The sequence below is a fragment of the Acidovorax sp. LjRoot74 genome (assembly GCF_964254355.1).
Lineage (GTDB): Bacteria > Pseudomonadota > Gammaproteobacteria > Burkholderiales > Burkholderiaceae_C > Acidovorax.
Genome location: NZ_CAXUTI020000002.1, coordinates 1 through 54,932, shown reverse-complemented (window position 1 = coordinate 54,932; position 54,932 = coordinate 1). Strand labels below are relative to the sequence as shown.

Below are 54,932 nucleotides of genomic sequence, written 5' to 3'. Positions count from 1 at the left end.
AGGTACGCCGGGCCATACCCTTGTCCGGGCTTGCGGGGTGCCGTGCAAGAAGCACGGCAGTGCTCCGCACCGGCCCCTACCGGACAACCCGCACGCAAGGCGTGCGCGCTTCGGGGCACCATGGCCCGGTCGGGGGCAAGTCGGACGCTTGCGGCCGTCTTGGCTGTCTTTCAAGGGGGAAGCCCCAGCGGCAGGGGGATGTGCGCAGCACTTCCCCCAATAGCGGGCAAGGTGGCCTGGAGCCGTGCCCGCAGGGCAATCCCAGCGGGTTCGAGCCGGGTGAGGCGAGCGGCGCAAAGCCCCAACGGGGCGGGGGCATCCGGTTTTTCAACCGCAGGGGGGGAAATGCCTCAGAAGCGGGACGGCGGAAATGTCTGCAATCCCTGGGCGTCCAACGCATGGCCTAGCGTCAGCATGAAGGTCACCCAATCCCTATCGACGGCATCCAGCCAGGCGTGAACCTCCGTCACGTCCATACGCCGTACTCCGGACTCGCACTTGCTCACATAGCTCTGCGGCACCCCAAGCTTGCGGGCGACGTCCGCCTGCGTCATCCCAACATCGGTACGGGCCTGACGAAGCAAATCAAGAAACACGGAATACCGGCGACGGCTCATAAGCAAAAAGAAGGGTTCATAAGGGCAACCCACCAGCGTGCGCCTAAGCCGGGCAAATGCCAACACAGGATTACAACTCTAACCCGCTGTAACTCAATAAATAATCCTGACTTACCAGTAAACGCATTTTTATATTTATCATCGCGCCACTGCAAAACATGGCTCTTTGCATTGGCTTATAAATATATCGTTCAGGTTAATAATGGATTTTCTGGTTTTGGCCCAGCAATGCGCCCCTGCAGTTCATCCGCAAACACTTGCGGCAATCGTTAAAACGGAAAGCGGTTTTAACCCGTTCGCAATCGGGGTTAACAAAGGCGGGCTGCAGCTCACGCGACAGCCGACCAACAAAGCGGAAGCGGTAGCGGCAGCGAAGACCCTCATTGCAGGCGGACAGAACATCGACATGGGCCTGGGTCAGATCAATTCCGAGAATCTCACAAGGCTCGGGATGACGGTCGATGAAGTTTTCGACGTGTGCAAGAACCTGAGCGCGGCAGCGCTCATTCTCGAAGTCAACTTCACACGGGCGAGCGTAAAGGAGGGCGCACCGCAGGAAGCCCTCAAGAAAGCTCTAAGCGCTTACAACACTGGCGACTTCGCACGCGGCATCAAGAATGGCTACGTGCAGAAGGTCAGCACGAACGGACTCAAGATCGTCCAGGGCTACACAGTTCCGGCCATCAAACTAGATCCGCAATCTGTTGCGCCAAGCGCTCCTCCTATGGCGGCGCAAGCCGACAAAACCATTGCGGGGACGCCGCAGCCATCCGGCCAAGCAAAATCTCGCCCCACGAAGCCGACGACCGCGCCCGTCACAACCGACCCCGCGATGGTCTTCGGAAACCCGCCCGAAGGGCAGGGCGATGAGATCGGCCAAGCCATGGTGTTCTGAGCATGAAGCTGCTCATCATCGAATCCCAAGGCAAGGTCGAGAAGCTGCAAAGCATTCTGGGCGACGGCTGGAAAGTGTCCGCCAGCCTCGGCCACGTATGCGATCTGCCCGACAAGGAAATTGGCGTCGAGGCGCCCAAGTACAAACCGCAATACCGGCTGTCTGAACGCGGCGCATCGGTGGTGTCACGGCTGCGCAGCCAGTGCGAACGAGCAAGCGAGATACTCATAGGCACCGACCCGGACAGGGAAGGCGAAGCCATCGCCTGGCACCTGGCGCGCGAACTCAAGCTGGGAAGGGATGCAAAGCGGGTTCGCTTTCCCGCCATTACAGAAACCGTGGTGCGCCAGGCAGTGGCTGCACCTACCGGGATTGATTACAAGCTGGTGGGCGCACAAGAGGCGCGGCGCGTGCTGGATCGACTGGTGGGTTACCTGGTCAGTCCTGCGCTGTCCAAGATTGGCGGCACGACTTTATCCGCGGGCCGCGTCCAAAGTCCTGCGGTCGCGTTGGTGGTGATGCGAGAGCGAGAGATTTCCGCCTTCACGCCCACGAACCATTTTCAGGTGCGCCTGGATTTCCAGGCACTGGGAAATTTCGCGGACGCGAAAAATTGGCATGCCATGTGGGAAGTCGTCCCTGACTTCGCCCCAGAAGATCGCCCCTATTTTCAAGACGGCGAATTTGCCGCGAGGGTTGCAGCCGTCGAGTCGGTCATGGTCGAAGGTTGTGAAGACGGCCAGCGCCGGCGCGCACCGGCCCCGCCATTGGCTACCAGCGGGATGCAGCAAGCGGCCAGCGTGAAGCTGGGGTTCGACCCAGAAGACACGATGCGTATTGCGCAGCGGCTCTTTGAATCCGGGCATATCACCTACCACCGGACCGACAACCCCAATATCAGCGCAGACGATTTCCCGCACATCAGCGCCTTGGCGCAGGCACACGGATGGGCGATGGCTCCGAAACTGCGCCTCTTCAAAACCTCGGCAGCCGCGCAAGCTGGGCACCCTGCCATCACACCCACACACTGGGAAGTTGAGACGGCAGGGCAGGGGGGCGACGAGCAAGCCCTGTACAAGCTGATTCGCCAACGTGCCATCGCAAGCCAGTTGGCGGATGCTGTTTACAAGACCCGCACTGCTACCTTGCTCGGACAGGTGGACAGCAGACAAGTCCGTTTTCGCGCTAAAGGTGAAACGCTGCAGGAACCCGGCTGGCTGTCTCTGGTGAGCGAGGGACACGAGGAAGCGGACGGTCAAGACAGGCCTGAAGGGCAGGGCGCCGAAAGCAACCAGGTGCCACCGCTCGATGCGGGGCAACGGCTCCAACCGCTGGGCGGCGAAGTTCTAGCCCTCAAGACACGGGCGCCCAAGCGCTACACCAAGGCCTCTCTGATCGGCAAGCTGGAGAGCGAGGGAATAGGGCGCCCAGCAACCTACGCGGCCATCATGGGCAACATCGAGAGGCGCGGCTACATCACCACTCGCAAGCTGTTTTTGCATCCGACAGAGACGGCATTTTTCATCGTCGATCAGCTCACGAAAGCGTTCTCCTTCATCGCCGTGGACTTCACGCGCGAAGTGGAAAGCGAGCTGGACAGGATCGCAAGCGGGCAGGGCAGCTACTTGGCCACGGTCGAGGCCACGCACGACAAGCTGCGCCAGGAACTGGCCAGCCTTGAAACCAGCGGATCAGCGCCGCGCCATCCTTGCCCCGACTGCGGCAGCGCAATGCGCCGCATTCCTGGGAAAACCGGGAACTTCTGGGGGTGCAGCGGCTACCCCGCCTGCAACGCAACGCGGCCCGACAAGGATGGTCAGCCCGGCGAGAAGGAAACCCCAAGCGATTCCGGCCATTCGTGCCCGCTGTGCTCCAAACCACTTATTCGCCGCACCAAAAGAGGCAAAGACGGCTACGACTTTTGGGGTTGCTCGGGCTTCAAGGACGGCTGTCGCGCCAATTTCCCCAACAAGCGCAACAAGCCAGATTTCAACGGCGACAAGGGAGGCGGCGGCAAGAAGCAAGCATGAACCAACGACTTCAACGCGGACTGCAGAACGCCGAATTGTTGCACTACCTAATAAGCAACCAGGTGGAGATATTGCAAATAAGGGAGAACGACAAATCCAAGTACGAATTACACGCCATCCTCAAATGGAAATCAGGTGTTTTTCCAGTAATCACGACGCGAGGCAAAGCAAGAGAGTGGTCAAGCCTCGACCGAATGGTTAAACATTTAAGAACAAATATTAATTCAGTCTCTATAGACTGTCATCTTAAAATCAAAGCAACATGAAAGGAAACTTATGCTGAATCAATTTAAAACCGCTTACATCGACAACGCACAGCAAAAGAGAGAGACAAGCGGAAAAACGTTGTCGATGATTGCAATGCTGCTCATCGTTTTGTTTTTCATGGCCCCTGAGTTGGCCCTGGCGGAACCGTGGGATGCAGCGGCTCAGAAAGTGATGGACATTTTTACGGGCGGCTTAGCCCGGACATTGGCGATTATTGCGGTTATTGCCTGTGGCATTGCGGCAATCGCCGGTAAGTTGTCATGGGACTGGGCGATCAAGATCATTATCGGAATCGTACTGATTTTTGGTGCAGCGGCGATTGTTGATTACATCATCAGCGCAGTCGGTTAAACAAAGGGAGTTAATAAGTGGAAGAAGCCGAAAAAGTGGTCGAATTGGAAGTCGATGAGCTGTTTGTCGGTCTGACGCGCCCGGCAACGGTGTTCGGCGTGCACTTCACAGCTTTTGTGGTGGAAATGATCGTCGTTGGCTGCGTGTTCCTGGCGATTGGCAACCCCATCTGGCTTCTTCTGTTCATCCCAACGCACGGTTTCCTTTACCTACTCTCTGCGAGTGACCCCGGTAGATTTGACAGCCTGACAAAGTACGGGCTGATCAATGGCCGGTGTCTCAATCGCATGTTTTGGAAAGCTACCAGTTTTTCCCCGTTGGCCTACACAGCCTTGCCAAAGTCTAAAAAGAGCAGGAATTTCGCCTCCGCGAAAAAATAAGGAACCGCATGAAAGGCATTTTGAAATTCACGTCTGCGATAGACAAAGAGGTTGGTGTCAGCGCATTTCTTCCATATTCCGGGCATGTCACACGCAACATCGTCAAGATGATGAATGGCGACATGATGTTTACCATCAGGCTGTCGGGCGCCGCCCACCAAAGCGCGGACATATCCGATTTAAACGGGTGGCACAGCCAGTTAAACGGTTTTATCCGAAATATCAGTTCGCCCCATGTCGCCCTGTGGAGTCACATCGTCCGGCGTGAAATCAACGAATACCCGGAAGGTGAGTTCCCTTCTGAATTCATCAACAATCTGAACAAGAAATATCGAAGCCGCATCGAGGAAACCACCTTGATGATTAACGAGCTGTATATCAGCATCGTATTTCGCCCACAACCGATTGCAGCAGGGCGAATCGTGGATATGTTCTCACGGCAAAGCAAAGCACAATTGGAAGAGCTGCAGCTTGAGCATATCGAGAACATGGAAGACTTGATTTCAACGTCGATGGCGGCATTGGATCGCTACGAACCCGAATTGCTTGGGTGCTATGAATTCAAGGGCAACCTGTTTTCTGAAACTGGGGAGTTCCTGCACTACATCCTGAACGGTGAGTGGCGCCGCTTCCCCCTTCCACGCGCAGAGATGCGGGACGTGCTGCCCACGTCGCGGCCATTCTTCGGCAAGGGCGGCTTGATGAGTCTGCGCACGTCCACAGAAGACTACTTCTGCGCCACGCTGGCGTTTCAAGAATACCCCGCGCACACGCACCCCGGCCTGCTCAATGAGTTGTTGTCGGTGCCCTACGAGTTCACCCTCGGCCAGTCGTTCACGTTCCTCTCTAAGCCCGTGGCGCGCGGGCGTATGACACGCCAGCAGAAGCGGCTGGTCAATGCCGGGGACGTGGCCACGAGCCAGGTCGAGGCGATTGATGCGGCCCTGGACGATTTGACAAGCAATCGGTTCGTCATGGGCACGCACTCACTCACGTTGATGATCCGCGCGCAGAACGAGAAGGATCTGAAAGACCATATTTCGGTGGCTGGAAGCATCCTGAGCGATGCGGGCATCAAGTGGTCGCGCGAAGACCTAGGCATGGCGGCGGCGTACTACTCCCTCATGCCCGGCAACTTCGACTATCGAATCCGCGCGGGCGACATTACCAGTCGCAACTTCTGCTCGTTCTCCAGCCTGCACAACTACCCCATTGGGCGCCTTGAAGCGAACCAATGGGGGCCAGCGGTGACGATGTTCAAAACAACGTCAGGAGCGCCCTTCTACTTCTCGTTCCACAAAGGGGAAGAGGGCGCTGACGCCAAGCGGGCCGCGAAGCTGGACCCGAATCACAAGGAGCTGGCCAACACCATCGTGCTCGGCAAGTCGGGCACCGGCAAAACCGTGATCGAGTGCTTTTTGCTCGCGCAGGCCCAGAAGTTCAACAAGCCACCAGCAAAGCGCCTCACGTCCGTAGTGTTCGACAAAGACCTGGGCGCGGCCGTAGCGGTACGCGCAATGGGTGGGCGCTACTACCCGCTGAAAAACGGCGTCTCAACCGGCTTCAACCCGTTCCAGCTCGACCCCACCCCCAACAACATCACCTTCCTGGAAAACCTCGTGCGCTACCTGGTGCGGCGCGAAGGCATGCCCATCACGCCGCGCGAAGAAGCGGAAATTGCAAAGGCAATTGCCGGGGTCATGAACCCAGCGGTTCCAAAGGCACAGCGGCGCCTGAGCGCCATCATGCAATTCCTGAACCCCACTGAGCAAAACGGCATTTACATGCGCCTGGCGCGCTGGTGTCACGGCTTTGGCCCCCTGGGTTGGGCGCTGGACAACGCAGAAGACACCCTGGACGTGGAAGCAAACGCCATTGTCGGCTTTGACGTGACGGAATTCCTTGAAAACGCGGAAACCAGAACGCCAATCATCATGTATTTGATGCACCGGATCGAATCCCTATTCGATGGCCGAAGGGTGGTCATATTCATGGATGAGTTTTGGAAACTGCTCGACGATCCAGAATTCGAGGACTTCGTTAAGAACAAACTGGTGACGATCCGAAAACAGGACGGCTTTCTCGTTTGCTTCACGCAAGCGCCAAAGCAAGTCATTCGTTCGCCCATCGCGTTTGCCATCATTGAGCAGACAGCGACAAAGATATTCCTCCCGAATCCCGAAGCGGACAGGGATGATTACATCAAGCATTTCAAACTCTCCGAAAAAGAATATGAATTGATCCGTGATTTACCGGAAAAATCACGGCGCTTTCTGATCAAGCAAGGATCGAATTCGGTCGTAGCAGAACTTGATTTAAGAGGCTTTGATGATGAATTGGCCGTTCTTTCAGGCAACACGGCCACCTCGCTACTGGCTGAACAGCTCGTAGCTCAACTGGGCGAAGATCCCGCCAACTGGTTGCCTGAGTTTCACAAAATCCGCCGAGAAAGAATTGCAGCATGAACATCAAAAAAACCGTTTCCGTTGCCGCTGCCGCCGCAGCACTGGCATTCACTGCCATTCCAGCCAATGCATTCCTTGGGTTCGGTGGAAGCAACATCGCAAAAGAAACCACACAAATTGCATCATGGATCGCTCAATACGCGCAAATGGTGCAGGAATATAACCAGCTCGTCGAGGAATACCGCAGCTTGAATGGAATACGCGGCATGGCCAGCCTGGTCAACAATCCCCAGCTCAGGCGCTACCTACCGGACGAGTACAAGAATATCCTGAGCCAGGGATATGGCGATTGGCAGGCGCTGCGAACTGCACTGGATAACCCGGTTGGGAGTTCCAATCTTCAAAAACTGCGCAGGGACCAACTAGCAATTGATGAGGCAATGGCACTGGAAAGTTATAAGCAAGCAAGCCGTAGATTCGGTGACATTCAAGTTCTGCTTGACAAAATCAATGATGCCAGCATTCCCGATGCAAAAGATATGGTGGACTTGCAGGCGCGCATTCAAGCGGAGCAGGTAATGATGCAAAACGAGGCATCAAAGATTGCAATGATGAAAAATTTGCAGGAAATTCAAAAGCAAAAGATGCAGGAGCAGGCGCGAATAAACGACAAGGAAATGCGTCGTAAACCAGGCATCATTGCAACCATGCGGGCACCTGAAGAACTATTCGGCGCACGCTAGAGGGTCATATGAATAAATTTTATATCAGCTCTGCCTTCCTACTTATTCTTACTGGTTGCGGCCAAAATGAACCCCCGCCGATAAATAGCAAGCAGGCAACTATCGACGAACTCGAGTCGTACCAGCAAACATATTGCCAAGAAAAATTCAAAATGCATCCATTTTGTGTTGACGTTCAGAATGAAAAGGCACACAAGACAAATGAGGTAATGCGAAGGAAACCAGGCGCTCTTGGGACGCTACGGACACCGGAAGAAATATTCGGCAAACGGCAAAGTGGATCAAAATAATTCCAAACATCTATGAGCGACTTCTATTCAAAGTTGCTATCAGCAACCACTGACCCCCTACAGGGTTTTATAAGTTCTACCGCGTCAACCGTAATCGGCGCAATCACTCCAGTTGCGACGACGCTACTGATGATTTACGTTCTATTCTGGGGGTGGTCGATGATCCGTGGCGTCATCAGTGAGCCCATAACAGACGGAGTAACTCGAATAGTCAAATTGGCTGTTATCTGCGGGATAGCTCTGTCATTCGGTCTCTATTCACAATTTCTTGTGGACTGGCTCTGGCTATCGCCAGATAGGCTGGCCTCCATGATTGCGGGCGGCGAACCAAGCGATAAAGTGAATTTTCTGGACTCAATTTTTGAGAAGATTTGGGGTTACGCAGAAATATGGAACACGGCTGCTTCCAATAATTCAAATGCACTGGGCATCCCCGATCTAGGCCAATTTTTCATGGCTTGGATCATAAGAATCGTAGGCGCGCTCATGACAGGATATGCAGCGTTTCTCTTCGTACTAGCAAAAATTGCTCTTGCGATTCTATTGGCAATTGGTCCAATATTTATACTAGTCACAATGTTTGAAAGTTCTAGAAAGTTTTTTGATTCATGGATTGCTCAATGCTTGAATTTTTGCTTTGTCATCATCCTTACTGCAGCAATCCTTAAAATTGTAGGTACCTACATTGATACAAGCGTGACAAGTGCAGGTACAAATGCTTCGGGTGGCGATCCAGCCTACAGCGATGGATTTTTCGTCGTCATTATGTGCGGCATCTGCTTTGTGATGATGCTTCAGGTCATGTCTATCGCATCAGGTATATCAGGCGGTGCGGCCATTTCGACACTCGGATCAGTTGGGTGGGCTTACGCAAAAATTAGAGGGGCATCAAGCCAGGCCTATCGGCTGGGGTCTGGCAAGTCCCTTTCAGAGTGGCGAGGCAGGCGCCGCCAAGCTGCGGTAAACGCTCGATGGGCAGCTAATAACCCCTCACTCCCGGCAAGAGCTGCTGCAGCGGCAGCGCGACGGGTACGTGGTGAAAGAAATAACACAGTCGCCAAAAACTAGAGTTTCTCGGACGCGAAATCACACGGCTTAACTTCTTGAAATTTATGCAGAAAACTATCATTTATATTTCCTTGGTCGTTTTAGTTGCGGGGTGCGCAAATGCTCCCAAGCCGCCTGCCGCTGTCACGGGCGAGTATCGCCCAATCAACAAAACCGACTTTCGTCCTCCTTCTTCCTTGATAGCTAAGGTATTTGATTTCAAATATCGAGGCGATCCTGAACACGCAATAGAAGCATTGCGGGACGTGCAACCACAGCTAACCATTCTTCCGGCATCTGGTGAAAAATTGAGACAGGGCTTGGTAAACGTCGATCTTCGCCAAGTTACTTTGGACAAGGCTTTGTTTGAAATCGGGAAGCAGGGCAGTGGGATTTATGAAGTCATTTATAAGCCAGACACCGTAAATAACCGTGACTTCGCATTTATCAAATACACAAAATGATTAAACGTAAACCAAAGCCCGCATCTGACATTGATAAATATCTGTCCGAAGTTCAGTCATGGGAAACAGACAGAGTGCACATGGAACAGAAGTCGCGTCAAACCGCGTGGCGTGTCGCTGGCGTCAGTCTGTTTCTGGCCTGTCTGTGTGTAGGAGCTGTTGCAGCGCTCGTTCCACTCAAGACCGTTGAACCCTTTGTGGTTCGCGTTGACAACACTACGGGTGTTGTGGATGTAGTCCATACCCTCAAGGGGGGCGACACCACCTATAACGAGTCGGTAAATAAGTATTTTGCACAAATCTACGTGCGTGCACGCGAAGGATATTTCCGTGAAATGGCCGATGTCAATTACAAGGCGGTCGGGCTTCTTAGCGGCAATACTGAACAGCAGCGGTATTTTGATTATTTCACCCCCAAGAATCCCCAATCCCCTTTGGTAGTTTATGGCAAATATGCCAAAGTCAATATCACCATCAAGTCAACATCTTTCATTAAACCGAATGTTGCGCTCGTTCGTTTCGTGAAAGAAGTCGTTCGCGGCCCCGATAAGCCGGAACTCTCGCACTGGGCATCCACAGTCACATTCAAATATGTAGGAGCACCTATGTCTGATGCTGACCGGGCAGTTAATCCGCTTGGCTATCAAGTCACAGACTATCGGACTGACCCTGAATCCCTTACAGCCGTTGAGCGCCAGGCCTATAAACCGCCAGAGCCAAGCGTGTCGCCATTGGCGTCTCTCTCTGATCTGGCTACCGAAGTGGCGGCGCCTGCGACTCCCGCGAGCGCAGCTATCACAAATTGAGGGATTGAATGAAAGAACTACTGATCGCTTGCCTATCGGCAACGCTGCTATGCGGTGCAATTGCAGAAACGATACCGGAACCTGGGGCGGCGGACGCTCGCATTCGGGTCGTCACCTACAACCCAAGAAATGTTGTGCGCTTGAATACCTTCTTTGGGGTTTCAACGCATATCAAATTTAGCGAAACTGAACAGATCAAAGACGTGGCAGTTGGTGATGATCTTGCCTGGAAAGTCATTCCACGTGGGAACAATATGTTTATAAAGCCCACAGCAAAAGAGGGCGACACCAACATTACCGTCGTCACGAACAAAAGAATTTATCAATTTGTTGCCGTAGTTTTGAACGAAAAAAATCAAAAGGCGGCATGGGCGAATCGCGATCTGATTTATTCTCTTTCTTTCCGTTATTCAGACGACGACGATGCAAATGCAAATGCACGCGCCAAAGCAGAAGCGGATAAAGTAAAACGAGAAGATATTAAAAATCGACTGACACGCGCACCGTCCCGCACGGGTCACAACATGGATTATTGGGTGGCTGGAAGTCAGGAGATCAGCCCGAATGGCGCATACGATGACGGTCGCTTTGTTTATCTAATTTTCAACAACAATGCGGAAATGCCTGCGGTTTACGAAACCGATGAATCCGGCAAGGAATCCTTGGTAAACACCCATGTGACTAGCGGAAATACGATCGTGTTGCATCGATTGGCCGAGAAGTTCACGCTTCGGAAAGGTGATTTTGTGGCTAGCGTTTGGAATAAAACCTATGACGGTAGCGGAGGGGCAAATAATTTAACAGGGACTGTCGCTCCTGATGTGGAACGTGTAATCAAGGAGGTCAACTAAATGAGCCAGGATCAAGACAAGCATGTGGCCGCTGGCGATGACCGCAAGGATGCGTGGCGCGGCCAGGACAAGGGGTTTCGCGGGCGTGAAAACGGCCAGGGACAGCCATCTGATGACTTTGATGACGATGCTGATCTGCCGTCGCTCAACCGAAAGCGTGGCGGTAACAAGCTCATTACAGCGGCAGGATATGTATTCATGGCATTGCTCGCTGTCGCGGCGATTGTGGCCGTGAATCGAAATCCGTCGGCTCCAGTCAAAAAGGGGGATGACGGCAAGGTCGCGAACCGCTTGCCAGCACTCATCGTTCCGGCGCCTCCTGAACCCCCGGCATCGCTTGCACCAAAAGCTGAGGTAGCCCAAGCGAACGAGGAAGACGATATTTGGAAACGCAAAATGTCTGGCAATCTGGTGGCTCAAGGTGGCAGCTCAGCCGGCGGCGCGGGCTCAAGGGCTTCGGGGCCGATGAGCAGACAGCAGATTGAACAAGAGCGGATGGCCCAGTTGATGGGGCAGGGCGCCGGGATGCATGGGATGGGTCAAGGGGGCGGCGCATCGTTCATAGGCCCTGATGGCAACCCCATTGATCAAGCAGGCCCCGAGGGCGGCATTGTGACGTCCAGCGCCCGCGCGGACTCCCTTGGGCAGCGCCTCAAACCCACGGTCACCGAAGCCGTTTCAGCCACTGTGCTTCCGCGTCGTGACTACCTGCTTGCAAAGGGCGCAACTCTCGATTGCGCCCTGGAAACGGCCATTGATTCCAGCGTTCCAGGGATGACAACTTGCCGCCTGACACGGGACGTGTATTCCGACAACGGCCGTGTTCTCTTACTGGATCGCGGTACCCAACTGGTCGGTGAATACGCCGGATCTCTGCAACGTGGCCAGGCCCGCATGTTCCTGCTCTGGACGAGGGCAAAAACGCCCGCCGGTGTGGTGGTCAGCCTCAACTCTCCGAGCACTGATTCTTTGGGCCGTAGCGGTATCAGTGGCTATGTGGACAACCACTTTTGGGAACGATTTGGCGCGGCGATCATGACCAGCTTCCTCAAGGACACGGTGAACATCGTTGCCAACAACCGTACCAAAAAGCCAGGTGATGGCGGTGATCAGACCAACATCTATAGCGGCACGGTTCAATCCGGGGAGCAGATCGTCAGCGCAATGCTGCGCGAACAGTCGGCAATTCCATCGACCTTGATCGTCAACCAAGGGCAGCACATTCAAGTGCTCATGGCGCGCGACTTGGATTTCAGCGACGTGTACGGCCTGCGAGCTGTTCACTAGCCCATGCTCGACGCATACAACACGAGCGCAGCGGTCGCGCAGCCAACGCCCCATACAGGGGAAAGATTGGTGCGCCGGGCCATGCTCGACACGTATCTGAAGCCCATCTTCCAACACTTGCAGGGTGACGTTACCGAAGTTGCGATCAACAAGCCGGGTGAGATTTGGACAGAAGGGCCTTCGGGCTGGGTGCGGCATGCAGCACCTGAAATGTCGTACCAAAGTTGCATGCACATTGGGCAACTGATAGCGACCTACAACGAAAAAGACATTTCGATTGATCGACCGATTTTGTCTGCCGCCTTGCCCGATGGGGAACGGGTTCAAGTCATTATTCCTCCGGCGTGTCTTGCGAATACGGTGTCCATGACGATCCGCAAGCCAAGCATGACCGACAAAACTTTAGACGAGCTGGAAGCAAGCGGCGCATTCTCGAAAGTCGAAGATGCAAACGACGGGCTGCGTCCGTTTGAGACAGATTTATTGGAATTAAAGAAGCAACGTCGCATACGGGAATTTCTGCATCGTGTTGTTTTGACTAAGCGCAATTTACTCATTGTTGGCAAAACTGGCTCGGGGAAAACCACATTAACGCGCAGTCTCATTCACTCCATTCCTAAGACTGAGCGACTAGTTACCATCGAAGATGTGCATGAATTGTTTATGGACGATGTGCCAAATAAAGTGCATTTGCTCTATGCCCGTGAAGATGAAGGCGGATCAAAAGTAACCGCCAAACAATCACTAGCTTCGTGTCTGCGGATGAAACCCGATAGGATTTTACTCGCTGAATTACGTGGCGATGAAGCATGGGAATTCGTGAAGTCGATCAACACTGGGCACCCAGGCAGCATTAGCACCATGCACGCAAACGGTGCGTGGGAAACCTTTGAACAATTGACGGCTTTCATCAAGGATTCCCGCACTGGCGCCCACCTCGAAACTGACGACATTAAGAGACGCCTTTACACGACGATTGACGTTGTGGTGTATATGGACCGCTGGAAAGTCAAAGAAATATTCTATGACCCTGAATTTAAGCGCGCACAAATGGTTTAAACCGGCACTGTGGATATTTGTATCCATAGTTATAACTTTGGTATGGCTGCATCTTGCAGGCGCCGTGGTTCTGGCTGGCGTTGGGAGAGATTACAACAAGGTTAATGCGCTTACATTTATACAATATGCGGTGTATTTCGGAGAGCAAAAGCGAATTAATACATGGCTATGGTCAGGAGCTGGATTTAGCACCGTCGCGCTGCTTCTACCACTGGTACTATTTCTTAAGCCCTCACGACAAAGCCTGCACGGAGATGCTCGTTTCGCATCGGCCCGAGAAATTCGGAAAGCAGGGTTAACGGGAAATAGGGGAATCATCGTAGGCAAAAAAGGCTCCGGCTACTTGATGTTCGATGGCTCACAACATGTTTTGCTCTCTGCGCCAACTCGCTCAGGAAAGGGGGTTTCGGTCGTCATCCCGAACCTTCTCACTTGGCCTGAAAGCTGTGTGGTTCTGGACATAAAGCGGGAAAACTGGGATATCACCAGCGGCTATCGACGCAAGTACGGGCAGCGCTGCTACTTGTTCAACCCTGGGGCAAGCGATGGTCGAACGCATCGATATAACCCTTTGGGCTACATCAGCGAAGACCCCGGTAAACGTATCGACGATATCCAGAAGATCGCAAACATGATCTTCCCGGATGTGCAGGGCACTGACCCGATTTGGACAGCAACTCCGCGCAGTCTGTTTCTTGGGGTCGTTCTGTTCTTGCTGGAGTCACCTGGCAAGCCCGTAACGCTGGGTCAGGTGCTGCGAGAGACATTGACCGATGGCGATGGAAAGGACTACTTTGACAAGGCTGCGAAAGACCGCAGGGATTGTGGCAAAGGTCTTTCGGGTGCATGCGTTCGTGGCCTGCAAAGCTATACATCCATCGCCAGCGAGAACACGCGCAGCGGGATCATGACCTCGTTCCGGTCGAGGCTTGAATTGTGGATGAACCCGGCCATTGACGCTGCAACCAGCGATAACGATTTCGACTTGCGAGACCTTCGCAAGCGCAAGATGTCAATTTTCATTGGCATCACCCCTGACAACCTTGAGCGTATGGCACCGCTCATCAATCTGTTCTTTCAACAGCTTGTAGATTTAAATACTCGGGAACTCCCCTCACAAAATCCCGATTTGAAATATACGTGCCTTCTCCTGATGGACGAATTCACGTCCATGGGCAAAGTCAACATTTTGAGCAAGGGAATTAGCTTTATTGCAGGCTACGGATTGCGAATGATGCCCATCATTCAAAGCCCGGCGCAACTCACGGACGTTTATGGCCGCGAAGCCGCTGAAACTTTCCGCACCAATCACGCCCTCAACATAGTATTTCCGCCAAAAGCATCCGAAACTGAATCTGCACGCGATATTTCCGAATGGTTAGGCTATACAACTACTAAGAGCGCATCGAAGTCCCGAAACACTGAAATATTCAAGCGCCGCAATTCATCGGAGAGCGTCAGCGATCAACGTCGCGCGTTACTTCTTCCTCAAGAAATAACCTCTTTGGGTGAGGATGCAGAATTGATCGTTTTGGAAAACGTCCTCCCCATTCAAGCCAAAAAGGTTCGATATTTCGCGGACGCGAAATTCATGGATAGACTCAAGGAAGTTTCACCATCATTGAGTACTATTGGGGGAAGATTGCCCACTAAGAAAGAGATGGACGATGCAATGCGTGCTGGTGAACTGGCGGCACCCGTTCCACTGCTTAGCATAAATGAATATCAAGATGTAATTGCTTCTGCTGAAGGATCAATTGAGCAGGTAAGCAGCAGTACTAATCTCCATCGCGCATTTATTCCTGATGACTATCCGCGTATTTCTGAGATTAATTTCGCACTTGATTTATCAAGCATCAAACCGCCTCCAGAAGGCGAACGCACCATAGAGAAGTTACACGAATATGCAGACAGAATAAGCCGGGAACAGGGATTCTTAATTTAGAATTCGTTCGATTATGACAATGGAATTTATATGTCACAAGATCAAATCAAAATTAACCCCGAAAACTCCCCGAAAGAGGATGAAGAGTTATATAAGCACAGTCCTGCTTTCGGCATCATGCAAATTAACGATCAACCAGCGACGGCAATTCGTTATGAGCACGTTGAAAAGTACGGGCACCACCGTTACAACGTGAATTTCCTGTTGGATGGCAAGTCGGTAGTTCGATTGAAAGACTTGGACACGGAGTGCCTGGCCGACGCTGTGGGCGACAAAAACGCGGCTTCCATCCTTGCCAGCAAGGAAAGCCGGGGGGCACTCAAAGGGGAAGCGCTGTTGAACGAATATGGACTTTCGCCCGATGAAAATACCCGGCGCATGATGCTCAAGGAAGAGCGAAAGGGGACTGTGCTGGACCCGGAAGCACTAGGCGCGGTTGCGGCCAGGCGCCAGGCCGACACGGACACTGCAGCGAAGGAACTGGCGGTGCACCGCCAAGAGGCTTTGAATGCGATTTCTAAGGACATACGCAAGGTGGAGCAAGGCACGGGGCAGGGCAGGGACGGCGGGGACAACGAAGTCCAGTCGGATGAAGTTTTCAGCCCAGCGGAAGATGACCGTAAGCCGATAGTTCCTCAAGAGGTGGCTGCGAAATACCTCAAGGTAGGGGACAAGTACCATTTCCAGCGCAATCCGGAAGCAGTCGCGTTCCGCGATAGGGGCAGCAAGCTGGAGACACAGACAAACAGCGCCGCCGTGGCCGACTCCATGGTACGGATCGCCCAGGCGCGGGGTTGGGACGAGATTCGCGTCACAGGAAGCGAAACCTTCAAACGAGAAGTGTGGATGGAAGCGGCCGCACGCGGCATGCAGGTACGCGGCTACTCCCCCACCGACGCGGACAAAGCGAGGCTCGCTGCAATCCAAAGCAAGGATGAGTTTCGCGGACGCGAAAACGTCAACACCGTCACGGGCAAAAAGACCCACGAACAGGGGATGGTGGATGCTTTCAAGAACGAGCGACCGGAAGCAGCGATGCAGAAGTACCCGGAACTGGCGGGAGCGTATGCGGGCGTCGAGGCAGCACGCCGCAAAGTGGATCAAGAGCGGCTATCTGTCGAACAGGCCAAGGTAGTCATGGATCGCCTGAACAAAAACGCACTCAATGCCATTGAGCGCGGCCACGTGCCAAAGATCAACGTCACCGACAGGAACCAAGACCGCAACAGGCAACAAGAGGTGGCTGCAAGCCGCCACCGCGACAAAGAATTTGGACGTTAAGCAGAAGCCCCCACCATGAAACAAGCACTCCTAATCACCCTCACTGCCCTCATGCTCGGCGGTTGCGCAACGGAAGAATTTTCCACCGGTATGACGGCTACCCCGCATTACATGGCGTCGGGACATGTCGGCACGGCCAAAGCGTGGGTGTATGCACAACGCACAATATTTGAGGGCAGGGCGGGGCAGGAATATCTATTCAGCACAACTGCCGGTGAACCCATCAAAGCCGAAAAAATAGGTGATTACTACAGTCTCCCTTTACTGGAACGAGACTTTATTGCGCGCGAAGGCGTCCATACTATGCGGTTCGTCCTTGCTCCCGCCACTTGGACATTTACACGAACTGGCGCAACGTATGAATCTCCCCCACAGCAATGAATTCAACTTATAGCGAACTGTTGAAGCAGCGCAGCGAACTGGATCAGAAGATCGAGGAAGCGCGCATGCAAGAACTGGATGCGGCTCTAAAACAGATCCGCGATCTCATGGATCAGTACGGCATAACCGCTCAAGAAATCCTGCCAACAGGAGCGCGGGGGCCCGTGCGCCGCGAGCGAGCGAAGGTCGAGCCGAAGTATCGCGATCCCGCAACCGGCACCACCTGGTCCGGGCGCGGCAAGCCTCCAGCGTGGATTGCAGGCAAAGACCGCGAACCCTTCGCAATCGCCAACAAGGCGTAAAATCAAGGCTTGAAAAGGGGTCGCGTCATGGCAACGACAACACAGTTCGACAGCTATTTTTTTGGCTCTGGACTTGTGGACGACGCTCGAAAGGGCGTAGCCCAAGCTGTTGCGCGCACCCGTGCCGCTGGCCTGCCCGTTGAAGGCTACGCCAGCAGCCCAGCTCCACAATCCACCAAAGATCCCTTCCCCGGCCCCACGGCGCACAGTGATGCAGCACCGGGCAAGCCCGCCGACAAAGAGCCAAAAAAAAAGCGGGCCTGATGAGTCAATCGGGCGATGCGCAGAAAGATGGATCTGCGCCGGTGATGTTTGTTTTTGCGGGGCCGAATGGCTCCGGTAAATCATCCATCAATGCCCAGGTTCTCAAAAATCCTGCTCTGGGTTTTTTAGGCGAGTACATCAATGCCGATGACATCGCCAAAAGTATGGAATCACAGATTCCAGACTACCAAACCCGCAACATCAAAGCCGCTGAATTAGCGGAATCGCGGCGTGTTACCGCGTTGCAGGCCGGACACTCGTTTGCTTTCGAGTCGGTTATGTCCACCCCGGGGTGACCTCTGTTTTTGTGCAGAATCAGAATTCGACGGCAAAAATCCCTTTGACTCCAATTACTTAGCGCTTTGCAGACGCTTTCTTCGAGGTAAAAAATCTTCAAGAGTTGTTGGCGCCGATTCAAAATTGAGCCACCGTGCCGATTGAATTTTGAGCCAGGGCTAATGGCCAACCTGTGAAGGTCGGCTGTGGGTAAGTGTAGTGCCTTGGGTCGGTTTTGGTCTCCTTGGTGATCGAGCTCGGTGGTCGTCCGTTGAGGGTAAGCCGCGCAGGGCGAAGCCCGTAGCGGCTTGCCCTTGAACCGCTCAGAACGGCTCAGCCTTCTTGGCCTGTTCGCGTGCCTTGATGCGTTTCTTGGCCACGGCTGTGCTGTGCATGAACCTGTGGGACTCGTTGCCCGTCTCGACGATGTGGCAGTGGTGCGTGAGTCGATCCAGCAGTGCCGTGGTCATCTTGGCATCGCCGAACACGCTGGACCATTCCTTGAAGTCCAGGTTGGTGGTGATCATCACGCTGGTCTGCTCGTAGAGCTTGCTCAGCAGGTGGAACAGCAAGGCGCCGCCTGCCTGGCTGAAGGGCAGGTAGCCCAGCTCATCAAGGATGACCAGGTCCATGCGCTGCAAGCTCGCTGCGATGCGGCCTGCCTTGCCTTGGGCCTTCTCCTGCTCCAGTGCGTTGACCAGGTCCACCGTGGAGTAAAACCGCACGCGTGAGCCATGGCGCGTGATGCCCGCCACGCCGATGGCCGTGGCCAGATGCGTCTTGCCCGTGCCGGGGCCACCCACCAGCACCACGTTGTGCGCCTGCTCGGTGAACGCCATGCTGGCCAACTGCTCGATGAGCTTTTTGTCCACGGGCGAGCATTCGAAGTCGAAGCCCGCCAGGTCGCGGTGCACGGGGAACTTCGCCGTGTGCATCTGGTAGCTCACTGAGCGCATGGCTCTGTCCGTGACTTCCGCTTGCAGCAGGTGCTCCAGCAGCCAGCGCGAGCTCTCCAGCGTGGCGTGGCCGCCTTGCTTGACCAGGTCCTCCCAGGCCCCGGCCATGCCGTACAGGCGCAGCTCTTTGAACTCCTTGTCCAGCTCACGCATGATCGGCCTCCTGCATGTCGCTGCCAGCGCGCAGGCTGTCATAGCGCGCCGTGTCGGCCAGGGGTGTCTGGCTCACTTGCAGGTTGGTCGCAACCGTCTCGGGCAGGGGCTGCGCTTGCAGGCGGCCGAGCACGTTGATGACGTGCTCGGTGCTCACCCGCCCCGATGGCGGCGCACTCTCCAGGGCCAACTCCACCGCCACCAGCACGGCGTCCAGCCCTTGCTTGGGCACCTCGGCCAGTACCTGCGCCATCACCCTGTCGCCGCCCTCCTGGTGCAGCAAGCCTTTGCGCATGCGCTGCAATGGCTCGGGCAGGTCTGCAAAGGGCGCGCCGTTGCGCAGCGCGCCCGGCTTGCGCTCGATCAGCGGCACGTAATGCTGCCAGTCGTAGCGGGTCTGGTTGCGATCGCTCAGGCCCTCGTGCGTGGCCACCATAGCATCGCCGGCCACCACCACGATCTGCGCCGGGTACAGGTGTGTGCTGACCATTTGCCCCGCCCATTCGCAGGGCACCGAGTAGCGGTTGCGCGCCACCGTCACCAGGCAGGTGCTGCTCACCTTGGCCGGGTTCTCAACATAGCCATCAAAGGCCACCGGCATCGGCATCAGGTGGCTTTGCTCCAGCTCCAGCATCTCGGCGATGCTGAACGCTTTGTGCTGCGGGTGGCGCAGCTCTCGCCACAGAGCCCGGCAGCGCTCGCCCAGCCACGCATTGAGCTCGGTAAAGCTGCCAAAGCGCCGTTGCCCCGCCTCCACCCAGATGCGACGGCGGCTGTCTTGCACATCCTTCTCCACGCGCCCCTTCTCCCAGCCGCTGGCACGGTTGCAAAAATCAGGGTCGAACAGATAGTGCGCGCACATGGCTGCAAAGCGCGCATTGACCACGCGGCCTTTGCCCTTCTTGACTTTGTCGACCGCCGTCTTCATGTTGTCGTAGATGCCACGGCGTGCCACGCCACCCAGCGCTGCAAAGCTGCGGGTGTGCGCATCGAACAGCATCTCGTGGCCTTGGCTGGGGTAGGCCACCAGCCAGAAGGCCCCACTGGCACACAGCTTCATGTGCGAGACCTGCATGCGGTAGTACACCCCGCCCACCAGCAAGCCGTCTTCGCTCCAGTCGAACTGGAAGGCCTCGCCAAGCTCGAAGGTCAATGGCACGAAGGCCTTGCAGGCCGCCTGTTGGCCTTCACCTTGGCGCCACTTGCGGATGAAGTCCGTCACCCGCGTGTAGCCACCTTCGTAGCCCGCTGCCTTGATCTGCGTGAACAAGGCCTTGGCCGTGCGCCGCTCCTTCTTGGGCCGCTTGGCATCGGCCTTCAAGGCTTGCTTGAGCTCCGCCTCGTGCGCCGACAGCTTGGTCGCCTTCGCCGCCTCCCGGCGGTACTTGGGCTCGACCGGCTGCGCCTCGTCCAGCCACTTGGCCACCGTGTTGCGCGACAGACCCGTGGCCCTCGATATCTCCCGCTTCGTCTTCTTGTCCCGGCGATGCATCCGCCGTATCTTGCCAATCATGTCCATGGTGATCACCCTCTTCATTCCCTTGCTGCACAAAACAGCAGGGTAGGTAAAACACCTGGCTCAGTTTTAGGTCGGCATCACACCAAAAAGTGGCTCAGTTTTCGGTCGGCGTCAACACATGAGCGCAACGAGCGATTTTGGGAAACACTTTCATGCCCGATCGCTTGGCAACTGTTTCGGGTCGAGCAACGGCAGGGCAATGTTGGAGGTGGAGTACATCCGTTTTTGTCCATCATGTCTTCGGGAGTGCTTCCACTCTCCGCTCTTTCAACTCGCAACCGTCAGGAAGTGTCCTCTTCATGGGTGTGAGCTATTAGATGCTTGCGAGCACTGCGGTGAAAGAGTCGGCAAGCCCGGGTTTGACCCACGATGGTTCGATGTTCCCCTCGCTTGCCTCCACTGTCGCCAGCCATTTGGCGGCGTGCACTTTGCAGACAAAGCATTGAGCGGCTTCGTTGCCGGCGAAGAAGCGTTCATGAGCATTGAAGAGTGGCTGCAGCAATTTCGGCCAGTGCAGTTTATACGCACCGATCAATTGGGGGGAGAGCCGTGGAGCCCCTGTGATTACAAGACCATCTGCAGTTGCTTGGTGCGCCTAGCTACTGAGCACTCAAAAACCGAGTCATGGCTGGACACCGATGTTCCATGTACTGTCAGCCGCCGCAATAAGGCGGAGCGCTGGGGGACGCATACGTTTGCCAGGCAGAACCGGTACGTTCCGCTGAACCACGATTTCGATGCCGCTTGCGGAATTTTAAAATCTATTAATCGTTATCTGTCAAAGCAGGTTAGGGCAATTTGCGGTCATCGGAAAACAGCACTCTTGCCTTGGCGAAACGCAGATCGTCCTTTCCGGCCCGTGCAGCCGATACTGACTATGTCACCGGACGATTGCCCTTGTTGCGCGATCCTCGATCAATGGCGAGCGTACGCGGGCAAACTGATTGCACTACGAAACCATGCCCGTGCCTACGGAGAGCCTGTCTATGAGGTGGGCCTGAACGATTTCAGAACCCCTTTTTCGCTTGAGCCAAGAGCGTGCGCCGTGGCACTGCTTTCCTCTTTTACCTGGTTTGCTAGCTCTTTGAATAGGTTGTTATTGCAGTTGTCTCTGAATGAAACGCAGTTGTGGTATGCAGAGGAACACAAAATTGTTGAGTTTATGCGCCAGCGCAGTGCACTCTCTCTGGACGTGTATCGCTTTAATATCAGCCCACACGGGTACGTTTTCTCCATGCATGGCGAGGAGGTTAGTCTTGTATATTCACTCAAACATGCGTTCGAATCGCTTCGTGCATGCCAGGCGTTGCATCACAAAGGCAGCCTCTGGCCAATCGATGAAATTGAGGCACATACACGCTTTCGCACGAAACGCGATGACGACTGGTATATCACGATGTCCGAGTATTTTCAGACCCGGAAAAATGCTCCTCTGCTGGGGCGCATTCCAACGCAGATTCCTGAGATATATGGGTGAATACTCTCAATGTGGGGTGGGCGGCAGAAGGAGCTTATTAAAAAGAATTGCAACACCTGCCAACCTTTAAGGTCAGCAGATGCGCTCCCCCTTTAACCTACCGCCAACCGCACTATATTCAATCCCGTAATTTTATTCCCATAGTATTCGCTGTATGCAACCTATTAAGTTGTAGAAAACTTTCGAATTCTGCCGCTGGTAAGTAAGCAGAAAGAGCACCCATATTGGTTAGTTTGGCGCGTACATCAGGATCAAGCATAGTTTCTTCCAGCGCTCGGGCGATCCTGCTGATTATTTCAGGATCTGTACCTTGCAAGGCATGAAAACCTAGCCAGCTTTCAAATGTGGCATCGCCGAAACCTGCTTCGGCCAGAGTGGGCACATTTGGAAATAAGAGTGAACGCTCGGAGGCTACGATGGCTAGTGCCTTCACATCTCCGTTCCTGATCAAGCCTTGAGCTACGTTCAGCGGTACGACTCCCGCCTCGAGTCTACCTGTCATCAGATCAGTGACATAGGTCGTACCGCCGCGGTACTGCACTGGCATAAACTTGAAGCCCCCCAATTTCTGCAAAGCCTCCTGAGTAAGGGTTTGCGAGTTGCCAGGGCCAGCGTAGACAACGGGTAAGCTCGGACCGTTTTTCGCCAAGGTTACAAGCTCTGCGACTGTATTGGCCTTGGAGTTTTTTGGCACCACAAGTGCAGACATAGCAGTTGCATACCGTCCAATGGGTACAAATTTCTTCGGATTCCATGCCAAGTTATTCTCAAGCAATGGATTAGCGATGAAAAAGTTACCCGTTGCCAGCAGAGTACGGCCATCCGCAGGAGCTTGTATGACTACCGTGGGCCCGATGTTTGCATTGCCTCCAGCGCGGTTCTCTATGATGACAGCTTGATGAAGCGACTGCCCCATGCGTTGCGCCACAATTCGGGCTGTAGCATCAACCAATCCGCCAGCGGCATATGGCACCACGATACGGATAGGTTGCCCCATCGCAGGCGCAGGCGCTTGCGCATGAACTTGTGGTTGGACAAGTCCCATCACGATCAAAGAAGCCAGTACGAAATACTTGAAGCGCGTCATGGTCGTATTCATTATTGTGGATCCAATGGAGCGACCAGAGAAACGCCCGCGACACGAATACCATCCGGGCGTCCGTTGGGCAACGTACCGAAACGATCGTACATGACTTGGGGTAATGCGGGGCCATCCGGAGATGCGAACCACAGACGCAGTAAGTGCCTACGATTTTTGATCTCCGGCCAATCTTCATAGGCTGTACGTGAATGGTAGGTACTGTAGTTCGACAGCACTTGAATATCGCCAGGCTTGAACTCCATATCAAAGTATAGGGATGGATCCGCTGTCAGCTTATCCAGTTCTGCCATGGCTTCCTTTTGCTCATCCGTCAACTCTGGTACCCCTGGTAGCGCTTGGGCTTTGAGGATTCCCTGCGGGATGTATGTTGAAAGCATGCGTCCGTCGTAAGGGGAAAATATCGGTATTGACCAGAATGGCAACTCACCCTTGGAAATTTCGCCCCAGCGGGTGTAGTAGAACTGATTCATCAATGTGCGTGCGCAATCAGGGCGTCGTCGTACCAGTTCATTCCATACGGTGGTCGAACTGACAATCGAGGACAGACCACCAGATTTGGCCGTGCGTAAGCACAGCAGGGCAACCAAGTCACCGGCATCGGTGTGATAGCGCAGTCGCGCGCTCGTTTGATAGCCGCGAACCTCCGGGTCATCGTAGTTTAGTCCCAGATTAGCCACATGACCAAGTACATGACCTTTGGCGTTCTGCGAGACCGGATCCCCAAAGTACAGACCTATTCCCCAATAGGCAATGGCCGATTGCCTCAAGGTATACCGCTCCACAGGGACGCCGCGCAGTAGCTGGAAGCCTCGCCCCAAAAGTGTTTCCTTGCGCGCTTTCAATAGCACTTTAGAAAGATGAGGAAGAGAAAAATCCTTGATTCCGATTTCCAAAATATCTTTCCCCGTAGCCTCCGCTTGAGCTACGGCGGCGTCAATTTCCTCGACCTCTTGTGGCGTAAAGGTATGTGTCCAATCCGTTCGGCGCGTCATTTCTGGCCCGTACCATGCTTGCTCATTCTGGTAAGTTGGAAGCGCTTGCTGCGTGGTTACTGTTGTTGTCATATTGTCTCCTTGATATAATCTTATTGAGGATGTAGCCGAGAAACCTAAAAACCCAGAAAACCCATCAGGCACGCAATTAATAGAAATGAAGTCATATAATATGGAAATGAAAATGCCGCCTCAATCGCTAATAGAGCCGCGTGCGTTCAGCTTGCGGCGAGAGCGGCTTTGGATTTATATTGTTATTAAATAAATAGCTCTCTGTAAATTAATTAACGCGCGAAATAAAAACTCCTTTCATTAATATTAGTTTCGTCGATATTGTGCTGAGCCAATGTCTCTCAGGTGACTACGTATTTAATGATAAGCTGGGATTTTTTGGTTAATAGGACTCATCGATATATCGCTACTGAAACCAGGTTCATCGGAGCTGAATATATGGCTGCCAAAACAAAGCCGGCCATCCACAGTGTCTCGACAAGCAGCAGAGCAAAGGGCCGCCAGCCAGCGCGGGCCAGTTGATTGAATGAAGTCTTGACGCCCAGCGCTGCAATGGCGACGACCAAGCACGCACGGGAGACGTCATTGAGGCCAGTTTGCACTGCCGCCGGCACGCCGCCGACGGAGTTGATAATGACCAGGGCCACGAATACCCACAAAAACCAGGGCACCAGGGGCTGCTTCTTGGCCCCAACGCAAGCGCTTTCGCTCGCTGCACGCTGCTGCTTGAAGATGCTGGACACCACGATCACAACCACGGCCAGCATAGACACGCGGAACAGCTTCACGATGGTGGCGTAGTCGCCGGTTTCCGGGTTCAGCATGTAACCGGCGCCCACCACCTGCGCCACGTCGTGGATCGTTCCCCCCAGGAAAAGGCCCGCCAACTCGGGCGGCAGATGTAGCAGCTTGGCAACCAGCGGATATATCACCATGGCCAGGGTAGACAGCACGGTTACAGTTACCACTACCATCAGAGTGAAGCGCTCGCTTTCTTTGGTGCGCGGCAACACGGCCGATATCGCCAGAGCCGCCGACGCGCCGCAGATAGCGACCGCACCACCGGAGAGCACCGATTCCGCGCGATTCATGCCCAAACGACGTCCCAGCAGCACCCCACACAGCAGCGTGGTCACGACTGCAGCGATGACAATGGCCGCAGTGCTCCAGCCCAGACCAGCAATTTGACTCGCCGTGATCCGTGCACCGAGCAGGCCGACGCCCAGTCGCAGCACGGTGCGCGAACAAAACTCGATGCCGGGTATGGTTTTGACGTCATGGCTGAGGTAATGAAAAGCCATGCCAAAGAACAGCGCATAGAAAAATTGGGGCCCGCCGTGCAAAGTGGACACCAAGGTGGCGGCCATCGCAATCACGCAAGACAGGGCGACACCGGGGAGTAGCTGTTGCGGCAAGCCAGTGGGGTGGGTCGTGTCGACGGCTGGCGTTGACAACAGGAAATTGAACACAGGAAAGCCTCTTCAAACAGCGCCTGGAGTACGCGTGGGAGGGTCATGACCCTCAATGAATTTAATAATAGGTAAAAGTTATAAAATAAAAAAGCCAATAATATTGGTAACGATGATCGATAAATCCAATCAGCATTCCTTTCAACGCCTGCGTCTCAACCTGCGTCAGCTCGAAGTTTTTCTGGCCACAGCACGCAGCGGTAGCACGCGTGCGGCAGCTGACCGGATCGCACGTTCGCAATCAGCGGCCAGCACCTCACTGGCCGAACTTGAGGCCGTGCTCGGGGAGGAGCTGTTCGACCGCATCGGCCGGCGCCTGCTGCTCAACGAGAACGGCCGCGCGTTATTGCCCAAGGCCCAAGCTTTGGTCGAGCAAGCGGCCGAAGTGCAAGCCCTGTTCACGGACGAGCACGCTGCACCTTTACGGGTGGCGGCTAGCTTTACGATCGGCGAATACCTGTTACCGGGCTTGGTGACGCAATGGACACAACGACACCCCAAGAGCCAGATCCATCTGCGCATAGGCAATACCAGCGAAGTGATAGCCGCAGTAGCTGCTTTGGACGTCGATGTCGGCTTTGTTGAGGGGTCGCAAACGCACTCCGATTTGGTCGTGAGGCCCTGGCTGGATGACGAAATGGTGATCGTTGCCGCACCGGGCCATTCACTGGCGAATCGCTGCGCAACGCCCCTACAGTTGGCCGATGCCACCTGGGTGCTGCGGGAGCACGGTTCCGGCACGCGCCAGATCACGGATGAATGGTTGCTAACAAACCTGGGGCAAGTACGCGTCGGCTTTGAGCTCGGCAGTACCGAAGCGATCAAGCGTGTGGTGGCGACCAGCGATGGCCTCGGCTGCCTATCTCGCTACGCCGTCGAGCAAAGCGTGGCAGACGGACACTTGGTCGAACTGCAAACTCGCTTGCCCAGGGCAAGCCGCAAGCTCGCCATCGTTCTGCACCGCGAGAAGCGGCTGGGCCGTGCGACCACGGACTTTCTGGCGCACTGCAGTGCAGCCAAGCAACACAACGCAAGCTGAGCAACTGGGGGCATAGATCTATTTCGTCTGCGCCAGGCCTCGGTGTCACATAGAACGCCGGCGATTGCGCAGTCGCTGCAGACCGACATATCTTCTTCTTCAGCTGGACCGGAGGGATAAAGCAGAACTGATACGCGAACCGGGCTTTCACGCAACCCACATGCAGGCCCATGGCGACACCCAGGGTCGGCAACGAAGCGGGTTGTGACGATATAGGGCGCAAACTCTTAGCGAAACAGAACATCACGATCTCCCGCACCCCACCGGTTCGCCCGGCAATGTTGCAACCGCTTTAGAGCGGCTAACAAAAGCCTGTCATCGCCCAATGCCCGATGTGCGTTTGATACGGCATGGGAAAAAACAGGAACAAAGAAATCAGCGCGGCGCTGTACAAAAGGCTTGAGCCGTTGCTGCCGACCGCGAAACCCTCGCCCAAGGGCGGCAGGCCGCGACTGAGTGATGAGCTGGCCTTGAATGGCATCCTGTTCGTGCTGCGCACGGGCACGCCTTGGGAGCACCTGCCCCAGGAACTGGGCTTTGGCAGTGGCATGACCTGCTGGAGACGACTGCGTGACTGGCAGGCCGCCGGTGTGTGGCACCGTCTGCATCTGGCGTTACTGGACGAACTGCGCAGTGCAGACAAACTTGACTTCAGCCGCGCCAGCGTGGATGGGGCCAGCGTGCCCAGCCCCCGGGGGGCCCGTACACGGGCCCCAACCCCACGGACCGGGGCAAACTCGGCAGCAAGCGCCACATCATCACGGACCGCCAGGGCATCCCGCTGATCTTTTGCGTCACCGGAGCCAACCGCCATGACTCGGTGGTGTTCGATGAGCTGGTTGACGCATTGCCAGCGGTGGGCGGCAAGCGCGGCAGGCGCCGCCGCTGGCCCGAGAAGCTGCATGCGGACAAAGGCTATGACTACCCTCGGTGCCGTGCCCACCTCAAGCGCCGAGGCATCCAGGATCGCATCGCCCGCAAAGGCATCGAGCGCAATGACCGGCTCGGGCGCCATCGGTGGGTTGTCGAGCGCACCCATGCCTGGCTCGCTGCCTTTGGCAAGCTGCGCACCCGCTTCGAGCGCCGCATCGACGTTCATGTGGCCCTGCTTTCCCTAGCTTGCTGCATCATCTGCATTCGCAATCTTCTTCCGTTTTGTTAGCCGCTCTTAGAGTATTGTGTCGCCAACACCAGCCGGGCGACGACCATGATGTCTAGCTCAGTTGCTGATCCAACCCACGCGATGGACGGCTGAAGTGTTGCCGCCGACTGAAAACTGACCCACTTAGAGGGCATGTGCCGCTTCAAAACTGACCCAGGTGTTTTACTTGCCTTGCCTAAATATTGGGCAGGGAAAATGCAAGGTGATCACTATGGAAATGTTGGGAAGAATTCGACGGATGTACATGCGCGACAAGGTGTCGTTGCATGAGATAGCCAAGCGCACGGGCCTATCGCGCAACACGGTGCGAAGCTGGCTGAGGAAGCCAGAGGAGGTGAAGGAGCCCGTCTACAGCCGCACGGCGGGCTTCAACAAGCTCAATGCGTATGTGGCCGAACTGGAGCAGTCGCTCAAGGCCGATGCGCATCGACCCAAGCAGAACCGTCGCACGGCACGCGCCTTGTTTGCGCAAATCAAGACCAGCGGATATGAGGGTGGGTACACCCGCGTCACGGACTTTATCCGGGCCTGGCGCGTCGACGCTGGCAAGGACGCCCGGGCGTTCGTGCCACTGAAGTTCGAGATGGGCGAGGCGTTCCAGTTCGACTGGAGCGAAGAGGGCTTGGTGGTGGGCGGTATCTACCACCGCATGCAGGTGTCGCACATGAAGCTGTGCGCCAGCCGCGCATTCTGGCTGGTGGCCTACCCCAGCCAGGGTCACGAGATGCTGTTTGACGCCCACACCCGTTCCTTTGCGGCGCTCGGTGGCGTGGCTCGCCGGGGTATTTACGACAACATGAAGACGGCCGTGGACAAGGTCCCGCGCGGCAAAGGCGGACAAGGTGGCAAGGGCCGCATCGTCAACGCACGCTTTGCCGTGATGTGCGCACATTACCTATTCGATGCCGACTTCTGCAACGTAGCCAGCGGCTGGGAGAAAGGCGTGGTGGAGAAGAACGTGCAGGACAGCCGCAGGCGCATCTGGCTGGAGGCGCAGCAGCAGAAGTTTGGCAGCTTTGCCGAGCTCAATGTTTGGCTGGGCGCACGCTGCCGCAGTCTGTGGGAGGAGGTGCGCCACCCAGAGTACAAGGCGTTCAGCGTGGCCGAGATGCTGGAGCAGGAGCGCGCGGAACTGATGCCCATGCCGACAGCCTTTGATGGCTATGTGGAGCGCTCAGCCAAGGTGTCGAGCACTTGCCTGGTGGCGGTGGCGCGCAACCGCTACTCGGTGCCGTGCGAATTGGCAGGCCAGCGCGTGAGCACCCGGCTGTACCCCGGCCGGGTGGAGATCGCCAGCGACGAAATGATCGTGGCACGGCACGAGAGGCTGCCCAACCGGGGCCACATCTGCTACGACTGGCAGCACTACATTGCGCTGATTCAGCGCAAGTCTGGTGCCCTGAGAAATGGCGCGCCCTTTGCAGACATGCCGACGCCTTTGCAGCGATTGCGACAAGGCTTGATGCGCCATGAGGGCGGTGAAAAGACCATGGCGCAGGTGCTCAACTGCGTGTCCAGCCACGGACTGGAAGCGGTGCTGGTGGCGGCGGAGTTGGTGATCGAATCGGGCGCGCTCAGCACCGAGCACGTTCTCAACGTATTGGCTCGGCTTGATGCGCCAGAGCCTCCTCCCAACATAGAGAGCACCCTGGATCTCAAGGAGGCACCACTGGCCAACACCGGGCGCTACGACAGCCTGCGTGGCGACGCCATGGAGGGCGTGAGCCATGCGTGATATTGCTGCTCAATTCAAGGAACTCCGCCTGAACGGCATGGCCGGCGCCTGGGTCGAGTTGACCACTGCAGAGGGACAAAGCAGTGATGTGGGCATACAGACCTCGCGCTGGTTGATTGAGCACCTGCTGCAGGCAGAGCACGCACAGCGGGCCTTTGCCTCGGTGCGCCACCAGATGAAGGCGGCCAAGTTCCCGCTACACCGGGACCTGGCAGGCTTTGACTTCGAGGCCTCCAAGATAGACCACAAGTTGGTCAAGCAACTGAGTACGCTGGAGTTCACCGAGACGGCACAGAACGTGGTGCTCATTGGTGGGCCGGGCACGGGCAAGACGCACCTGGCCACAGCCATCGGAGTGGCGGGCATTGCAGCCAAGGGCAAGCGGGTGCGCTTCTATTCCACGGTGGATCTGGTCAACGAACTGGAGAAGGAGAAGCGCGAGGGCAAGGCTGGGCGCATCGCACTGGCGCTGTCGCGCCTGGACCTGGTGATTCTGGATGAGCTGGGGTACCTGCCCTTCAGCCAGGCCGGTGGCGCCCTGCTGTTCCATCTGCTCTCCAAGCTGTACGAGCACACCAGCGTGGTGATCACGACCAACCTGAGCTTCTCGGAATGGTCGGCGGTGTTCGGGGACGCCAAGATGACCACAGCGCTCCTGGACCGTTTGACCCATCACTGCCATATCGTGGAGACCGGAAATGAGTCCCACCGCTTCCGCCACAGCACCCTGGCGGCGAAGTCACGCATCAAGGCCAGAGAGAGTGCACGCAAAGGCAGCATAACTGCACCGGCATCAGCAGAGCCAGACGAACCGTTCTAAACGGGCTACTGGCTACACTTATCCACAGTTGCTGATTCCAAATTCAGCAATCCGCCCTGGGTCAATATTGGATCGGCAGGGTGGGTCAGAATTCAAGTGGCGCCAACAGCGGGCGATGTGGACACTTGGTTGGCGGGAACCGTGGAGGAAGCAAGTACGCTGCTGCGGCTCGCCACCGTGGAGCTGTTTGATGCCGGACCAGCACAGCCCGGCTGAACTCGCCACCACATTCGTTCATTGAGCCTGACGTTTTGCAGCTAACGAACGCTCACGTTTGTCGCGTCGGTACTCCCATGGTGGCACTGGCTCAGGATCAACCCATAAGCCGCGCCTGCTGGCCTGGGCCTGCCTTTCCAATTCGTAGAGCCCACGGTCTTTCGCATACTGGCGATAGACCCAAGCCATGCCTTCGCGCACCATTTGCGCGTTCACGTCCACGTTCCCGAGATAGACAGTGCCGATGACTCGGCCATAACGATCACGCCCTGTCTCGGCCACACGGACCGACTGGCGAAACACCAGCTCGGCGAGCGCCTGCCTGGATCGCGTGCCGAAGGCTTGCCGCTTCTCGGGTGCATCAATTTGGGCCAGACGCACACGCACCGGCTGACGGTTCACCAGCACGTCGATGGTGTCACCGTCCTGGATTGCTACCACTGGACCCACCAGGTCGGCATGTGACAAGCCAGCAAACGCCAACAGGGCCGCAAGGCACCACACACGAGCGGCCTTAACGGCTTCGACCTTTGTCTTTGTCATTCGGGATACCTTGAGCCTTCGGCTGTTGACTTTGCCCATCGTGTTGAACAGTGCGCCCGGCTTCCGCCTTCGCGCGTAATTGCCGCTGGAGGGCCTGGCGCGCAGTCAAGGGCTCGGGCAACCGGGCCACGAAAGCCTCAATCCGCTTGGCCAAGTCGAGATTGCGCTCGGCCAAGCTCAATGGCCTTCCGCTGCCTGCATCTGTAGCAACGCGAGATCCCGCCCGTCGCATTTCAATATCGGCGGATCTTCCATCGTCCAAACGATGCCGTGAGTTCGCCCGCAAAAACACCGCAGCGCCTCTTTGGTCGCGTACCACATTGCCAGCGGGCATGTCTCGCAAGCCGGGGACGGCGAGGGCCTGGCCTCGGGCGCCAAACTCTCTATCACCGGGCTTATGTAGATCGGCTGACGCATTGCCTCCGCCCGGCTTTCCGTCACGTGCGATGCCGGCAATTGCTGCCGCTCTGAGTTGTCCAGTTCGGGCACCAAGGCGGTCGATTCGACTGTAGTTAATTGGCTCATTAGTCAGTTCCTTTCCATCTTTCGTTTTCAGGGCGGTAGGCCGGTTTCGCAGGTCTTTGGCTACGCCAAGCCATTCGGCCTTGGTCTTCCCTTGCCACGCCCGCGCGGCACCCTCCCACGCTGTCACGTCGGGTCGTCGTCCCCCAGCTTCCGCCTGGAGCGCCGCCTCGGCTTCCTCGATCCGTGACCGCATCACGCGCGACTGGCGCGGCGCCCTCCCCTCGGGAGCCGGATCGTCAATATGTCGCAGCACCTGCTTTTCAGGTCGGCGCACGACGCCTCGAACCGGGCGCGGCGTGGCCTCGGCATCAATCCCCCGCTCACGCAAGCGCTCTGCAAAGCTTTCACGCCAGTGCTGCAAGCGCTCCGGGGAAGTACGCACCTGTCGCCCATCGAAGCCACGACATTTGACAACTAGATGGCAGTGGTCGTTATCGGTATCAGTATGAAGAGCAAAAACATACTCATGATTGGCACCAAAATTGTCAGCAGCGAATGCCCGTACTGCACCCCGCAATGCGAGTGGATCAGCTTTGCCAGGCATGGAAAGAACCATGTGCATCGTATCGCGCTGATTAACGCCCTTACCGGGGGATTTATTTACATCAATCTCTTTACTCCAATGTTCGTATAATTCTTTAACGTCATCAATATTATCAAATAACTGCCCTTTGTCATTCTCAAGGGCTACTTTTTCGGCGCCTGCCATGGAGTGACGGCTTATATACATCAAGTGCGCCTTGACGTGCGCCCCGCCCTTCCCATAACTGGAGATTTTGACCATCACCTCCGACGAACCCGCTGCAACGCTTGCGGCTTTTTTCTTGTGCTTGCTTACAGGACTCGCCTTTAATGCCCTGGCGCTGTTGCCTTTGGTTTTGACTTTGCCAGGTTTTCCAGTTTCTTGAATTAGATTTTCAAGTAGTTGAGTCATCAACTACCCCCCATGCTCTATGCCGGGCCGCAACGAGCCTCAACATCATGTCGCGCAATTTCCGGACGTTAGCATTGACTTGATTTATTCCCTCAAGGGTTAAAACTTCGTCCTTAGTAAAACTTTCACCTATTAGTTCAGCCCTATTCATACTGCGTGCGATTTGGTTTAAGTTTCTCCCAACGGCGGCTAATTCGCGGTTCGCCCAGCTCACAACCTCGACTTCCTGGTCTGTCAGAACCGGTGTCGTCATAAGCGAGGATTGCACTAGAGAGGAAACCCACTGCGCGGATTTCATGCCTTCTAGTTCTGCACGCTTTTTTACTTCTTCTTTAAGAAATTTTGGCAGCCGGAATTCCAAACGTTCCAGCTCGGGATCGCCAGAGTGTCGAATTCTCGGGACCTGTGTTGCTCGGTCAATTTCCTTCCCTGCCACGGAAATATGCGCCTGGATCAACTCGCGCAACAACGTCCCAGGCTTCTTGTTGGACGCCGCAGCAAGTGCATAGAACTCTTCACGTTCGGCGGCAAGAACGCGAGCTGCAACGATAGGAGCAGAGACGGCGGGCTCGGATGCCTCGGGCTGCTTTTTCGACTGCCGCAGGGGGATGGATGGGGTGGATTCCGACATTGGAAATGGTGGAAGGTGGAGCATTGTAAACATTTACCGGCGCTTGCGCGTATCCTGCCTTCACTAAACAACCCCACCACTCTACTCCACCCTCTGCGGCATTCCTCAACGAGTTAACTACGCATCTCAACGTAACCTCATCAATTTCGCGGACGCGAAAACATTTGATGAACCGTAAACAATCAATTACATGCAATCTTTCTTTTCTCATCAACTCTTTATCAACGAATGGGTAAGATGACACGATGACGAAGCCAGTACCGACAGACCCCAGCGCAGCCCTGGCAGCTCTGGCCGATGACTACGCAAGCAAGACAAAAGCGGCGATCTTTCGTGCGCAGTTCGATGGAATTGAACGCGCATTGCAAAGCGGCGCACCGCGAAGCCGCGTCATCGAAATCCTAAATGCTCATGGCATCACTTTGTCAGCGGCAGCATTTAATGAATATCTTTATAGAGAACGCAACCGAAGACGCAAAGCCGCTTTAACCCATCATCCTTCTCCTGCAAGCCTGATCCCAAGCGCGCGCCCTCTTCCGGAGGCTGAACCTGTAGACAATCTGCACGGTTTTAATCGCTCTGATCCTCGATCTATTGATGCGATAATAAATAGCACTCCAGACTTGGAAAGTCTGGCCAAAATTCATTTGGCAAAAACAAAGAAAGGTTCGACGTGAAAATTGCGGTTATGAATTTCAGTGGCAATGTGGGCAAGACCACGATTGCCGCACATTTGTTAAAAACAAGAATGCCGAATGCGCGGATTTATTCTGTCGAGTCCATCAATGCAGGGGCGGATGCCTCCGGCGTCGAGGTGGAGAAGTTGCGAGGCAAGAAATTTGGCTCAATGATTGATGCCATCATGATGCTGGACGATGCGGTCATTGACGTTGGAGCGTCGAACGTCGAAGACTTCATGAAGATGATGCAGCAATATGACGGTTCGCACGAGGAAATTGATATTTTTGTCGTTCCTACCGTGAAGGAGAAAAAAGTTCAGGCAGATACGGTTAACACCGTGCGAGCGCTTCGAGCGCTGAATATTCCGGCTAAGAAAATACGCATCGTCTTTAATAAGCTCGATGTTGAAGAATCACCCTCCGAAGAATTTCCCAGCATCTATGGTCTGGCATCGGGCGAAAAGGCTTGCATCGTGTCGGACGCTGCAACCATTCGCACGAACGAGGTTTTCGAGCGGCTCAAATCCCACGGCAAGGCCCTGGGCGACTTGCTGGAAGATCCCACCGATTACCGCCAGAAATTGCGCGAAGCCACAGAACAGGCCGAAAAGGAACATTGCGTTCAAATGGTCGCCCTCAAGCGCCTGTCTGTGACGGCGAATGAAAACCTTGATCAAGTATTCAAGGCGATTACAAGATGAACGGGCGGGCCAGCACAGTACGGGAAGCCGTTGCGGCCCAGGTGCTGGGCGAAGTTGATGACCTGGTGCTCCGGCTTGAAAACGTGGCCAGGACGATCCAAGGGCAGGAATCCAGCCATGAAGCCAGCGCGGCGGCGCTGCTCGATGCGGCCGACAAATTCAAGGGGGCGGTGACGCAATTCAGCGAAGCTGCCACCACCCAGGTCCGCGAGGCCGTAGAGCGGCACGCCCATGAAGTCGTGACGCAAACCCGCGCCGAGGCTGCGGCAGCCATGCAAGAAGCTGCCCGCCAAGCCTGGCGCACCAGCACCATGGACGAAGCCGACAGACTGGCCCAGCGGCTGCGCGGGCTTGCGCTGCAGTTCAAGCCGCTGCCCTACTGGCAGCGGCTCACGGAATCAGCGCTGGGTGGCCTCGCAGGAGCCTCCCTAGTGGTCATGCTCTTGTTCTTCGCGGGCAAGCTCTAAATCTTGTTTCGTCGGCACGCCGGGCCATACCCTTGTCCGGGCTTCCGGGGTGCCGTGCGCTTTGCGCTCGGCAGTGCTCCGCACCGGCCCCTACCGGACAACGCGCACGCAAGGCGTGCGCGCTTCGGGGCACCATGGCCCGGTCGGGAACAAGGAAGGCGCTTGCTCCCGCCTTGGTTGTCTCTCAGTGAGAAAGCATTGGGCCTTCATCCGGCTGCAGTTGCGACTCCATCACCGGCAACCAGGGCGAGTTTGAATTCACCAGATAGCGCGCACCCTGCGCATATAGGCTGCAAGGGTTGGCAGGCCCGTAATGGCCGGTAATGCTGAACCGGAATTTAAGCCCTGCAGGATTGGTATAGATCACTTTGTCGCCAACAGCAAACCGCAAGCAGCGGCCATTTTCTGGCGCGAAGGGCTTAGTTGCATTGTGTAGCTTTACGGTCTGATCCACCCAATCATGATGACTACTCATCTTGTTTCCTTTGTTTGTCGTTTTCGTCGTCGAAATTAATAGTCACAATACATATAACGCGCTTCCATCATTTTCTAAGTTCACTGTAGATTATAATAGCACCATTAATCATGTCAACCTTTTTAGATTGTCATTTTGCATTGGTTTGTAAAGCCAATTGCCCGATTCCGGGAGTTCTTCATCACACGCCACCCCGCCCGCCAGGTCTTCGGGGGTATGGGGGCACCCCATGTAGCCGCAGCGCGGCGTAAACCAGCAGCCGCAGCACACAGTCAGTGCCTCCCGCGCCCCACCAACTCCAGAACCTACCCGCACCCCTTCGCGCACTGATTAACAAGAGGGTTCAATTTCGCCTCCGCGAAATCTCACTTGGCTGCGCGTTGCTTTTGATACGCGCGGGATTGCCCAGGTCGAACGGCCATCGGCGATTGTCCTGAATTATGGGGGGATGCCCAGCGGCGGGGGGTGTGCGAAGCACGTCCCTCAAGAGCGGCCAACCTTGCCATCGCCTGGAGGGCGACATATGAACGGCCCAAAAAAAGACCCGCAGTAGCGCGGGCCAAGTCAGTGCAACACGCCATTTCAAATATCCAAAAATAGCTCTTCCGGCGAAACAAGCATCAAGATTCCGTCATAAACCCAACGCAGAACAAAAGCACCAAACGAAAAAGCAAGCAGCGGCCAAAATACATCCAGCGCGTTTGACCATCCACGAACAAGAAGCATCACCATGAACGCCATTGCGGACAACGAGGTTACAGCTTGCAGAATCAACGCAACCGGCACGCGAATCCAAAGCAATACGTAAAATATAATTACCCGAAAAATAATGCTGATTGTTTTTAACATCATGATCCCTAAGACATAAGATATTATGTCAAGGGATCATTAAAAATGAAATAGGGGCAATGTCCCTATTTCATTTTGTTAAGATTTTAGTTTTCGCATTTCTTCAGCGAGAATCCACAACGCCCGATTCAGTTTCACGCTCTGGTCAATTCCGTTGACCTGGCGCGTCGTGGTGGATCGTCCAATCTTGCTGCGCCCGCGCAATCCACCTTTCAGCAAGTTTTCTTGGACACGGTTGAACGTGCCCCACATGTCATCACGGCGATCTTCAAAACGGCGCGGCGTGAGAATTTGCGCCTCGGTAACGGGCGCTGCGCCCTCCCCTTCGTCGTACTTCAAACTAAGGGCGGCATGAGCAAATGCCGATTGTTCGCCAGGATTGAGCGTAACGCCCTGCATGGCCTCGCGCTGTTGGGAAATTTGCTCGAAGCTGTCCAGCACCTTGAAAGCGCCCTCGATCACTTCACCGACCACGTTCCCATTGTGGCGGACGCGAATATCACTCGATATTTCCCCGCACACCAGCCCGTTTTGACATACAAAGCGGAACATTCCGGCAAGCATTTGATAGCTGCTCGTGCCATCGTGAGAGTTCAGCAGAATGATTTCGTTGGCCTCTTTGCCCGTAATTTGCTCTGCATGGCGCAGGCGCAGCATGTGTTTTGTATGTTCCCGCTTGCCCTCGCTGCGCACACGGGTCTGACACGCCATGAATGGCGCGAAGCCCTCGCGGCGCAGGCCATCGAGGACATCAATGGTTGGAATGTAGGTGTAGCGGGCAGAGCGGCTTTCATGGGCTGCATCGGCAAAGATCGAAGGCGCAGCAGCGCAGATCTCATCGTTGGACAAGGCGCGGTCAGCGCGGGCGACAGTAGAACCACGGGAAAAACGGCTTGCGAGTTGCATGATTAATACCTCAATTAATGGCTTGACTAGGTTTCTTGTATATGGTGATTTCTTCGTTCACCATGGTATAAATTATAATCGCACCATTAATAATGTCAACCTTTTTAGGTTGTCATTGTGTATTAGTTTGTAAAGACAACTGCCCGATTCCGGGAGTTCTTCATCACACGCCACCCCGCCCGCCAGGTCTTTGGGGGTATGGGGAACACCCCATGTAGCCGCAGCGCGGCGTAAACCAGCAGCCGCAGCACACAGCCAGGGCCTCCCGCGTCCCACCAGCTCCAGCACCCCACCGGCACCCCTTCGCGCACTGATCAACAGGGTTGTTCAATTTCGCGGACGCGAAATTTCCCCATCACAAGGGCTCACGTATTTGTTTGGCAGGTACGCCGGGCCATACCCTTGTCCGGGCTTGCGGGGTGCCGTGCAAGAAGCACGGCAGTGCTCCGCACCGGCCCCTACCGGACAACCCGCACGCAAGGCGTGCGCGCTTCGGGGCACCATGGCCCGGTCGGGGGCAAGTCGGACGCTTGCGGCCGTCTTGGCTGTCTTTCAAGGGGGAAGCCCCAGCGGCAGGGGGATGTGCGCAGCACTTCCCCCAATAGCGGGCAAGGTGGCCTGGAGCCGTACCCGCAGGCAATCCCAGCGGGATCGAGCCGGGTGAGGCGAGCGGCGCAAAGCCCCAACGGGGCGAGGGCATCCGGTTTTTCAACCGCAGGGGGGAAAATGCCTCAGAAGGATTTCACATATCTCTGCAACACACAAAGTTCATTGAGCTAGTGTGGTGTCTCAGAAGTAAGCATCAAATAATTGCATTCGCGGCACGAGCGACAGATGCCAAGATAGTGTCGGCACTTTTGTGCCAAACAAATGGCTTTGGATCCTGGTTGTGGCGATCAATGTATTGCCGTATGGCTTGCTCCAACTCGCCGATGCTGGTGTGGGCGCTACGCTTGATCCACCTCTCGCTGATCTGACTGAAGAAGCGCTCGACCAGATTGAGCCACGACGCGGAGGTCGGCGTGAAGTGAACGTAATAGCGGGGATGGGCGGCTAGCCAGGCGCGTACTGCCTGCGTCTTGTGCGTACCGTAGTTGTCCATGATCAGATGGATATCTTGTTCGCCTGGTACCGCCGCATTGATGACTTTGAGGAACTGCAGGAATTCCACGCTGCGGTGACGGCGCTTGAGTTGCCCAATCACCTTGCCAGTGGCCACATCCAGCGCTGCGAACAGGGAGGTTGTCCCATGGCGTTTGTAGTCGTGCGTGCGCGTGGTCGGCTTGCCGAAGGTCAGTGGTAGACCAGGCTGTGTGCGATCAAGAGCCTGGATCTGGCTCTTCTCGTCCACGCACAGCACAAGGGCACGATCAGGCGGCGCCATATACAGCCCCACAACATCACGCACCTTGTCAACGAAATGAGGGTCAGTGGACAGCTTGAAGGTTTCCTGCAGGTGCGGCTTCAGACCAAACGCATGCCAGATGCGCTGCACCGTCGCTGGTGATACGCCCGTTTGCCGGCTCATCTGGCGCACGCTCCAGTGCGTGGCATTGTCAGGTGTGCTCTGGCGAACCTTATCCACGATTAGCTGAATCTGCTCGTCGCCCACGCTGCGCGGGCGGCCTGCGCGCGGCGCATCGGTCAAACCAGCCAGACGGTACGCCTGGTAGCGCCGCCGCCATTTGGAGACGGTTTGCACCGTCGTATGCAAGCGCTGGGCAATCACAGTGCCCGACTCCCCATCCGCGCAGCCCAGCACGATTCGCATGCGCAACTTCTCGTCTTCAGGCGCTTTGCGCACGCGCAACCGGGCCTTGAGCTCTGCGCGCTCAGCGTCGGTGATCTGCAGCTTCGTGGCGGGGCGTCCGGGGTGGGCCATCGGCGTAGTCTCCTATACGGAAACCACTTCGATAGCCATGACTCAAAATAATTCAATTTATTTTTGAGACACCACACTAGCAGGCTGCTGAAATACTCCCCAACGTCACTGCCCAGCTGCCGCCTTGCCAGGACAATCGAGGCACACCCCACCGATGAGATAGAAGAAAGAGCCATCCATGCGCGGAGCCGACACCTTCACCGAGAGCCTGTTCACCATGCGCCACCTCGATGACTTCGTGCCCCTTGATCACCCCCTGCGCATGATCCGCGTGATGGTCAACAAGGCCCTGGCGAACATGGACAACCTGTTTGGTCAGATGTACGCGGCCGACATCAAAGGCGGGCGTCCCAGCATTGCCCCCGAGAAGCTGCTGCGGGCCATGCTCATTCAAGTGCTCTACAGCGTGCGCTCAGAACGCCAACTCATGGAGCAGACCCAATACAACCTGCTGTTTCGCTGGTTCATCGGCCTGGCCATGGACGACGCAGTCTGGGTTCCTACCGTGTTCAGCAAGAACCGGGAGCGCCTGATCGAGCACGATGCCGTCATCGAGTTCTTCAACCAGATCGTGCAACAAGCCCAGGAGCAGGAACTGCTCTCGGGCGAGCACTTCAGCGTGGATGGCACCCTGATCCAGGCCTGGGCGGGCCACAAGAGCTTCGTGCGCAAAGACCGCACGGACGATGACGGCAACGCCAACGCGGGCAACTTCAAAGACCAAAAGCGCAGCAACGACACCCATGAATCCACTACGGATGGGGATGCAAGGCTGTACCGCAAGGGCAAGACGGCCAGCGAGTTGCGCTTCATGGGCCACACACTCACCGACAACCGCCACGGCCTGGTGGTCAGTGCCGTGGTCACCCAGGCTGACGGGTATGCAGAACGTGAAGCGGCCAAGGCCATGATCAACGATGCCCGCCAGGCGCTGCCCGGCGATGAACCCATCACCATCACCCTGGGGGCAGACAAAGGCTACGACGCCAAGGAATTCATCGAAGCCCTGCAGGAGATGAACGTGCTGCCCCATGTAGCGCAGAACAAGTCGGGGCGCCAGTCGGCAGTTACTGACGCGATTGCAGACAGCGAAGGCTACGCCATCTCGCAGCAAAAGAGAAAGCTGATCGAACAAGGCTTTGGCTGGGCCAAGACGGTGGGGCACATGCGTCAGGTGCTGGTGCGCGGGATCAAAAAAGTGGACCAGATGTTTGTGCTGACGATGGCGGGCTACAACCTCACGCGATTGCGCAGCCTGGGGCAAATCCGCCTGCAGGGGCAGGCATGAGGGCAAAAGGGCAAAAAATCGGGCGTGCGAGGGTAAAAAGCGCCAGTATGGAGCGCTGAATTTCAAGATACGGAAAACTGGCGCGAGAAATGCGCGAGGGTCGAGGAAGATACTCGTGGGCAAGGGGAGTATTTCAGCAGCCTGCTAAGTCGTGCAAAATATCACTGAATAATAATATTTCATTCATTTACAAACTAAACCTCCTGTATTACCTGCAAAGCGAGTAAGTCTATAAACTATTTTCTTTCTTAAATAGTCTCAGAATGAAAAGCTCATTAATCTTCGCCCTGGTCACAGTTGCCGCCACCAGCCTCCAGGCAGCAAGTTTTGAAGACCACGCACGGGTGCTCGATGTGCAGGAACGCTACAGCGGAAATTCTTCAAATTCTGGAACCCGCACCGTCTGCGAACCTGTCCAGCAAACGCCATCAAACGAATATGGAGCTGGAACCGCAATCGGCGCCCTGGCTGGCGGTCTTGTTGGCAGTCAGGTCGGGAAAGGCAATGGACGTATCGCAGGAGCTGCCGTGGGCGCTGCAACAGGCGCAATGGCCGGGCACTATGTTGAAGGCCGAAACCGCCAACCGCAGCAACGGTGCTACCAAACGAGTGAAGGTTATGGGAACGGCTACAACAACGCAGGACAACGACGCGCCACCGGCTACACCATCACCTACGAGTACGCCGGCCGGACGTTCACCGAATACCGCAACCGCCCGCCGACAGGAGACACAATCAAAGTTCGGGTGAATATCGTCCCAAACTAGGATGCCTGTAAGCCGCCAAGAGGCCTCAGAAGCACTTGAGGACTTCAAGCGCGAATACACAGGGCTCTCCCAAGTCAAGTATGTCTTGCTTGAAAACAAGAAGGATTTTCATGACCACTACGGACCCAACACCGAGAGAGTCGTCCAGGCCTGGGCGGGAAAGCTCGGCGCCTACTCCAGAAGCACCCGCACCATTGCCCTGGCCCTTGCCGCCCACGATGACAAATCGGAAATTGCGGCCACCCTCGCCCACGAAGGAATTGGACATTCCGGCATCAATACTTTCTCAGGTGCAGAAAAACGAGGGTTGATCGACGCGCTCATTGAATCCAAGAAGCATCCCGGCGCTTTACGGGATTCGTACTGGAAAGCCGTCGAGGACGCCTATCCCCATCTGAGCAAGAGCGAACAAGCCGAAGAGATTTTCAGCCTCATGGCTGAAACCATTCACGCCAGGGGCGGCGGCCAATACAACGCGAAAGCATTCGACCACGCTTGGCAAAAATCAGTCGTAGAGCAGAGCGAGCCGCTGCAAGCATGGGGCCTTGCTCAAGTGGTCGAACATGTAGCCCATGGGTTGCGGGAGAACACGCGGCAGCATCAGATTTTCCCCACGAGCGACACGGATCAATTCCGGCTCGCCACCCCACAAGAACAAATGGCTGCGATCAGCAGCCATTTGAATCAGGGAAATTTCAGTGACAGAGAGCGCTCGATCATTCTTGAGCGCATCCAGAACAACGCCCGGTACGCCGACAACACGGCACAGCCGAAAGCAAGCGAGCTAGAGCGTTAGCGACCCTTGCCGGAGTCGCCTGGAACCCTGGCGCGAAGCGCCTCCAGCTCAACGCGCAGCCGTTCATTTTCTGCGTGTTGCGCAGCCTCCACGGCGTCCCTGCGCTTGCTCTCGGCCTGCAGCACGTCCACCTGGCCCGACAGACGAGCGCCCTGCTCTCTCGCCTGGCTTGCCAGGTTGCGCGCATCCTCACGCTCGGCGTGCGCCTTGCGCACGTCTTGCGTGACTTGATCGGCCTGACGCTCTGCCAGCTCCGCGCGTGTTTCGGCGCGAACCACCAGCTCCGCAGACGCTTCCAAACGCGCCGCCAGCACCGCGGCCGCTTGCTCGGCGGCAATACGGCCCTTGCGTTCGTCCTCGACCGCCGCGCGCAATTGCTCGACCTCTTTCCCTTGTGCAGCGTGTCTTTCCGTCAGCCCCTCAGCCCTGAGCCGGGCCGTGGCCAACTCTACGCGGGCCGCTTCTGCCGCCTGCTGTTCGCGCTCGACGCGCCCAGTCAATTCAACCAGGTCTGCAGCCTGCTGCGCCGCTTTGCCCGCCAAGGTGTCACGCTCAGTCGTCAATACGGCCATCTGGGAGATAAGCGAATCCCGCTCGTCCTCCAGAGACTCGCCAGTCATAGCAAGATCCGCAGCTTCGGTTTGCACCTCCACCAAGCGCCCTTCAATTTCAGCCCGCGCCTGCGCTGCCGCGCGGCCAATCTCCGCAGCGATAGCAGCGGCCAGCGTCTGAGGAAGCTCAAGCGCTGCAGCCGCCGACATGGGCCGGGCATCCCGCCAGGCCGACAAATGTTTTTGGATTGTGTTCGGGCTCCCCCGGTCGCCCAACCGCTCGCGCACAGCGCGGATCGTCGCCTGTTTTCCTTCGCCAATCAGCGCGTCAGCAACCGCTGACACCTGCTCAGAAGTAACACCTATGCGGGCCATGATACGCCTTTCGTATTGTCGTATCTGTATTATGTATCAATACGATATGTTATTCAATACGAAAACGATACGATATCGTCAAAGTGCCTAAAAAGATCAGGCGGTTTTAACCTCGTTGAGCAAGTCGGGGTGACGATCCAACAGCTTGAACAGTTTGACCAAGGACAGGGGCGGCTTAGTTTTCCCGTTCTCATAGCGCGAGAACGCATTGATGCCGCCGCCAAAGAGTTCGGCGGCCTGCCGCTGGTCAAGGTCGAGTTTTCTACGAACCTTGGCGATGTAGTCGGGATCGACGTAGGCGGAATTCACTTGACGCTGAAACAGGCCGACCATTTCGCTGTAACGGTCGCCATGCTCACGGTTCAAGACGACTTCACCACAAGCCGGACAAAAGTCACCCGTCACCGCTGGAATGGTGGTGTTTTCACCCTTGTAGGTGTAGGGCATGTCGCGCGTGTCGTGGATCAGTTCCGCCGCGCCGCAGCATGGGCATTTCATGGTCATAGCTCCTTGAAAGAAACGATCAACACGTCATCAATGACGGTCAGCTTTAGGTACACCTCGCCGTTCGCCGTCTCGGCGCGGTACACGTCTTGCCAGATACGATGATCGGCATGGGTCGTCATACTCTTGTAAAAGTCGCTTGGTGTAAGCGCCAAGACAACGGCACACATGCCGGTCAAGTCGCAAATGCCCAGTTCGCGCGCGCCATTAAATGCGCTAGCTGTGGCCCTGACTTGGCCAGCCTCAATCAAGGCTTTGACGACTGGCAGATTGCAGTGCGGGGTGCCTTTTTCCATAACGCCATTTTAACCTAAAACGTTAATTTGTCAATTAGGTTAATGGCGGAGAGCTTTGCGGTTTCGGCATCGAGGCCACAGGAGCCAATTTAAGCCCCGCAGGTATGCCACCCTGCCCTACCCCTTCGCCGCTGAAATTGAGTACCCTCTCCCGCGTTCTGGGGCGCTCAGTCAACTCTTCAAGGGCTGAGCGACCCCCGTTTTTGGTTTCAATTTGGGGGGAGCCGTGTGCCGAATGGCGCACAGGGGGGCGAAGCCCCCAGGGGGTCGGGGGGCTGCAAGCCCCACGCCTGGGAGCGCCCTAGGCGCGGCGGGGACCGCTGGGGGCGTCGTGTTCAGCCCCCTCTGGGGGCCTATTAAATGGGTGAGGCCGTAGGCCGAGGGCGAAGCCCTGGGGTGCCGGGTGGGGAGCGCCGTAGGCGCGGGCGAAGCGCGTAGCGCGTAGGAGCCGGCGGGGCGAAGCCCCTAGAGGCGGTGTCTTTTCCTATTGGTTAATTACTATAGGAAAGGAATACAGGGTGCGAGTCCGAAAAACGTGATTTCTTCAATCGTGACATGAGCTTAGGTCAGTTTGATTGGCGCCTTCGCGGGAGTTGTTCATCACATTTGCGGGAGTTGTTCAGCGTGCATAACTCCGCCGAAACAACTTAAGCTGTTGATTTCATTGAAGAAATGGCGCGGGAGTTGTTCAGCGTGCATAACTTTTCTTTTGCACAATGTTTTCCACAAAATATGCACAGCCTTATCAACAGTCCGTGGCGCGGGAGTTCTTCATCAAATTTGTAGCGGTGCATCCCCTGTGCGCCGGGAGTTGTTCATCAAACGGCGGGAGTTCTTCATCACACGTTTGAGGCCTAAAAATGACGTTGGCGGGAGTTCTTCATCACACCCGAGTTCATCAACATGTACCCATTGGATGCGGCACTCCCATGCAAGCCATGCGATTGCCGGTGAGATGCCCATTGAGATTGCGCAGCAAAACTTGGGACATGCGTCGCTGGCGACGTCGTGCCATCTGACTCTCCTTTGGTCTGAAAATCCGTTTAGGGATGGGTTTAGCTTTGCCAATTGGGGGTTCCAGCTCGGAACGACTTGAGGGTCGTCCAGCGACCAAGGCCCTCGACAAACACATCCGAGACAGCCGAGTTTTGGTAGTTGTCCTTGGTCACCCTGGGATAAAGGCCTAGATATTCCTGACCAGCAAAGCGATCGGTCTCTCTGTCCAGCAGGGGCATAATGGCCACGCCGCCAGATCGATATCCATCAAAAAATCCGAGCTCCCAGGGCATCCATTTCGATGTGGTCGCCGCGTCGGTCGCTAGGTAGATCAGGGACTTCGACTGCCTCATCCTCTGACGGAGCAGCGCCGCTGTCTCGGCGTTGACCTTCGATCTATCAAGCTGCCGGTCGTGGCTCCAGTCCACGTAAACTGTGGCCCCCTGCTGCTCTAACAGTTGCTTAACGCCGAGAACCAACTCAGCGTCAGCAATCGCGTGAGACAGAAAGATGTCGAACGCCTCGGAATCGCGCGTATTGGTGCGCGCGGATTCCAGAATTTGTCCTGCTGACCGCGCAGAGAACTGTCGAGTTGCGCCCTGAGCCGCAGCCCGCGCTTCCGTCTTTGTGAAATGACGCGCTGCCATCACATCCCCTGAAGTCCGATAAGTGCCCGGATTACGGTGATCTGCTGAACTGCCGGCGGCTGGCCGGCGACATTGATCGCGCGATCGTCATATCTGAAGCTGAAGAATACTTTGCGAGCCATATTTCTTTCGTCAAAACTGGTTTGTCGGTAGGCTCAGTGGGGTGTCCCGGTCTGCGTCACCTAGTGCAAGAAAAGCGACAGCAGAATCATCAGGAGGGCCAAAGTGACGTAGTACGGGAACAAGGTCCGGGAAAACAATGTCGAGATCCATTGATTTCGCGGGTCGCTTTTGTACGGCTCGGTGTTCATCGAGAAGTCGATGTCTTCCTCCTTGAGCTGCCGCACGTGCTCGTACAGCGACCGGAAGCGCCTCTCCATCGAGAGGAAGTAGCCGTCCAAGAACCAGAAGATGAACAGCGGGAAATAGGCCACGACGATGTAAGCCTTGTTGGTGTCCTTGGCTGCCAGGGCGAAGAGAGCAGCGATGAGCGTGACGCTCCAACCCTTGAGCAAGAATAGGTTGCCCGACATCCGGCTGATCGACGCCTGGATGAACTCGAGGTGCTTGTGTTTGTTAGAGATGTCGGACATGGCGCAGTGCTTGGCGGGCCTACCGGCGGCGGGCGATGGCGTCATCGACCCACGCCGCCAGGTGGTCCTTGACGTGGTTGTAGGTGCCGTAGGCGGGCGGGTCATAGACCGGCGGCCGCACGATGTTGTTGCCGTCACGAAAAGTGAACTGGTCAAATGGGTTCGTGCCCTTGGAACAGGTGCCCTGTCGGGGGCAGTTCAGGTGGTGGATGTGGATACCCAGCAGGCCGCGGTTATCCGCCCAGGCCTTGCGGATTTCATGCTGAATCCAGGGCCGCGCATGGGTCTCGGTGCCGATCAGCACGACCACGCAGCGCTTGTATTTCATGTTGTCATCAATCCAACGCTCGACGGCCGCCGAACCGCGGCGCTTGACCGTCTCCCAGTCGTTTGGGGACACGGGCTCGTCGCCGTCGATCATGCCCATCTGCCGGATCTGTTGCACCCGCATGACATCGTTGTCGAAGTGAAAGCTATAGAACACCGGAACTCGTGCCATGGTCTCCTCCTTGGTCTACACGGGCTTCTCGCCTTTGGCTGGGCCGGATGCCCAAGCCGCGATAGAGCAGCGCCACGAAATCCAGTGGCGCCAAATCGTCGGGTGGCAGGTAATTCAGGTCTCGAGCGAGATGCACGGTCGCGCCGCCAGTTAGGGCGATGGGGATGCACGCTGCGTTGGGCCAGTAACTCGTAAACAGCTTGTGCTCGTCCAGGATGCCATGCATGCCGCCTATGAAGACGGCCGCCTCGAATTCGACGGACGTGAACATAGCCTTGCGCATCGCGAGCAGGCTGGCTTCAACGTCCTCGCCGACAGCGTCGATCAGCTTCACGTTCGCGAAGTTCTTGTTATCTTCTGGCAGCACCTTCTGGAACAACTTCGACTGGAACAGCTCCACCGCCACCGTGTACTCGACGCCCACTGCCTGGGCCGCCGACCACAGCAGCGGCGTGATGGCCGGATGGCCGCCCCAAACTAGCTTCTTGCGCCCCAGCACCACCTGCGCCAGCGCGTTGACGGCGGCCTGGATCTCCTGTGGCCGGCAGTCCGAGCTGTACGGTTCGCGCGTCGGCACGCTAGCGGATAGAAAGATCGCGCCCACGGCTACTGCTCGATGTCGGCCAACTGCCAATCCGCCTCGCGGCTTCGCAGCCATTTGACGGCACCGACATGGGAGGCGAGCCAGTCCAGGTGGCGCCGCCATTCCTCGCTGATGCCGAGGTGATCGTAGACCACGGCCGCGGCACGCGAGTCGCTCAGGTCAATGCAGTTGTGGACGTCGACCGACGTCGGCACGCCAACAACCGGGTAGGCCACTAGCGGGTTGCCGGAAGGCAGCTTTAGGATGACGGAGCGCTTCTGGCCTACGCCTTCGACGCTGCCGCCCAGGTCCTGGATCGCGGTGCGCAGCGTACCGACCATGTTGGAGTGCCGCAGCGCCACGCTGACGCTTCGTATGCGCTCGAGCTCCAGTGCGACATCCGCGACCACCCCCGGCGTGAGGCGCGTGCCGTTGAAGTTGGCGTCGGTCAACTTCTTGGACGTGGCCAAGTGCGACTCGCGCACGGGCGTGTGGCCGGGCCAGACCAACTGCAACATGGAGATGTGCTTGGCGATGGCCCGACCCCACTCGGTCGTGGTCCACCGGCTGGTGAAGTAGCCCGCGGTATCGAGCATGACCAGCACATCGGAATCGCACAGCCGATGCCAGAGCGCGGCCTGGAAGTCGGCGGCCACAGAGACCGAGTGCGTGTCCAAGAACACATCGAAATGACGCGCGGACAGCGTCTCGTAGAGCTGCAGGGCGACGTCGGCCGACTCCTCGCGGCGATAGCTGACGAAGACACGCCGCTGGGCCGGCAGCAAGCCTAGACACTGCAAGGCAGCCGTGACGACCCGGCGCAGGCCGGCATCAGTGGGGTCATGGAACATCGCATTGATGCTGCGCAACTCCACTGGCAACTCGGCTCTGACGTGGGCGGCTGCGCTGACGATGGGCACCACGGGCACTCCCAACTTGGTCAGCAGGGCCGCTTCAGGGTACTCAGCGCCGTCAGCACCGAAGAAGACGGCCACCGTGGCTGTCGTATCGCTGAAGTCGGCGGCGATGCCGCGGTCAATCGTGTAGTCGCGCCCGCGCAGCAGGCCAAACAAGCCGAGGCATTCGTCAAACGTTGCCGAAAAGGCAGAGGTCTGCGGGTCGGTCGGTGACCCTAGTAGAAGGCATTGGTAGAGCGCCATGGACCGCACCGTCATAGGAACGGCACAGTGCGCACGAACTGCCCCTGGTTGCTGCCCGCCGGCACCCAGAGCAATTCACCGGCGCTGGACGTGTCGACGCGGCGGTATAGCTGCATGTACTCGTTGCCGTGTGTGGTCGTGGAATCGGATGTCTGAACGATGGCAATACGGTCAGGCTGCTTTTGGCCATCGGCATAGCCCAACTCCCACGGACACCAGCGCGAAGCCATGGAGTTGGCGGTGGCAAGAAACAGGAACCAGTCGCACGTCTTGATACGGTGCTGGATCCGTGACGCCGTTTCTCGATTGGGCTCGGGCGGCATCGACGCGTCTTTCCAGTCGATGTACAGCTCGACACCCTGTTCTGCAAGCAGTGCCTGCAGCCCTTCGGCGAACTTGTCGTCACGGTGGCTGTGGCACAGGAAGGCCGTCTTTTGCAAGCCGACACGAATTTGCGATTTGCGAAGCGGCCGCCGTTGACCGGCTCGCAGCAGTTCAGATTGATCAATTGCCATTAGTTTGTTGTCCCATCCCTGCACGCACGGTAACGAAATGTTTGCAGGTAGTCAATGCGGAGGCACCTTCGCCGGGGAGTACGCGGCTCAGCTAGGCCAGAATGGCCGTCAATAACACCAACGGGGAGCTGGAATGGGTGAGTAGGTCCTAGTCTTGGCACTAAACATCACTAGCGACACGCCTGGTGAAATCCGCGACGTATCGCTGTCTACTCTGGGCGGTTTCACTTCCAAGACGACCTGCGAGGCTGCCGCCCAGACCATCGCAAGCCGCTCAGTCGCGGTCGTAGGTCAAGCACGCATGCAAGCTGGGATGCAGGGCAACGGCGGGAAGTCACCCCCCGTACTGAGCTACGAGTGCGTCTTCATAAAGAAGTGATCGGTCGATTGCGTCAATTTTCGTTGAAAGCGGAAGTTGGAGGGTGCCGTGTGAAGTCCGCAGGACACACTGCCACCCACCGGGGCGCCCTAATGCAGCCGCTGGTAAGCTTTCGCTCTTGGCAGAGACCTGACCTTCGTGGCTATCAGCCCGACGGGCAGCAATCGCTGCTTATGGAAAGCTCTCCATAAGCAGCGTTATGCACAGGTCCCAGTTATATGCAGGACTCCGACGCCGTCAGGCTGCAGGCCGCATGAACGCTGGCGTTGCCGGCGTCAAGGACGAGGACGAGGACGCGCTGCACATAACGTTTGATTCCCGACGAGGCGAGATCGAGGGCAAATAGTCTTGTCACACGGTAGCCGCCGACGTGATGACGATGGCACACCGCCCCAACCGCCTTCGCCTGTTTGTGATGGGTCTTCCCTCGACAGCGGCCAATCAAACTCCAGGGATTGGAACAGTTCGCCGCACGGCTGGAGATGAAGCCGCGGTGCGCAGCCTCAGCAAGGATTCATCGCATTTGGCGCCTCTGAGCATGACGAAACTATGGATAGCCTCGTAGCGCATGCACGCACCCCGCACCAGGGAGATCTCGCACGAGCACCCACCGGGCTACTCATAACAGAGCACTGTGCATAACGCTGCAAAGCGGTCATCCCGGATCCAAAGCGTTCAAGGATTCATTGACCCTGTTCACATTTATAGCCGACGTTGCCACCGGACCGGTGCGCTGTCCGCCTAGTGCAACCCAAAATTTCGCGGACGCGAAATTCAGAAGAGCGAGTTCTGTCCATCGTCACTGTCCCCGCTTCTACTCCCCTTTTTCTTGCGTACAGGGGCAACGTGTGGGGGCGACGGGAGCAGGACAAGGCCGTTGTCCTCGACCTTGAGCCGCGCAAGTGGGTAAACGATCTGCACGGCCTTCAATGCCTTCAAGAACCCTTTCTTGAAGTCTCTGGAAGCCTGGTCGATGTTGTTGGTGTTGAACGAGGAACCAAATTGGCCCATCAAGGATTCCCACCGGATCGGCCTTGTCGGTCTGTCCGTGTAGCTCATTCGGTAGGTGAGCCAGGAATAAATGTCCATCGCCAGCGGCGAACCCCGCAGCGCCTTGTATGCCCGCAAATCAATGGGAATGGGGTGCTCGATCAGCTCATTAAAAAATGGGGCGCTGAGCCTGACGCCCGACTTCCATTTCCCTGCGTCGCGCTCATGCTGCGGAACCCAAATGGCGCGCTCGTCGCCATCGACAGGCGTATCAAGGTCGAATGCTTCTTCATTCTCCAAGTGCAGGCCGTCAGCGATCAGCACATTGCGCAAAACGAAGCCAGGATCGCCAGCAGCTCCGCGTGTCATCTGCGCGGTAATGAGCGAACCAAAAAGGCGCTTCATCTGCTCGGCAACGCGGGTGGACGTTCCACGCTCGCCGCCGCCCGCGCGCAACTCTAAAACGTCTCGCAGGAACTGGCGCAAGGAGTCGCCCAGCTCGATGACCGGCGATTGGTTGCGCACCGCCTCGGTAGCCACCCATGACATAAGCAAGCGCGGGTAGATCCCATAAGGGATTCCGCCTTCGTAGCCCGCCAGGATGCGCAATTTGAAGTCGCCGTTGACGCGCGTAAAAACGTCCGCCTTGGGGTCTTTGTAGGGCATCGTGGCGAGCACCAGGGCGCGGGTCATGTACCCAAGGGTTCCGGCCTGCCGTGCGTCTTCCGCCTCGATGGCGAATTGCTCATCAATAGCGCGGCGCACCCACTCCGGCACGTGCCCTGCCCTATAGTCGATGATCGTTTCTTGCTTCTTTGCCGCCATGGAAAGTTATAATTTTCTGCCGTTGCAAATGCACTGGCTTGACTACTTACAGCCCGGCATAACCTGCCGGGCTTTTTTTATGGGTCATCGGTCGGTGCTCCGGCGCCGATATGCCGTCGCAAGCAATGCCGCCCCCGCCTCTGCCACCTGGTTCAAACGCGCCTGGTGTGCAGCCTCTGCGTCGGCCTGGCTGCGCTCAACAATTGCAGCAGGCGCGGTAATGGTCGCACGCCTCCACCCACGCGGCAAGCTGCGTTCAATTCCTGTTTCTTCGATTACGCGGGCCTCTTTGTAGCGGTCGAGGGTGTCGCGCATCCGTTGCACCGTCTTCCAAACCGCCTGCCGGGTCACGCCAAACTGATCTGCAGCTTCCTGGTTGGAGTAGCTATCCAACATCACTAGGCGCGCTGCCGCAATGCGGTCGGCACTCAAGCTGTCTTTCAGCAAGTGCTGCAGCGCTTCAAACTCTGGGACAGACACAGGAACAAATTCGCCATGCGTCATAAATCACCCCACGTAGACCAAAAATAGAACAACTCGAATCCCCTTGTATGCGCCGCCCCGTCGGGCGGCGCATCACTTCAAACAATCACCGACAGAACATCATCCAAGCGGAACTCGCTGTTGAACGAGCCTTCCAGGCCGCACATGCACGCTGCCAGCAGCAGCGCCCCGGCGCCCTCAGTCGCAAACCGCCCTTCGCGCAGGCCTGCAAATACATGCTTCCCGGCGTTCTCGGCTTTGCGCGCCTGCTCGAACGGCGTGCGCAGCGCGGCGATGCAGGCGCTTTGCTCTTCGGGTTGCAGGTCGGACAAAACTTCTTCGGGCCGCTGTCCCTGAACTGCCAGACGCTCGTAAATGTCCACCAGCAGGCTAGGAACATCGACGCCTGACGAGCCGCTGGCCAGCATGTCGCGCGTTCGCATGTCCTTTTGGGCAACCGTCGTATTGGCGCCCTTCTCTGCGCCCTTCTTCCCTGCCTTGGGTGCCTTGGGCTTGACCTCGTCGCGCACAGCCAGCGCCTTGGCGCGGGCATCTTCCTTGCCCCGCGTCTTCTTCAAATCGTCCACCAATTCTTTCGCCTTGGCGGGGTTGACCTTCTCCACTTGGCGCACGGTGGAAATCACTTCGGCGTCGGCGCTGATGGACTCATTGACCAGCCGTTTTGCCTGCTCCGGCAGGTGCAGCAGCGAAAGCATTTTGGACAGCCAGGGGCGGCCTTTGTTGTGGCGTTCCAAGACCGCTTCGACCGAACCCAACGTATCCAGGTCACGCTGAATCTTGCGGGCTTCCTCGATTTGGGTGAGGTTCTTGCGGTGGGTGTTCTCCGCAAACTGCAGATCCTCCGCTTCTTCGTCGGTCAGCTCCTTGGCCTTTGCGCGCAGCGTGGCCAGGCCTTGCAAGCGCGCAGCGCGCACGCGCCGTTCACCGGCCACCAGCCGGAACGGCTTGGGGTGTCCTGCGGGCATGACGCGCAGGAAAATGGCCTGAATCTGCATCTTGGCCAGGCTTACCCCCAACTCCGACAATCCTTGCTCGTCGTCCTCGAATTCTTCGCGTACCTGACCGATGATTTCCACGTCATCGAGGTTCACCGCAAACTCCGGCATTTCTGCATCACCAAACAATGCATCAATGCCCGTGCCCATCGCGCCGCCTGCGCCCAGCATGAGGCCAGCCCCTGCGAAGGCATTGGAACCCGCTGCCTTGGCCTTCATCGGGGCCTTCTTCGCTGCTACGGCCGCTGGAGCGCCCTGCCCCATTTTTTTGCTCGTCAACGTCTTGGCGTTCATTTCCCCATCCTCCCCAAAATTGATGCACAAGCCGCGCGCCACTCCTGCGCAGCCTTCAAATGTCCGTCGCCCCTGGTGGCAACCCACACAGGGCGGCGCAGCGCAATTGCTTTGCGAACCGGCGCGCGCTCGGGCAGCACCTCGGGCAAGATCGCGGCCCCGTACTGGGCGCGAAGCGATGCAAGTCCCTCGCGTTCCTCGGTGCTGCGGTTGTTCGTTTTGACCGGCAGAATGCCGATGTGACGAAGACGCGGATTGAACCCCTGCGTGCGGACGATGTGAATCGTCTGCAGCAAGTCGGCCACGCCCGCCAGCTCATACAAGCCAACGGAAACCGGCGTCACCACATAGTCAGCAGCGGCCAGCGAAGCCATGAGACGCACGCCCAGCAAAGGCGGCGTATCCAGCAGGCACAAATCAAAGTCGCCTGCAAACTGCCGCAGGGCAGGGCCAGGGCGGCGGATCACTTCGTTTTCGGCCTTGTCGATGGAGAGGAGGGCGTTATCGGCGCGGATGATCGCCAGCCGGTCGGTGATGTACTCCGGCCCCTCCTGCGGCGCTGCAGCGTCGTACAACCGGGAAGCCAATAAGCCAGGTTCTGCGTCATCGCCAGCCGGGAAGCTCAGGGACAAACTGCCTTGCTTGTCCATATCCACCAGCAGCACACGCAACCCCGCCTCGATGGCGGCATAGGCCAGGTGCACGGTCAACGTGCTCTTGCCTACGCCGCCTTTCTGATTCGCAATCGCAAGAATTTTCATGTTCGGCTCGACTAATTAATTTATAAGTTTTGCAGAGAGGGTAGGGCGGTGTACCACAGTTCGCAACCTTTTTAGGTTGTCAAGACAGATTTTCGCCTCCGCGAAATTTCCGCCCTCACACTCAGTATGGCAAATCGTCATCCATCTCCTGGGGCAGGGCGCCCACCGGTTGCGGCTCGTTTCCTTGGCCTTGCGGCTGGCGAGAACCGCCCCCTGCGCCCTCTGGGCGAGCGCCAAGCGGCTGGACAGCATCGGCGCGGATCTCCGTGCTGTAGCGTTCGATGCCTTGCTTGTCCGTCCATTTGCGCGTGCGCAAGAAGCCCTCGACATAGATCTGACGACCTTTGCCCAGGTACTCACGCACAAAGTCGGCTTGCTGCCGGTAGCACACGATGCTGTGCCATTCGGTGTGCTCCTTTCGCTCCTGCGTGCTTCGATCCGTCCAACCCTCGGTGGTCGCAAGGCGAAAGTGCGCCACCGGATCGCCGTTGGGCATCGTGCGGCACTCGGGCGCGTTTCCGATGTTGCCCATCAGCATTACTTTGTTCAAAGAGGCCATTTTTCCTACTCCGTTGCGTGATGGCCCGATACCGGGCCGGGTTGAAATTCAGAACAAGCCCGCCCGTTTGCGCACGCTCTCGCGCACCTCGGCAAGCGGCTTGGGTGAAAAATGAAAGTCCAGCTCGAAGCCCAACAGCAGCAGCTCCGACAGATCGACATAGCCCAGTTCGGCCATCTGGTAGTCAGCGTTCAAGAGGGCGAAAGCAAACACTTGCTCGACACCCCCGCCAACGTCTTTCTCCAGCACCCACACATCAGACGCACCCAGGAAGTAGTGCAGGTACACCGTCTGTGCAGCATCGGAATCCTCCTGCCCGCCAATCACCGGCATGGCTTCGATGCGTTGCGCGAGGTCCGCCGCAACCCTCTGAAAAAATTCACTTTCTTCGCTGCCGCTTATCAAAGATTGAAGCGAGACCCACTGTGGCCACCCCATAAAACGTGCGATGGGTTGCGCTTGGTCATTGACGGAAATCGCTTGGTTCGTCATAAGAGTCCCTTTTCGATGGCTTGACTAGGTTTCTTGTACATGGTGATTTCTTCGTTCGCCATGGTATAGATTATAATCGCATCATTAATAACGTCAACCTTTATAGGTTGTCATTATGTATTAGTTTGTAAAGCCAATTGCCCGATTCCGGGAGTTCTTCATCACACGCCACCCCGCCCGCTAGGTCTTCGGGGGTATGGGGGACACCCCATGTAGCAGCAGCGCGGCGTAAACCAGCAGCCGCAGCACACAGCCAGGGCCTCCCGCGCCCCACCAGCTCCAGCACCCACCGGCACCCCTTCGCGCACTGATCAACAGGGCTGTTCAATTTCGCGGACGCGAAATTTCCCCCACAAGGGCTCACGTATTTGTTTGGT

General features: G+C 56.6%; 56 protein-coding genes. 28 read left to right on the top strand and 28 right to left on the bottom strand.

What is annotated here, in order from left to right; all coding sequences use genetic code 11:
- Positions 1-350: 350 nt before the first annotated feature.
- Positions 351-617 carry a helix-turn-helix domain-containing protein gene (locus ACSQ3O_RS27150; protein WP_436141228.1) on the bottom strand — a complete coding sequence of 89 codons (267 nt, stop codon included), beginning with the start codon at positions 615-617 and terminating at the stop codon, positions 351-353.
- A 202-nt stretch (positions 618-819) separates the two neighbouring features.
- Here ACSQ3O_RS27150 and ACSQ3O_RS27145 point away from each other — a divergent pair, with 202 nt between their 5' ends.
- From ACSQ3O_RS27145 to ACSQ3O_RS27065, 17 genes are all read left to right on the top strand, one after another.
- Positions 820-1,512 (top strand): lytic transglycosylase domain-containing protein, encoded by a 693-nt coding sequence (locus tag ACSQ3O_RS27145; protein ID WP_436141227.1) that lies wholly within the window; start codon positions 820-822, stop codon positions 1,510-1,512.
- A 2-nt stretch (positions 1,513-1,514) separates the two neighbouring features.
- Positions 1,515-3,542, top strand: a complete 2,028-nt coding sequence (locus ACSQ3O_RS27140) for a DNA topoisomerase (protein ID WP_436141226.1) — start codon at positions 1,515-1,517, stop codon at positions 3,540-3,542.
- A 276-nt stretch (positions 3,543-3,818) separates the two neighbouring features.
- Positions 3,819-4,160 carry a TrbC/VirB2 family protein gene (locus ACSQ3O_RS27135; protein WP_436141225.1) on the top strand — a complete coding sequence of 114 codons (342 nt, stop codon included), beginning with the start codon at positions 3,819-3,821 and terminating at the stop codon, positions 4,158-4,160.
- Between the two features lie 17 nt (positions 4,161-4,177).
- Positions 4,178-4,540, top strand: a complete 363-nt coding sequence (locus ACSQ3O_RS27130; protein ID WP_436141224.1) for a type IV secretion system protein VirB3 — start codon at positions 4,178-4,180, stop codon at positions 4,538-4,540.
- 8 nt (positions 4,541-4,548) lie between these two features.
- Positions 4,549-7,005: a VirB4 family type IV secretion/conjugal transfer ATPase gene (locus tag ACSQ3O_RS27125; RefSeq protein WP_436141223.1), complete on the top strand. Its 2,457-nt coding sequence runs from the start codon at positions 4,549-4,551 to the stop codon at positions 7,003-7,005.
- Entirely contained in the window at positions 7,002-7,688 is a 687-nt protein-coding gene (locus ACSQ3O_RS27120; protein ID WP_436141222.1) for a type IV secretion system protein, read from the top strand. The genes ACSQ3O_RS27125 and ACSQ3O_RS27120 overlap by 4 nt, the downstream gene beginning before the upstream one ends.
- Before the next feature lie 302 nt (positions 7,689-7,990).
- A complete protein-coding gene (locus ACSQ3O_RS27115) occupies positions 7,991-9,046 on the top strand; it encodes a type IV secretion system protein (RefSeq protein ID WP_436141221.1) in 1,056 nt (351 codons plus the stop codon).
- Positions 9,047-9,090: 44 nt separating this feature from the next.
- Complete coding sequence (locus tag ACSQ3O_RS27110) at positions 9,091-9,489, top strand: hypothetical protein (RefSeq protein WP_436141220.1); 399 nt, start codon at positions 9,091-9,093, stop codon at positions 9,487-9,489.
- Positions 9,486-10,295, top strand: a complete 810-nt coding sequence (locus tag ACSQ3O_RS27105; RefSeq protein WP_436141219.1) for a virB8 family protein — start codon at positions 9,486-9,488, stop codon at positions 10,293-10,295. The genes ACSQ3O_RS27110 and ACSQ3O_RS27105 overlap by 4 nt, the downstream gene beginning before the upstream one ends.
- Before the next feature lie 8 nt (positions 10,296-10,303).
- Positions 10,304-11,146 (top strand): P-type conjugative transfer protein VirB9, encoded by an 843-nt coding sequence (gene virB9, locus ACSQ3O_RS27100; RefSeq protein WP_436141218.1) that lies wholly within the window; start codon positions 10,304-10,306, stop codon positions 11,144-11,146.
- Positions 11,147-12,433, top strand: a complete 1,287-nt coding sequence (gene virB10 / locus ACSQ3O_RS27095; protein ID WP_436141217.1) for a type IV secretion system protein VirB10 — start codon at positions 11,147-11,149, stop codon at positions 12,431-12,433.
- Positions 12,434-12,436: 3 nt separating this feature from the next.
- The gene (gene virB11, locus ACSQ3O_RS27090; protein ID WP_436141216.1) at positions 12,437-13,492 is read left to right on the top strand and encodes a P-type DNA transfer ATPase VirB11; all 1,056 of its coding nucleotides are present in this window, start codon (positions 12,437-12,439) and stop codon (positions 13,490-13,492) included.
- A complete protein-coding gene (locus ACSQ3O_RS27085; protein ID WP_436141215.1) occupies positions 13,458-15,437 on the top strand; it encodes a type IV secretory system conjugative DNA transfer family protein in 1,980 nt (659 codons plus the stop codon). Before virB11 ends, ACSQ3O_RS27085 begins: the two co-directional genes overlap by 35 nt.
- Positions 15,438-15,467: 30 nt before the next feature.
- A complete protein-coding gene (locus ACSQ3O_RS27080) occupies positions 15,468-16,718 on the top strand; it encodes an LPD7 domain-containing protein (RefSeq protein WP_436141214.1) in 1,251 nt (416 codons plus the stop codon).
- A 15-nt stretch (positions 16,719-16,733) separates the two neighbouring features.
- The gene (locus ACSQ3O_RS27075) at positions 16,734-17,099 is read left to right on the top strand and encodes a hypothetical protein (RefSeq protein WP_436141213.1); all 366 of its coding nucleotides are present in this window, start codon (positions 16,734-16,736) and stop codon (positions 17,097-17,099) included.
- A complete protein-coding gene (locus ACSQ3O_RS27070) occupies positions 17,096-17,401 on the top strand; it encodes an H-NS histone family protein (RefSeq protein ID WP_436141212.1) in 306 nt (101 codons plus the stop codon). The genes ACSQ3O_RS27075 and ACSQ3O_RS27070 overlap by 4 nt, the downstream gene beginning before the upstream one ends.
- A gap of 263 nt (positions 17,402-17,664) precedes the next feature.
- Positions 17,665-17,961: a hypothetical protein gene (locus ACSQ3O_RS27065; protein WP_436141211.1), complete on the top strand. Its 297-nt coding sequence runs from the start codon at positions 17,665-17,667 to the stop codon at positions 17,959-17,961.
- 303 nt (positions 17,962-18,264) lie between these two features.
- Here the strand turns inward: ACSQ3O_RS27065 and istB (ACSQ3O_RS27060) are convergent, their stop codons facing one another.
- Both istB (ACSQ3O_RS27060) and istA (ACSQ3O_RS27055) read right to left on the bottom strand, forming a co-directional pair.
- On the bottom strand, positions 18,265-19,050 hold the full coding sequence (gene istB, locus ACSQ3O_RS27060; RefSeq protein WP_024815605.1) for an IS21-like element helper ATPase IstB: 786 nt from the start codon (positions 19,048-19,050) through the stop codon (positions 18,265-18,267).
- The gene (istA, locus tag ACSQ3O_RS27055) at positions 19,043-20,569 is read right to left on the bottom strand and encodes an IS21 family transposase (protein ID WP_436141210.1); all 1,527 of its coding nucleotides are present in this window, start codon (positions 20,567-20,569) and stop codon (positions 19,043-19,045) included. Before istA (ACSQ3O_RS27055) ends, istB (ACSQ3O_RS27060) begins: the two co-directional genes overlap by 8 nt.
- A 421-nt stretch (positions 20,570-20,990) precedes the next feature.
- On the opposite strand from istA (ACSQ3O_RS27055), the gene ACSQ3O_RS27050 reads away from it, so the two are divergent.
- Positions 20,991-22,046, top strand: coding sequence for a hypothetical protein (locus ACSQ3O_RS27050; RefSeq protein WP_436141209.1), 1,056 nt, complete (start codon positions 20,991-20,993; stop codon positions 22,044-22,046).
- Between the two features lie 118 nt (positions 22,047-22,164).
- Here ACSQ3O_RS27050 and ACSQ3O_RS27045 read toward each other — a convergent pair whose 3' ends face one another.
- From ACSQ3O_RS27045 to ACSQ3O_RS27035, 3 genes are all read right to left on the bottom strand, one after another.
- On the bottom strand, positions 22,165-23,133 hold the full coding sequence (locus ACSQ3O_RS27045) for a tripartite tricarboxylate transporter substrate binding protein (RefSeq protein WP_436141208.1): 969 nt from the start codon (positions 23,131-23,133) through the stop codon (positions 22,165-22,167).
- 11 nt (positions 23,134-23,144) lie between these two features.
- A complete protein-coding gene (locus tag ACSQ3O_RS27040) occupies positions 23,145-24,212 on the bottom strand; it encodes a TauD/TfdA family dioxygenase (RefSeq protein WP_436141207.1) in 1,068 nt (355 codons plus the stop codon).
- 332 nt (positions 24,213-24,544) lie between these two features.
- Positions 24,545-25,609, bottom strand: a complete 1,065-nt coding sequence (locus ACSQ3O_RS27035) for a YeiH family protein (protein ID WP_436141229.1) — start codon at positions 25,607-25,609, stop codon at positions 24,545-24,547.
- Positions 25,610-25,733: 124 nt separating this feature from the next.
- On the opposite strand from ACSQ3O_RS27035, the gene ACSQ3O_RS27030 reads away from it, so the two are divergent.
- From ACSQ3O_RS27030 to istB (ACSQ3O_RS27015), 4 genes are all read left to right on the top strand, one after another.
- Positions 25,734-26,660, top strand: coding sequence for a LysR family transcriptional regulator (locus ACSQ3O_RS27030; protein WP_436141206.1), 927 nt, complete (start codon positions 25,734-25,736; stop codon positions 26,658-26,660).
- Between the two features lie 350 nt (positions 26,661-27,010).
- A protein-coding gene (locus ACSQ3O_RS27025) for an IS5 family transposase (RefSeq protein ID WP_436139520.1) occupies positions 27,011-27,822 on the top strand; the annotation gives its coding sequence in 2 pieces (ribosomal slippage) (positions 27,011-27,341 and positions 27,341-27,822; 813 coding nt in all).
- 211 nt (positions 27,823-28,033) lie between these two features.
- On the top strand, positions 28,034-29,557 hold the full coding sequence (gene istA, locus ACSQ3O_RS27020; RefSeq protein ID WP_436141205.1) for an IS21 family transposase: 1,524 nt from the start codon (positions 28,034-28,036) through the stop codon (positions 29,555-29,557).
- Positions 29,550-30,377 (top strand): IS21-like element helper ATPase IstB, encoded by an 828-nt coding sequence (gene istB, locus ACSQ3O_RS27015; protein WP_066690515.1) that lies wholly within the window; start codon positions 29,550-29,552, stop codon positions 30,375-30,377. Before istA (ACSQ3O_RS27020) ends, istB (ACSQ3O_RS27015) begins: the two co-directional genes overlap by 8 nt.
- Positions 30,378-30,611: 234 nt before the next feature.
- On the opposite strand, the gene ACSQ3O_RS27010 is transcribed toward istB (ACSQ3O_RS27015), so the two are convergent.
- From ACSQ3O_RS27010 to mobC, 3 genes are read right to left on the bottom strand one after another with little or no spacing between them, the layout of a single operon-like run.
- On the bottom strand, positions 30,612-31,136 hold the full coding sequence (locus tag ACSQ3O_RS27010; RefSeq protein WP_436141204.1) for a thermonuclease family protein: 525 nt from the start codon (positions 31,134-31,136) through the stop codon (positions 30,612-30,614).
- Entirely contained in the window at positions 31,108-32,595 is a 1,488-nt protein-coding gene (locus ACSQ3O_RS27005; RefSeq protein WP_436141203.1) for a relaxase/mobilization nuclease domain-containing protein, read from the bottom strand. The genes ACSQ3O_RS27010 and ACSQ3O_RS27005 overlap by 29 nt, the downstream gene beginning before the upstream one ends.
- Positions 32,579-33,226, bottom strand: coding sequence for a plasmid mobilization relaxosome protein MobC (gene mobC / locus ACSQ3O_RS27000; protein ID WP_436141202.1), 648 nt, complete (start codon positions 33,224-33,226; stop codon positions 32,579-32,581). The genes ACSQ3O_RS27005 and mobC overlap by 17 nt, the downstream gene beginning before the upstream one ends.
- Positions 33,227-33,471: 245 nt before the next feature.
- Between mobC and ACSQ3O_RS26995 the strand changes: the two genes are divergently transcribed.
- From ACSQ3O_RS26995 to ACSQ3O_RS26985, 3 genes are read left to right on the top strand one after another with little or no spacing between them, the layout of a single operon-like run.
- A complete protein-coding gene (locus ACSQ3O_RS26995; protein WP_436141201.1) occupies positions 33,472-33,903 on the top strand; it encodes a hypothetical protein in 432 nt (143 codons plus the stop codon).
- On the top strand, positions 33,900-34,607 hold the full coding sequence (gene stbB, locus ACSQ3O_RS26990; protein ID WP_436141200.1) for a StbB family protein: 708 nt from the start codon (positions 33,900-33,902) through the stop codon (positions 34,605-34,607). The genes ACSQ3O_RS26995 and stbB overlap by 4 nt, the downstream gene beginning before the upstream one ends.
- Entirely contained in the window at positions 34,604-35,074 is a 471-nt protein-coding gene (locus ACSQ3O_RS26985; protein WP_436141199.1) for a hypothetical protein, read from the top strand. Before stbB ends, ACSQ3O_RS26985 begins: the two co-directional genes overlap by 4 nt.
- Positions 35,075-35,258: 184 nt before the next feature.
- Here the strand turns inward: ACSQ3O_RS26985 and ACSQ3O_RS26980 are convergent, their stop codons facing one another.
- The 4 genes from ACSQ3O_RS26980 to ACSQ3O_RS26965 form a co-directional block, all read right to left on the bottom strand.
- Complete coding sequence (locus tag ACSQ3O_RS26980) at positions 35,259-35,549, bottom strand: hypothetical protein (RefSeq protein WP_436141198.1); 291 nt, start codon at positions 35,547-35,549, stop codon at positions 35,259-35,261.
- A gap of 582 nt (positions 35,550-36,131) precedes the next feature.
- Positions 36,132-36,398, bottom strand: a complete 267-nt coding sequence (locus ACSQ3O_RS26975) for a hypothetical protein (RefSeq protein WP_436141197.1) — start codon at positions 36,396-36,398, stop codon at positions 36,132-36,134.
- A 78-nt stretch (positions 36,399-36,476) separates the two neighbouring features.
- Positions 36,477-37,304, bottom strand: a complete 828-nt coding sequence (locus tag ACSQ3O_RS26970; protein ID WP_436141196.1) for a DUF932 domain-containing protein — start codon at positions 37,302-37,304, stop codon at positions 36,477-36,479.
- Between the two features lie 802 nt (positions 37,305-38,106).
- Positions 38,107-39,186: an IS630 family transposase gene (locus ACSQ3O_RS26965; RefSeq protein WP_436140287.1), complete on the bottom strand. Its 1,080-nt coding sequence runs from the start codon at positions 39,184-39,186 to the stop codon at positions 38,107-38,109.
- Positions 39,187-39,364: 178 nt separating this feature from the next.
- Here ACSQ3O_RS26965 and ACSQ3O_RS26960 point away from each other — a divergent pair, with 178 nt between their 5' ends.
- From ACSQ3O_RS26960 to ACSQ3O_RS26950, 3 genes are all read left to right on the top strand, one after another.
- The gene (locus ACSQ3O_RS26960; protein ID WP_436138591.1) at positions 39,365-40,474 is read left to right on the top strand and encodes an IS5 family transposase; all 1,110 of its coding nucleotides are present in this window, start codon (positions 39,365-39,367) and stop codon (positions 40,472-40,474) included.
- A 263-nt stretch (positions 40,475-40,737) separates the two neighbouring features.
- On the top strand, positions 40,738-41,241 hold the full coding sequence (locus tag ACSQ3O_RS26955) for a glycine zipper 2TM domain-containing protein (protein ID WP_436141195.1): 504 nt from the start codon (positions 40,738-40,740) through the stop codon (positions 41,239-41,241).
- Between the two features lies 1 nt (position 41,242).
- Positions 41,243-42,037 carry a hypothetical protein gene (locus ACSQ3O_RS26950; RefSeq protein WP_436141194.1) on the top strand — a complete coding sequence of 265 codons (795 nt, stop codon included), beginning with the start codon at positions 41,243-41,245 and terminating at the stop codon, positions 42,035-42,037.
- On the opposite strand, the gene ACSQ3O_RS26945 is transcribed toward ACSQ3O_RS26950, so the two are convergent.
- From ACSQ3O_RS26945 to ACSQ3O_RS26875, 15 genes are all read right to left on the bottom strand, one after another.
- Entirely contained in the window at positions 42,034-42,963 is a 930-nt protein-coding gene (locus tag ACSQ3O_RS26945; protein ID WP_436141193.1) for a DNA-binding protein, read from the bottom strand. The two genes, ACSQ3O_RS26950 and ACSQ3O_RS26945, sit on opposite strands and share 4 nt — an antisense overlap.
- 96 nt (positions 42,964-43,059) lie before the next feature.
- Entirely contained in the window at positions 43,060-43,461 is a 402-nt protein-coding gene (locus tag ACSQ3O_RS26940) for a type II toxin-antitoxin system MqsA family antitoxin (RefSeq protein WP_291329356.1), read from the bottom strand.
- Between the two features lie 2 nt (positions 43,462-43,463).
- The gene (locus ACSQ3O_RS26935) at positions 43,464-43,763 is read right to left on the bottom strand and encodes a type II toxin-antitoxin system MqsR family toxin (RefSeq protein WP_436141192.1); all 300 of its coding nucleotides are present in this window, start codon (positions 43,761-43,763) and stop codon (positions 43,464-43,466) included.
- A 1,055-nt stretch (positions 43,764-44,818) separates the two neighbouring features.
- The gene (locus tag ACSQ3O_RS26930; protein WP_436141191.1) at positions 44,819-45,406 is read right to left on the bottom strand and encodes a TIR domain-containing protein; all 588 of its coding nucleotides are present in this window, start codon (positions 45,404-45,406) and stop codon (positions 44,819-44,821) included.
- 182 nt (positions 45,407-45,588) lie between these two features.
- Positions 45,589-45,999 (bottom strand): hypothetical protein, encoded by a 411-nt coding sequence (locus ACSQ3O_RS26925; protein WP_436141190.1) that lies wholly within the window; start codon positions 45,997-45,999, stop codon positions 45,589-45,591.
- A gap of 19 nt (positions 46,000-46,018) precedes the next feature.
- The gene (locus tag ACSQ3O_RS26920; protein WP_436141189.1) at positions 46,019-46,498 is read right to left on the bottom strand and encodes a TIR domain-containing protein; all 480 of its coding nucleotides are present in this window, start codon (positions 46,496-46,498) and stop codon (positions 46,019-46,021) included.
- Positions 46,473-47,102 (bottom strand): hypothetical protein, encoded by a 630-nt coding sequence (locus tag ACSQ3O_RS26915; RefSeq protein ID WP_436141188.1) that lies wholly within the window; start codon positions 47,100-47,102, stop codon positions 46,473-46,475. The genes ACSQ3O_RS26920 and ACSQ3O_RS26915 overlap by 26 nt, the downstream gene beginning before the upstream one ends.
- A 2-nt stretch (positions 47,103-47,104) precedes the next feature.
- Positions 47,105-48,241, bottom strand: coding sequence for a toll/interleukin-1 receptor domain-containing protein (locus ACSQ3O_RS26910; RefSeq protein ID WP_436141187.1), 1,137 nt, complete (start codon positions 48,239-48,241; stop codon positions 47,105-47,107).
- 11 nt (positions 48,242-48,252) lie between these two features.
- A complete protein-coding gene (locus tag ACSQ3O_RS26905; RefSeq protein WP_436141186.1) occupies positions 48,253-48,756 on the bottom strand; it encodes a toll/interleukin-1 receptor domain-containing protein in 504 nt (167 codons plus the stop codon).
- 1,153 nt (positions 48,757-49,909) lie between these two features.
- Positions 49,910-50,950, bottom strand: coding sequence for a replication protein RepA (locus ACSQ3O_RS26900; protein WP_436141185.1), 1,041 nt, complete (start codon positions 50,948-50,950; stop codon positions 49,910-49,912).
- An 84-nt stretch (positions 50,951-51,034) separates the two neighbouring features.
- Positions 51,035-51,454, bottom strand: a complete 420-nt coding sequence (locus ACSQ3O_RS26895; RefSeq protein ID WP_348707397.1) for a TrfB-related DNA-binding protein — start codon at positions 51,452-51,454, stop codon at positions 51,035-51,037.
- Positions 51,455-51,531: 77 nt separating this feature from the next.
- On the bottom strand, positions 51,532-52,620 hold the full coding sequence (locus ACSQ3O_RS26890) for a ParB/RepB/Spo0J family partition protein (RefSeq protein ID WP_436141184.1): 1,089 nt from the start codon (positions 52,618-52,620) through the stop codon (positions 51,532-51,534).
- A 119-nt stretch (positions 52,621-52,739) separates the two neighbouring features.
- Positions 52,740-53,504, bottom strand: coding sequence for a ParA family protein (locus ACSQ3O_RS26885; protein ID WP_348707401.1), 765 nt, complete (start codon positions 53,502-53,504; stop codon positions 52,740-52,742).
- Positions 53,505-53,625: 121 nt separating this feature from the next.
- A complete protein-coding gene (ssb, locus tag ACSQ3O_RS26880) occupies positions 53,626-54,063 on the bottom strand; it encodes a single-stranded DNA-binding protein (protein WP_436141183.1) in 438 nt (145 codons plus the stop codon).
- Between the two features lie 48 nt (positions 54,064-54,111).
- Entirely contained in the window at positions 54,112-54,555 is a 444-nt protein-coding gene (locus ACSQ3O_RS26875; RefSeq protein ID WP_436141182.1) for a hypothetical protein, read from the bottom strand.
- Between the last annotated feature and the right edge of the window lie 377 nt (positions 54,556-54,932).

Bases quoted from the DNA above. Each gene is read 5' to 3' on its own strand.
- ACSQ3O_RS26930 (WP_436141191.1), bottom strand. From the start codon at position 45,406: ATGGCAGCGCGTCATTTCACAAAGACGGAAGCGCGGGCTGCGGCTCAG.
- ACSQ3O_RS27065 (WP_436141211.1), top strand. From the start codon at position 17,665: ATGAGTCAATCGGGCGATGCGCAGAAAGATGGATCTGCGCCGGTGATG.
- ACSQ3O_RS26960 (WP_436138591.1), top strand. From the start codon at position 39,365: ATGCGCGGAGCCGACACCTTCACCGAGAGCCTGTTCACCATGCGCCAC.
- ACSQ3O_RS27075 (WP_436141213.1), top strand. From the start codon at position 16,734: ATGAAACAAGCACTCCTAATCACCCTCACTGCCCTCATGCTCGGCGGT.
- ACSQ3O_RS27110 (WP_436141220.1), top strand. From the start codon at position 9,091: ATGCAGAAAACTATCATTTATATTTCCTTGGTCGTTTTAGTTGCGGGG.
- ACSQ3O_RS26950 (WP_436141194.1), top strand. From the start codon at position 41,243: ATGCCTGTAAGCCGCCAAGAGGCCTCAGAAGCACTTGAGGACTTCAAG.
- ACSQ3O_RS26945 (WP_436141193.1), bottom strand. From the start codon at position 42,963: ATGGCCCGCATAGGTGTTACTTCTGAGCAGGTGTCAGCGGTTGCTGAC.
- ACSQ3O_RS27070 (WP_436141212.1), top strand. From the start codon at position 17,096: ATGAATTCAACTTATAGCGAACTGTTGAAGCAGCGCAGCGAACTGGAT.
- ACSQ3O_RS26940 (WP_291329356.1), bottom strand. From the start codon at position 43,461: ATGAAATGCCCATGCTGCGGCGCGGCGGAACTGATCCACGACACGCGC.
- ACSQ3O_RS27125 (WP_436141223.1), top strand. From the start codon at position 4,549: ATGAAAGGCATTTTGAAATTCACGTCTGCGATAGACAAAGAGGTTGGT.
- ACSQ3O_RS26985 (WP_436141199.1), top strand. From the start codon at position 34,604: ATGAACGGGCGGGCCAGCACAGTACGGGAAGCCGTTGCGGCCCAGGTG.
- ACSQ3O_RS26885 (WP_348707401.1), bottom strand. From the start codon at position 53,504: ATGAAAATTCTTGCGATTGCGAATCAGAAAGGCGGCGTAGGCAAGAGC.
- istA (WP_436141205.1), top strand. From the start codon at position 28,034: ATGGAAATGTTGGGAAGAATTCGACGGATGTACATGCGCGACAAGGTG.
- ACSQ3O_RS26970 (WP_436141196.1), bottom strand. From the start codon at position 37,304: ATGCAACTCGCAAGCCGTTTTTCCCGTGGTTCTACTGTCGCCCGCGCT.
- ACSQ3O_RS27080 (WP_436141214.1), top strand. From the start codon at position 15,468: ATGTCACAAGATCAAATCAAAATTAACCCCGAAAACTCCCCGAAAGAG.
- ACSQ3O_RS26875 (WP_436141182.1), bottom strand. From the start codon at position 54,555: ATGACGAACCAAGCGATTTCCGTCAATGACCAAGCGCAACCCATCGCA.
- ACSQ3O_RS26965 (WP_436140287.1), bottom strand. From the start codon at position 39,186: ATGGCCCACCCCGGACGCCCCGCCACGAAGCTGCAGATCACCGACGCT.
- mobC (WP_436141202.1), bottom strand. From the start codon at position 33,226: ATGTCGGAATCCACCCCATCCATCCCCCTGCGGCAGTCGAAAAAGCAG.
- virB11 (WP_436141216.1), top strand. From the start codon at position 12,437: ATGCTCGACGCATACAACACGAGCGCAGCGGTCGCGCAGCCAACGCCC.
- ACSQ3O_RS26910 (WP_436141187.1), bottom strand. From the start codon at position 48,241: ATGGCGCTCTACCAATGCCTTCTACTAGGGTCACCGACCGACCCGCAG.
- ACSQ3O_RS26895 (WP_348707397.1), bottom strand. From the start codon at position 51,454: ATGACGCATGGCGAATTTGTTCCTGTGTCTGTCCCAGAGTTTGAAGCG.
- ACSQ3O_RS27085 (WP_436141215.1), top strand. From the start codon at position 13,458: ATGACCCTGAATTTAAGCGCGCACAAATGGTTTAAACCGGCACTGTGG.
- ACSQ3O_RS27140 (WP_436141226.1), top strand. From the start codon at position 1,515: ATGAAGCTGCTCATCATCGAATCCCAAGGCAAGGTCGAGAAGCTGCAA.
- ACSQ3O_RS26955 (WP_436141195.1), top strand. From the start codon at position 40,738: ATGAAAAGCTCATTAATCTTCGCCCTGGTCACAGTTGCCGCCACCAGC.
- ACSQ3O_RS27145 (WP_436141227.1), top strand. From the start codon at position 820: ATGGATTTTCTGGTTTTGGCCCAGCAATGCGCCCCTGCAGTTCATCCG.
- virB9 (WP_436141218.1), top strand. From the start codon at position 10,304: ATGAAAGAACTACTGATCGCTTGCCTATCGGCAACGCTGCTATGCGGT.
- ACSQ3O_RS27005 (WP_436141203.1), bottom strand. From the start codon at position 32,595: ATGACTCAACTACTTGAAAATCTAATTCAAGAAACTGGAAAACCTGGC.
- ACSQ3O_RS26995 (WP_436141201.1), top strand. From the start codon at position 33,472: ATGACGAAGCCAGTACCGACAGACCCCAGCGCAGCCCTGGCAGCTCTG.
- ACSQ3O_RS27120 (WP_436141222.1), top strand. From the start codon at position 7,002: ATGAACATCAAAAAAACCGTTTCCGTTGCCGCTGCCGCCGCAGCACTG.
- virB10 (WP_436141217.1), top strand. From the start codon at position 11,147: ATGAGCCAGGATCAAGACAAGCATGTGGCCGCTGGCGATGACCGCAAG.
- ACSQ3O_RS27010 (WP_436141204.1), bottom strand. From the start codon at position 31,136: ATGACAAAGACAAAGGTCGAAGCCGTTAAGGCCGCTCGTGTGTGGTGC.
- ssb (WP_436141183.1), bottom strand. From the start codon at position 54,063: ATGGCCTCTTTGAACAAAGTAATGCTGATGGGCAACATCGGAAACGCG.
- ACSQ3O_RS26905 (WP_436141186.1), bottom strand. From the start codon at position 48,756: ATGGCAATTGATCAATCTGAACTGCTGCGAGCCGGTCAACGGCGGCCG.
- istB (WP_024815605.1), bottom strand. From the start codon at position 19,050: ATGCGTGAGCTGGACAAGGAGTTCAAAGAGCTGCGCCTGTACGGCATG.
- ACSQ3O_RS26935 (WP_436141192.1), bottom strand. From the start codon at position 43,763: ATGGAAAAAGGCACCCCGCACTGCAATCTGCCAGTCGTCAAAGCCTTG.
- ACSQ3O_RS26890 (WP_436141184.1), bottom strand. From the start codon at position 52,620: ATGCTGGGCGCAGGCGGCGCGATGGGCACGGGCATTGATGCATTGTTT.
- ACSQ3O_RS26975 (WP_436141197.1), bottom strand. From the start codon at position 36,398: ATGTTAAAAACAATCAGCATTATTTTTCGGGTAATTATATTTTACGTA.
- ACSQ3O_RS27115 (WP_436141221.1), top strand. From the start codon at position 7,991: ATGAGCGACTTCTATTCAAAGTTGCTATCAGCAACCACTGACCCCCTA.
- ACSQ3O_RS26980 (WP_436141198.1), bottom strand. From the start codon at position 35,549: ATGAGTAGTCATCATGATTGGGTGGATCAGACCGTAAAGCTACACAAT.
- ACSQ3O_RS26920 (WP_436141189.1), bottom strand. From the start codon at position 46,498: ATGGCACGAGTTCCGGTGTTCTATAGCTTTCACTTCGACAACGATGTC.
- istA (WP_436141210.1), bottom strand. From the start codon at position 20,569: ATGGACATGATTGGCAAGATACGGCGGATGCATCGCCGGGACAAGAAG.
- ACSQ3O_RS27135 (WP_436141225.1), top strand. From the start codon at position 3,819: ATGCTGAATCAATTTAAAACCGCTTACATCGACAACGCACAGCAAAAG.
- ACSQ3O_RS27030 (WP_436141206.1), top strand. From the start codon at position 25,734: ATGATCGATAAATCCAATCAGCATTCCTTTCAACGCCTGCGTCTCAAC.
- ACSQ3O_RS27045 (WP_436141208.1), bottom strand. From the start codon at position 23,133: ATGACGCGCTTCAAGTATTTCGTACTGGCTTCTTTGATCGTGATGGGA.
- ACSQ3O_RS27105 (WP_436141219.1), top strand. From the start codon at position 9,486: ATGATTAAACGTAAACCAAAGCCCGCATCTGACATTGATAAATATCTG.
- ACSQ3O_RS27040 (WP_436141207.1), bottom strand. From the start codon at position 24,212: ATGACAACAACAGTAACCACGCAGCAAGCGCTTCCAACTTACCAGAAT.
- istB (WP_066690515.1), top strand. From the start codon at position 29,550: ATGCGTGATATTGCTGCTCAATTCAAGGAACTCCGCCTGAACGGCATG.
- ACSQ3O_RS26925 (WP_436141190.1), bottom strand. From the start codon at position 45,999: ATGTCCGACATCTCTAACAAACACAAGCACCTCGAGTTCATCCAGGCG.
- ACSQ3O_RS27150 (WP_436141228.1), bottom strand. From the start codon at position 617: ATGAGCCGTCGCCGGTATTCCGTGTTTCTTGATTTGCTTCGTCAGGCC.
- ACSQ3O_RS26900 (WP_436141185.1), bottom strand. From the start codon at position 50,950: ATGGCGGCAAAGAAGCAAGAAACGATCATCGACTATAGGGCAGGGCAC.